Annotated in this window: 56 protein-coding genes and 2 pseudogenes (1 of these 58 running past the window's edge); 30 read left to right on the forward strand and 28 right to left on the reverse strand. The window is 45.2% G+C overall.

Going from position 1 to position 57671, the window contains the following annotated elements:
* Positions 1–164: pseudogene (locus tag AB6D06_RS18665) on the forward strand (IS3 family transposase); the annotation flags it as partial.
* A 182-nt stretch (positions 165–346) separates the two neighbouring features.
* On the opposite strand, the gene AB6D06_RS18670 reads toward AB6D06_RS18665, so the two are convergent.
* The 4 genes from AB6D06_RS18670 to AB6D06_RS18685 all read right to left on the reverse strand — a co-directional run bounded on the left by AB6D06_RS18670 (position 347) and on the right by AB6D06_RS18685 (position 4264).
* Complete coding sequence (locus tag AB6D06_RS18670; protein ID WP_372101073.1) at positions 347–1669, reverse strand: CoA-disulfide reductase; 1323 nt, start codon at positions 1667–1669, stop codon at positions 347–349.
* 77 nt (positions 1670–1746) lie between these two features.
* Positions 1747–3153, reverse strand: coding sequence for a cation:dicarboxylate symporter family transporter (locus AB6D06_RS18675; protein WP_017102501.1), 1407 nt, complete (start codon positions 3151–3153; stop codon positions 1747–1749).
* Between the two features lie 37 nt (positions 3154–3190).
* On the reverse strand, positions 3191–3574 hold the full coding sequence (locus AB6D06_RS18680; RefSeq protein ID WP_017111552.1) for a RidA family protein: 384 nt from the start codon (positions 3572–3574) through the stop codon (positions 3191–3193).
* Between the two features lie 24 nt (positions 3575–3598).
* The gene (locus AB6D06_RS18685; protein WP_372101071.1) at positions 3599–4264 is read right to left on the reverse strand and encodes a transcriptional regulator; all 666 of its coding nucleotides are present in this window, start codon (positions 4262–4264) and stop codon (positions 3599–3601) included.
* Between the two features lie 408 nt (positions 4265–4672).
* On the opposite strand from AB6D06_RS18685, the gene AB6D06_RS18690 reads away from it, so the two are divergent.
* The 15 genes from AB6D06_RS18690 (at position 4673) to AB6D06_RS18760 (ending at position 17768) form a co-directional block, all read left to right on the forward strand.
* Positions 4673–5902 carry an MFS transporter gene (locus AB6D06_RS18690; RefSeq protein WP_372101069.1) on the forward strand — a complete coding sequence of 410 codons (1230 nt, stop codon included), beginning with the start codon at positions 4673–4675 and terminating at the stop codon, positions 5900–5902.
* 411 nt (positions 5903–6313) lie between these two features.
* The gene (phnC, locus tag AB6D06_RS18695) at positions 6314–7126 is read left to right on the forward strand and encodes a phosphonate ABC transporter ATP-binding protein (protein ID WP_017067518.1); all 813 of its coding nucleotides are present in this window, start codon (positions 6314–6316) and stop codon (positions 7124–7126) included.
* A gap of 17 nt (positions 7127–7143) precedes the next feature.
* Complete coding sequence (gene phnD, locus AB6D06_RS18700; RefSeq protein ID WP_017067517.1) at positions 7144–8139, forward strand: phosphonate ABC transporter substrate-binding protein; 996 nt, start codon at positions 7144–7146, stop codon at positions 8137–8139.
* 51 nt (positions 8140–8190) lie between these two features.
* The gene (gene phnE, locus AB6D06_RS18705; RefSeq protein WP_372111348.1) at positions 8191–8979 is read left to right on the forward strand and encodes a phosphonate ABC transporter, permease protein PhnE; all 789 of its coding nucleotides are present in this window, start codon (positions 8191–8193) and stop codon (positions 8977–8979) included.
* A 68-nt stretch (positions 8980–9047) separates the two neighbouring features.
* Positions 9048–9743, forward strand: a complete 696-nt coding sequence (phnF, locus tag AB6D06_RS18710; RefSeq protein WP_017066709.1) for a phosphonate metabolism transcriptional regulator PhnF — start codon at positions 9048–9050, stop codon at positions 9741–9743.
* On the forward strand, positions 9744–10190 hold the full coding sequence (gene phnG, locus AB6D06_RS18715; protein ID WP_017066708.1) for a phosphonate C-P lyase system protein PhnG: 447 nt from the start codon (positions 9744–9746) through the stop codon (positions 10188–10190).
* 163 nt (positions 10191–10353) lie between these two features.
* Positions 10354–10974: a phosphonate C-P lyase system protein PhnH gene (gene phnH / locus AB6D06_RS18720; protein WP_372101066.1), complete on the forward strand. Its 621-nt coding sequence runs from the start codon at positions 10354–10356 to the stop codon at positions 10972–10974.
* On the forward strand, positions 10959–12080 hold the full coding sequence (locus tag AB6D06_RS18725; RefSeq protein ID WP_017066706.1) for a carbon-phosphorus lyase complex subunit PhnI: 1122 nt from the start codon (positions 10959–10961) through the stop codon (positions 12078–12080). Before phnH ends, AB6D06_RS18725 begins: the two co-directional genes overlap by 16 nt.
* Positions 12077–12997 carry an alpha-D-ribose 1-methylphosphonate 5-phosphate C-P-lyase PhnJ gene (locus tag AB6D06_RS18730; protein ID WP_017066705.1) on the forward strand — a complete coding sequence of 307 codons (921 nt, stop codon included), beginning with the start codon at positions 12077–12079 and terminating at the stop codon, positions 12995–12997. The genes AB6D06_RS18725 and AB6D06_RS18730 overlap by 4 nt, the downstream gene beginning before the upstream one ends.
* Complete coding sequence (gene phnK / locus AB6D06_RS18735; protein WP_017066704.1) at positions 12994–13821, forward strand: phosphonate C-P lyase system protein PhnK; 828 nt, start codon at positions 12994–12996, stop codon at positions 13819–13821. Before AB6D06_RS18730 ends, phnK begins: the two co-directional genes overlap by 4 nt.
* A 10-nt stretch (positions 13822–13831) precedes the next feature.
* The gene (gene phnL / locus AB6D06_RS18740; protein ID WP_017066703.1) at positions 13832–14557 is read left to right on the forward strand and encodes a phosphonate C-P lyase system protein PhnL; all 726 of its coding nucleotides are present in this window, start codon (positions 13832–13834) and stop codon (positions 14555–14557) included.
* Positions 14558–14572: 15 nt separating this feature from the next.
* The gene (gene phnM / locus AB6D06_RS18745) at positions 14573–15706 is read left to right on the forward strand and encodes an alpha-D-ribose 1-methylphosphonate 5-triphosphate diphosphatase (RefSeq protein ID WP_017066702.1); all 1134 of its coding nucleotides are present in this window, start codon (positions 14573–14575) and stop codon (positions 15704–15706) included.
* A 3-nt stretch (positions 15707–15709) separates the two neighbouring features.
* Entirely contained in the window at positions 15710–16366 is a 657-nt protein-coding gene (gene phnN / locus AB6D06_RS18750) for a ribose 1,5-bisphosphokinase (RefSeq protein WP_017066701.1), read from the forward strand.
* Complete coding sequence (gene phnP, locus AB6D06_RS18755; RefSeq protein ID WP_017066700.1) at positions 16363–17130, forward strand: phosphonate metabolism protein PhnP; 768 nt, start codon at positions 16363–16365, stop codon at positions 17128–17130. Before phnN ends, phnP begins: the two co-directional genes overlap by 4 nt.
* The gene (locus AB6D06_RS18760; protein ID WP_017066699.1) at positions 17127–17768 is read left to right on the forward strand and encodes a DapH/DapD/GlmU-related protein; all 642 of its coding nucleotides are present in this window, start codon (positions 17127–17129) and stop codon (positions 17766–17768) included. The genes phnP and AB6D06_RS18760 overlap by 4 nt, the downstream gene beginning before the upstream one ends.
* Positions 17769–17876: 108 nt before the next feature.
* Here the strand turns inward: AB6D06_RS18760 and AB6D06_RS18765 are convergent, their stop codons facing one another.
* Both AB6D06_RS18765 and AB6D06_RS18770 read right to left on the reverse strand, forming a co-directional pair.
* Entirely contained in the window at positions 17877–19211 is a 1335-nt protein-coding gene (locus AB6D06_RS18765) for an MATE family efflux transporter (RefSeq protein WP_372111356.1), read from the reverse strand.
* Positions 19212–19473: 262 nt separating this feature from the next.
* Positions 19474–20448, reverse strand: coding sequence for an AraC family transcriptional regulator (locus AB6D06_RS18770; protein WP_017071579.1), 975 nt, complete (start codon positions 20446–20448; stop codon positions 19474–19476).
* 92 nt (positions 20449–20540) lie between these two features.
* Between AB6D06_RS18770 and AB6D06_RS18775 the strand changes: the two genes are divergently transcribed.
* Both AB6D06_RS18775 and AB6D06_RS18780 read left to right on the forward strand, forming a co-directional pair.
* Positions 20541–21896, forward strand: coding sequence for a serine hydrolase (locus AB6D06_RS18775; protein ID WP_017060556.1), 1356 nt, complete (start codon positions 20541–20543; stop codon positions 21894–21896).
* 66 nt (positions 21897–21962) lie between these two features.
* Positions 21963–22754 (forward strand): hypothetical protein, encoded by a 792-nt coding sequence (locus AB6D06_RS18780; RefSeq protein ID WP_017060557.1) that lies wholly within the window; start codon positions 21963–21965, stop codon positions 22752–22754.
* A gap of 103 nt (positions 22755–22857) precedes the next feature.
* Here AB6D06_RS18780 and ppsA read toward each other — a convergent pair whose 3' ends face one another.
* Positions 22858–25230 carry a phosphoenolpyruvate synthase gene (gene ppsA / locus AB6D06_RS18785; RefSeq protein ID WP_050645846.1) on the reverse strand — a complete coding sequence of 791 codons (2373 nt, stop codon included), beginning with the start codon at positions 25228–25230 and terminating at the stop codon, positions 22858–22860.
* Positions 25231–25408: 178 nt separating this feature from the next.
* Between ppsA and AB6D06_RS18790 the strand changes: the two genes are divergently transcribed.
* A complete protein-coding gene (locus tag AB6D06_RS18790; RefSeq protein WP_017060559.1) occupies positions 25409–26242 on the forward strand; it encodes a pyruvate, water dikinase regulatory protein in 834 nt (277 codons plus the stop codon).
* Between the two features lie 159 nt (positions 26243–26401).
* On the opposite strand, the gene grxB is transcribed toward AB6D06_RS18790, so the two are convergent.
* From grxB to AB6D06_RS18805, 3 genes are all read right to left on the reverse strand, one after another.
* Positions 26402–27034, reverse strand: a complete 633-nt coding sequence (gene grxB, locus AB6D06_RS18795; protein WP_372101062.1) for a glutaredoxin 2 — start codon at positions 27032–27034, stop codon at positions 26402–26404.
* A 347-nt stretch (positions 27035–27381) separates the two neighbouring features.
* On the reverse strand, positions 27382–27540 hold the full coding sequence (locus AB6D06_RS18800) for a hypothetical protein (RefSeq protein ID WP_004733064.1): 159 nt from the start codon (positions 27538–27540) through the stop codon (positions 27382–27384).
* 164 nt (positions 27541–27704) lie between these two features.
* Complete coding sequence (locus AB6D06_RS18805) at positions 27705–28685, reverse strand: Gfo/Idh/MocA family protein (RefSeq protein ID WP_372111362.1); 981 nt, start codon at positions 28683–28685, stop codon at positions 27705–27707.
* 219 nt (positions 28686–28904) lie between these two features.
* Here AB6D06_RS18805 and AB6D06_RS18810 point away from each other — a divergent pair, with 219 nt between their 5' ends.
* Together AB6D06_RS18810 and AB6D06_RS18815 are read left to right on the forward strand one after the other, a co-directional pair.
* Positions 28905–29387, forward strand: coding sequence for a GNAT family N-acetyltransferase (locus AB6D06_RS18810; RefSeq protein ID WP_017064907.1), 483 nt, complete (start codon positions 28905–28907; stop codon positions 29385–29387).
* 2 nt (positions 29388–29389) lie between these two features.
* Entirely contained in the window at positions 29390–30163 is a 774-nt protein-coding gene (locus AB6D06_RS18815) for a murein L,D-transpeptidase family protein (protein WP_017064906.1), read from the forward strand.
* A gap of 105 nt (positions 30164–30268) precedes the next feature.
* On the opposite strand, the gene AB6D06_RS18820 is transcribed toward AB6D06_RS18815, so the two are convergent.
* The 3 genes from AB6D06_RS18820 to AB6D06_RS18830 all read right to left on the reverse strand — a co-directional run bounded on the left by AB6D06_RS18820 (position 30269) and on the right by AB6D06_RS18830 (position 32700).
* Positions 30269–31006 (reverse strand): sulfite exporter TauE/SafE family protein, encoded by a 738-nt coding sequence (locus AB6D06_RS18820; RefSeq protein WP_372111365.1) that lies wholly within the window; start codon positions 31004–31006, stop codon positions 30269–30271.
* 160 nt (positions 31007–31166) lie between these two features.
* Complete coding sequence (locus AB6D06_RS18825) at positions 31167–31886, reverse strand: glycerophosphodiester phosphodiesterase family protein (RefSeq protein WP_372111367.1); 720 nt, start codon at positions 31884–31886, stop codon at positions 31167–31169.
* Between the two features lie 211 nt (positions 31887–32097).
* Positions 32098–32700, reverse strand: a complete 603-nt coding sequence (locus tag AB6D06_RS18830) for a 2OG-Fe(II) oxygenase (protein ID WP_017071587.1) — start codon at positions 32698–32700, stop codon at positions 32098–32100.
* Between the two features lie 369 nt (positions 32701–33069).
* Between AB6D06_RS18830 and AB6D06_RS18835 the strand changes: the two genes are divergently transcribed.
* Positions 33070–33858: an MBL fold metallo-hydrolase gene (locus AB6D06_RS18835; protein WP_017067276.1), complete on the forward strand. Its 789-nt coding sequence runs from the start codon at positions 33070–33072 to the stop codon at positions 33856–33858.
* Between the two features lie 146 nt (positions 33859–34004).
* Here AB6D06_RS18835 and AB6D06_RS18840 read toward each other — a convergent pair whose 3' ends face one another.
* Both AB6D06_RS18840 and rimK read right to left on the reverse strand, forming a co-directional pair.
* Positions 34005–34433 (reverse strand): RimK/LysX family protein, encoded by a 429-nt coding sequence (locus AB6D06_RS18840; protein WP_004740039.1) that lies wholly within the window; start codon positions 34431–34433, stop codon positions 34005–34007.
* 32 nt (positions 34434–34465) lie between these two features.
* Positions 34466–35371 (reverse strand): 30S ribosomal protein S6--L-glutamate ligase, encoded by a 906-nt coding sequence (gene rimK, locus AB6D06_RS18845; RefSeq protein WP_004740040.1) that lies wholly within the window; start codon positions 35369–35371, stop codon positions 34466–34468.
* Between the two features lie 602 nt (positions 35372–35973).
* On the opposite strand from rimK, the gene AB6D06_RS18850 reads away from it, so the two are divergent.
* Positions 35974–37758, forward strand: coding sequence for an SgrR family transcriptional regulator (locus AB6D06_RS18850; RefSeq protein WP_372111370.1), 1785 nt, complete (start codon positions 35974–35976; stop codon positions 37756–37758).
* 187 nt (positions 37759–37945) lie between these two features.
* Positions 37946–39010: an MBL fold metallo-hydrolase gene (locus AB6D06_RS18855; RefSeq protein ID WP_372111372.1), complete on the forward strand. Its 1065-nt coding sequence runs from the start codon at positions 37946–37948 to the stop codon at positions 39008–39010.
* Between the two features lie 130 nt (positions 39011–39140).
* Here the strand turns inward: AB6D06_RS18855 and AB6D06_RS18860 are convergent, their stop codons facing one another.
* On the reverse strand, positions 39141–39566 hold the full coding sequence (locus tag AB6D06_RS18860; RefSeq protein ID WP_017094528.1) for a MarR family winged helix-turn-helix transcriptional regulator: 426 nt from the start codon (positions 39564–39566) through the stop codon (positions 39141–39143).
* Positions 39567–39663: 97 nt separating this feature from the next.
* Here AB6D06_RS18860 and AB6D06_RS18865 point away from each other — a divergent pair, with 97 nt between their 5' ends.
* The 4 genes from AB6D06_RS18865 (at position 39664) to AB6D06_RS18880 (ending at position 43013) form a co-directional block, all read left to right on the forward strand.
* Complete coding sequence (locus AB6D06_RS18865; RefSeq protein ID WP_017081271.1) at positions 39664–40155, forward strand: DUF2798 domain-containing protein; 492 nt, start codon at positions 39664–39666, stop codon at positions 40153–40155.
* Between the two features lie 34 nt (positions 40156–40189).
* The gene (locus AB6D06_RS18870; protein WP_017060575.1) at positions 40190–40495 is read left to right on the forward strand and encodes a DUF3861 domain-containing protein; all 306 of its coding nucleotides are present in this window, start codon (positions 40190–40192) and stop codon (positions 40493–40495) included.
* A gap of 205 nt (positions 40496–40700) precedes the next feature.
* Positions 40701–41465, forward strand: coding sequence for a hydratase (locus tag AB6D06_RS18875; RefSeq protein WP_017060576.1), 765 nt, complete (start codon positions 40701–40703; stop codon positions 41463–41465).
* Between the two features lie 189 nt (positions 41466–41654).
* Positions 41655–43013 carry a Na+/H+ antiporter NhaC family protein gene (locus AB6D06_RS18880; RefSeq protein WP_372111376.1) on the forward strand — a complete coding sequence of 453 codons (1359 nt, stop codon included), beginning with the start codon at positions 41655–41657 and terminating at the stop codon, positions 43011–43013.
* Between the two features lie 201 nt (positions 43014–43214).
* Here AB6D06_RS18880 and AB6D06_RS18885 read toward each other — a convergent pair whose 3' ends face one another.
* The 3 genes from AB6D06_RS18885 to AB6D06_RS18895 form a co-directional block, all read right to left on the reverse strand.
* The gene (locus AB6D06_RS18885; RefSeq protein WP_372111398.1) at positions 43215–44375 is read right to left on the reverse strand and encodes a multidrug effflux MFS transporter; all 1161 of its coding nucleotides are present in this window, start codon (positions 44373–44375) and stop codon (positions 43215–43217) included.
* 310 nt (positions 44376–44685) lie between these two features.
* Positions 44686–45066, reverse strand: coding sequence for a hypothetical protein (locus AB6D06_RS18890; RefSeq protein WP_017064884.1), 381 nt, complete (start codon positions 45064–45066; stop codon positions 44686–44688).
* Positions 45067–45221: 155 nt separating this feature from the next.
* On the reverse strand, positions 45222–46934 hold the full coding sequence (locus tag AB6D06_RS18895; protein ID WP_017064883.1) for an RluA family pseudouridine synthase: 1713 nt from the start codon (positions 46932–46934) through the stop codon (positions 45222–45224).
* A gap of 279 nt (positions 46935–47213) precedes the next feature.
* Between AB6D06_RS18895 and AB6D06_RS18900 the strand changes: the two genes are divergently transcribed.
* Entirely contained in the window at positions 47214–47666 is a 453-nt protein-coding gene (locus tag AB6D06_RS18900; RefSeq protein WP_372111379.1) for an NUDIX pyrophosphatase, read from the forward strand.
* A gap of 17 nt (positions 47667–47683) precedes the next feature.
* On the opposite strand, the gene AB6D06_RS18905 is transcribed toward AB6D06_RS18900, so the two are convergent.
* From AB6D06_RS18905 to AB6D06_RS18945, 9 genes and pseudogenes are all read right to left on the reverse strand, one after another.
* On the reverse strand, positions 47684–48121 hold the full coding sequence (locus tag AB6D06_RS18905; RefSeq protein ID WP_372111382.1) for a bifunctional diaminohydroxyphosphoribosylaminopyrimidine deaminase/5-amino-6-(5-phosphoribosylamino)uracil reductase RibD: 438 nt from the start codon (positions 48119–48121) through the stop codon (positions 47684–47686).
* 155 nt (positions 48122–48276) lie between these two features.
* Complete coding sequence (locus AB6D06_RS18910; RefSeq protein WP_108207690.1) at positions 48277–48831, reverse strand: nucleotidyltransferase family protein; 555 nt, start codon at positions 48829–48831, stop codon at positions 48277–48279.
* A complete protein-coding gene (locus AB6D06_RS18915; RefSeq protein ID WP_017060584.1) occupies positions 48831–49118 on the reverse strand; it encodes a putative quinol monooxygenase in 288 nt (95 codons plus the stop codon). Before AB6D06_RS18915 ends, AB6D06_RS18910 begins: the two co-directional genes overlap by 1 nt.
* Positions 49119–50060: 942 nt before the next feature.
* Positions 50061–50918 carry a hypothetical protein gene (locus AB6D06_RS18920; protein ID WP_017083226.1) on the reverse strand — a complete coding sequence of 286 codons (858 nt, stop codon included), beginning with the start codon at positions 50916–50918 and terminating at the stop codon, positions 50061–50063.
* Positions 50918–51772: an ABC transporter ATP-binding protein gene (locus AB6D06_RS18925; RefSeq protein WP_102331994.1), complete on the reverse strand. Its 855-nt coding sequence runs from the start codon at positions 51770–51772 to the stop codon at positions 50918–50920. Before AB6D06_RS18925 ends, AB6D06_RS18920 begins: the two co-directional genes overlap by 1 nt.
* Positions 51769–52140 (reverse strand): GntR family transcriptional regulator, encoded by a 372-nt coding sequence (locus tag AB6D06_RS18930; RefSeq protein ID WP_004729948.1) that lies wholly within the window; start codon positions 52138–52140, stop codon positions 51769–51771. The genes AB6D06_RS18925 and AB6D06_RS18930 overlap by 4 nt, the downstream gene beginning before the upstream one ends.
* Before the next feature lie 223 nt (positions 52141–52363).
* Complete coding sequence (locus tag AB6D06_RS18935) at positions 52364–54109, reverse strand: EAL domain-containing protein (protein WP_372111388.1); 1746 nt, start codon at positions 54107–54109, stop codon at positions 52364–52366.
* Between the two features lie 606 nt (positions 54110–54715).
* Positions 54716–55195 carry a type II secretion system protein gene (locus AB6D06_RS18940; protein WP_372107137.1) on the reverse strand — a complete coding sequence of 160 codons (480 nt, stop codon included), beginning with the start codon at positions 55193–55195 and terminating at the stop codon, positions 54716–54718.
* A gap of 250 nt (positions 55196–55445) precedes the next feature.
* A pseudogene (locus AB6D06_RS18945) lies at positions 55446–56834 on the reverse strand (putative bifunctional diguanylate cyclase/phosphodiesterase); the annotation flags it as partial.
* Positions 56835–57015: 181 nt separating this feature from the next.
* On the opposite strand from AB6D06_RS18945, the gene AB6D06_RS18950 reads away from it, so the two are divergent.
* Positions 57016–57671: the 5' portion of a response regulator transcription factor gene (locus AB6D06_RS18950; protein WP_017060591.1), read on the forward strand. 34 nt of this gene lie beyond the right edge of the window; only the first 656 of its 690 coding nucleotides appear in the window; it begins with the start codon at positions 57016–57018; the stop codon falls past the right edge of the window.

Here is a 57671-nt window from a genome sequence, read left to right on the forward strand (position 1 = left end):
GCTACCGATGTATTGTTGAACACGAAATGTACAGCAAAGATCAACACGCCCTAGTAAAAGAGTCTATAAGTACCTATAACAACATGAGGCCGCACCTTAGTCTCAGAATGAAAACTCCAAATGAGGTGCATGAAAAAAGCCAACAGCTGACGCTGTTGGCTTAGTAGAAATATTGTCAATGTATTTTAGGACGAGACATTGAATTTGGCAAAATAAAGCTCAAATACCTTTAGATACGTCGTTATCTTACTCTGCTTCAGGTTCAGTATCGCTTAGGTATTAAAAAGCAGAGCGCTCAGGCTCTGCTTTGATGTTTTAACTGTACGTTCCTCAGAACTTACACTCGTTATTTTGCTACGTTACCTGCCACGTTCAGCGCATCCCAAGTACGTGAAAATGGGGGAGCGTAACAGAAATCCATGTAGCCTAGTTGTTGAGTCGTCATCTTCGCGGTGATAGCTACCGCTAGTGCGTTAATACGGCCAACCGCTCCTTTCTTACCTACGATCTCACCACCTAGAAGAACCTTAGTCTCTGGGTGATAAACCAACTTCACCTTGATGTCTTCTTGGCCTGGGTAGTAATCCGTTTGGTTCTTATCTGAAATCGTTGATACTTTCACATCTAAGCTATGCTCTTTCGCCAGAAGTTCAGATATGCCTGTACACGCCAGTTCGTAGTCGAGTACTTTCAAACAAGATGAACCCAAGAAGCCCGACATGTAAGTGTCTTTTCCTGCTAGCTTGTCTGCCATCATGCGTGCTTGTTTGTTGGCTGTAGTTGCTAGAGGAACATAAACGGGTTTGCCTAGTGCCATATGATGGACAACGGCACAGTCACCTACTGCATGGATGTAAGCGTCTTCAGTAGCACCATATTCATTCACCAACAACGCACCATTTGCGGCTTTTGGTAGTTCGAATGCTTCAGTGTTTGGTTTGAAACCGAGTGACAGGATCACGACATCAGCTTCTACATTGCCGTTATCGGTTTCTACGATGTAACCACCTTGCTCGGCATCGCGAATCGCAGACACGCTGCAACCTGTTTTAAGGTCAGCACCGGATTCACGAATTGCACCTTCAACTACTTCAATGATCTCTGGGCTGAACTGACGGCTCATTATGTGCTGTTCACGCTCGATAATCGTCACGTACTTATCTAAGCCATGTGCCGCATCGAAGACTTCCAGCCCTATAAAGCCTGCGCCAATGACACACACGCGTTGTTTACTAGCATTTTTAAGTGCATCTTTGACTGCTAAGCCATCTTCCATGCTTGTTAGTGTGTAAACGTGTTCTGGATTGAATTCACCGAATGAGGGAACTATTGGGCGTGCGCCTGTCGCAATCACTAACATATCGTAATCGATAGTGCTCTCTACGTTTTGGTGACGCACCGTAATCTGTTTTTCAGTGTGGTCGAACGACACCATTTCTGTTTCTACACGAACATCTAAACCAGATTTGATGGCTTGTTCTGGCGTACGAGAGATCATTCGTTCTGTGTCATCAAACATGCCGCCTGCAAAGTAAGGTAAGCCACAGGCTCCGAAAGAGATGTAGCTACGCTTATCTAAAACGATGACTTCGTCTGATGGTTGATTACGTTTGTATTTTGCTGCGAAACTCATCCCCGCGGCGCTACCGCCTATAACAACAACTTTCATATTTACTACCTAAATAACCTGAACTCAGGAAAAACAGAAGAGCACTCAAGTGGAGTGCTCTTAATTAAGTTTGAGAATTATACTGCTGCTTCTTTTGATACTGTCGCTGTAACGTCAGCGTCGTATTGTTCAGTATCCAATGAGCCATTCTTCTTCGCTGTAAGAACGCCTGACAACATCGAGCCTGAGATGTTCAGCGCTGTACGAGCCATGTCAATTAACGCTTCGATAGACACTAGAATCGCGACTACTGTGATGTCTAGACCCATGATGGTCAGTACCGCTACTGCTGCGAACGTTGCACCGCCACCAACACCTGCGATACCGAATGAAGCAATTGCGATAACAGCGATCAGTTGTAGGATGAAGCTTAAGTCTACAGGCATACCCATGACTTGTGCCGCCATGATAGCGAGCATTGCTGGGTAAATACCCGCACAACCGTTTTGACCGATACTGGTACCAAATGTTGCTGACATGTTTGCTGTTTCTTCGTCGACACCTAGGCGTTGAGTTTGTGTTTCAACGTTCAGCGGGATAGCTGCCATGCTTGAACGAGAACCGAAACCGAACACCAATACTGGCCAGATTTTCTTCATGAACTTAGCAGGAGAAAGACCGAACATGGACACCATGACGAAGTGGATGCCGAACATAACGCCAATTGCTACGTAGCTTGCTAGAAGGAAGCGTCCCATCTCTGCAAGTGCGAACAGGTCGTTAGTCATCATGAACGTAGTCATCAGAGCGAATACACCGTAAGGCGTTAGCTTCAGAATTTCACGCACCATTGAAAGCACCACTTCTTTTGCAGAGTTGATGAAATCAACGAAGTTTTGCACTTTCTCTGGCTTACGGTTTTTCACTTGAAGGATACAGTAACCAAGGAACATACCGAACAGTACAGTTGATAGAGTAGAAGTACGTTGAGAACCCGTTAGCATGTCAAAGATGTTGGTTGGAATGATAGACAGAGCCATACCAGACAGACCACTGCTCGCCATTGCATCTTGTGTTGCTACCAGTGAATCACCGCGAGCTTCAATCGCACTGTTTGTGCCGATTGTGCTTACTAGCGCGTTCGCATCGATACCAAATAGGTAAATACTTGCGATACCAACGGCTGCTGAGATTGCACAAGTGAAAAGTAGAATACCGATGATTTTTGGTGCGATACGAGATAGCGCGCCGCCGCCTTCAACGTTCATGATCGAAGAGATCATCGCCACGAATACCAGTGGGATAACGATCATTTGTAGAAGTTTGATGTAGCCTTTACCGAACACCGAAATCAGTTCAGCAAAGCCAGATGTCGCAACGTTGCCGACACCGAAAACAAGTTGAATTGCGCCACCGAACAGTAAGCCAGCAGCAAGCGCACTCAGTACGCGGAAGTTAAAACTTTTCTTTTGCTTTTTGAAGTTCGACAACAGTGCGTAGAACCCAAAGAACAGTACGCTTAATGCGATAAATGAAACGCTCATGAGAATCTCCTATGATACCCATTAATATCTAAATCGGTTATTTTTTGTATGCGATGGCTTCAACTTCAACCAGTGCGTCTTTTGGTAGTCGTGCTGCTTCAACACAAGAGCGAGCAGGTGCGTTCTCTGTACCAAACACCTCTGTGTACACTTCGTTAAAGGCAACGAAGTTCTCCATGTCAGATAGGAAGCAGGTTGTCTTAAGCACTGTGTCCAGTCCCGCATTACTCGCTTCTAATACCGCTTTTAAGTTTTCAAGAGACTGACGAGCCTGCTCTTTGATGCCGCCCTCAACAAACTGCATCGTTTCTGGAACGAGAGGTAATTGGCCTGATGTATAAACCATGTCGCCGTAAGACGTACCTTGTGAGTAGGGACCGATAGCTGCAGGTGCTTGTTCAGTGGCAATGATCTGTTTCACGATGTAACTCCTAAATTATTGGTTTTATTCTGATTTAAATTCACGGATAAACTTGTAAACCGCCTGTCGGCTGATCCCAAGCTGCTCTGATACTTGTGTAGTCGTCTCTTTTAGCTCAAATACTCCGTTATCAAATAAACAACGAATGATGGCTTTATTGCGACCTTTGGAAGAAACCGACTCGTCTTGGTCAACCTCGTTAATGGCTGAACTCAATGCTTGTTGAATCACGTCGTTTGCATTGTTGCTGAATGTTTCGCTGACAATGGCTTGCGGCACATTGCACTGCGGCATCAGTGTTTTGACGATTTCTGGGAATGGGAAAGACAAGTTCATGTTGATACACAGCATGCCAATCGGCTTTTGTTGTGGACCAGCCAATACGCAGGTAGTCGATTTCAGTAGGGATCCGTCTGCTGCATTGGTGAAGTAGCTTTTTGGAGAAACTTCGCCAGTCTTCTCGAATGCACTCCACATGCGTAAACCTAAATCGGTAATCGGTGAACCAATTTCACGCCCCGTATGATGACCGTTGACGATCTTCACGACTGAGTTTTCTAAGCTTTCAAATGAATGGATGACTACTTCACAATAGGGACCAATCAAATCGGCAATTGTGTCTGCTAAGCGGAAGTAATTGCGTAAGCATTCTCTGTCTTCATCGGTGAATCGAACTTGTTTTACATTCATGATTTCGGTTTACATTTTTGAACTCAATGACTGAAATCTACTCCTTTGGTGGTATTTCCACAATGCCCAGTAAACTTCTGTAAACCTAACGTAAGCGTCTAAAACATCAACAAATCTTAAGTTTTAGAGCTAAATCACGAACGAAATTTGAACATGATCACTCGAAATAGGTAAATCAGGTTTAATTTCTTAAACTTCATCAAGGTTTACATATTTAAAACCAAAGGTTGCGTTATTGAATGTTTTGATGATCTAGGACAAGTTCTACATTCAGCTGAAAACATGCTTCGCAAACTATTCATCTGGTTTTCTTTAGATTGTCACTTTTGAGCGATAGGGTAAGCAGGTGATGCTGTCTTTTACTATAACTGTATTTAAATTATTCGAATTTTCTAGAAGTGTGGATTTATGAACAAAGCGGTTTGGGGTTTAGCCCTCGGTCAGACGTTGCTCTGGTGTTGTCTCTATTACGTTTTTCCGGCGATGCTTCTGCATTGGGAGCAAGTACACGACTGGAGTCGGTCTGAATTCATGTTAGGGCTGACGCTGGCGGTGGGCGTGTCTGCCATTGCGGCTTTGCCTGCTGGCCGCTTAATTGACAAAGGTTATGGTGCGCTGATGATGACTGTTTCGGCGGTCATTGGTGGCTTGCTTCTGTTTTTGGTTAGCTTGGTAGACCAACTTGCTTGGTTTTACTTGCTCTGGGGATTGATGGGAATCGCAATGGCGGGTTGCCTTTATGAACCTTGCTTCGCCTTTCTGATTCGTAGCTTAAAAACCAAAGCCAAGCGTGCGATCACTATGATCACCTTAGTAGCAGGCTTTGCGAGTACCATTTGCTTTCCAACGGTTCATTACTTAGCTCAGCATTACGGCCCAACGGTGACATTACAGGTTTTTTCCGGAGTCGTTTTTTTCGTCGCCGCTCCGTTACTGTTCATCAATACTAAATCGCTTGCTCGGTTTAATTTGCCTTCCAACGCCGGTGTTCTGCCACAAGTTCCTCCGACGGTCTCACAAGGTTCAAGCGATCGTTTTAGTTCTGCTTCATATCTATCGAATCCCATGTTTTGGCTGCTTGCTTGTGGTTTCTCTATGCTCGCGCTTAATCATGGTGTGGTGTTAAACCATCTATTGCCATTATTAGATGAGCGTAATGTTCCTGATGACTTAGCAATATTGGTGATCTCTTTGATAGGTCCAATGCAGGTCGCCGGGCGTGTGATGTGGTTGTTGGTTGATAAACACTGGTCGATCATGCGTATCACCGTTGCGTGCTTTATGAGTATCTGTTGTGCGACCTTGTGTTTGATTCTGTCTGAGAACGTTTTGTATCTGGTGTTTGGTTTTGTGCTCCTACAAGGCTCAGCTTATGGGGTGATGAGTATTGTGAAGCCTTTAACGACTCGTGAGGTGATGGGCGAGGCTAACTTTGGTTCTTTGGCGGGCGCAATGGCAGTGCCTTATTTGCTCGCATTTGCGTTGTCGCCATACTTTGGCGCGGTTATCTGGCAGATGGGAGGCTATCAATGGGTGCTGTGGAGTATCTTTGGTAGTGCAGTTGTTGGCTTTATCTCTATAGTCACCGTATCAAGGTTACATTTAGCTCGCTCTCAACCGTCTTTATCGAAAATATAAGGTTACTGACAACGTAGATTTTTCCGACAACATAGAGTGCCGTCTATTTAGGTTTTGACTAACCGGTATTGTTATCGCTTCAAAATGAATCACTTTGAGCACTCCTTTATGGGGTGCTTTTTTGTATGTGAATTTAGTAGCTATTGGAGTTGTGTATCTGTTGTTTGGAGAACACCAAGCCGTTGCGATGTTTATTGCGCTTTTTATTGTCAAATTACTGTGAATTACCTCCATATATAAGTTGATATTCTCCCGCAAATTCCTTGGTTTTTTGGCATTTAAAACAGCGAGTTAAGCTTGTCTAGATAAGTTGACTAACCCTTTGAAATATTTCATTTCTGCAAATAAACCGACACGTAACTTTAATATTCAAACGTCAAAGTGGCCTTAAATCAAACAGGGACATTGACGATGAATAACATCATTGAAGTTAAGAAGGTCAACAAAACATTCGGTTCGAACAAGGCACTGAATGGCATCAATTTGACGATTACCAGTCGTAAGATGACGGCGCTACTTGGTCCGTCTGGTTCAGGTAAATCTACACTGCTTCGTCACTTAAGCGGTCTGATCATCGGAGATAAAAGCACCGACTCTCAAATTAACGTGCTTGGCCAAACGGTACAGGCGAACGGTAAGGCAGACAGCAATGTCCGCGACATCCGTGCGCAAGCGGGTTACATCTTCCAACAATTCAATCTCGTTAACCGCTTATCTGTGATGACCAATGTATTGATTGGCGCACTGAGCTCAACACCTAAGTGGCGCACTCTGACGGGTATTTTTACGGTTGAACAACAGCAAGAGGCGCTTGAAGCACTGCGTCGCGTTGGCATGGAAGATTTTGCAGGCCAACGCGTTGGTAACCTATCAGGTGGTCAACAACAGCGTGTCGCAATCGCACGTGCGCTGATGCAGAAAGCCAAAATCATTTTTGCCGATGAGCCAATTGCTTCGCTTGATCCAGAATCAGCACGCATCGTGATGGAGCTACTTACGGACATCAATCAAAAGGAAGGCATTCCTGTGATCGTAACACTCCACCAAGTCGACCACGCTCTTAAGTATTGCGAAAACATCATCGCGCTTAAAGACGGCCAAGTGTTCTACGAAGGTAAGAGTGCGGAACTGACTAAGCCTCAGCTTGAAGATCTATATCGTTCTAAAAAATCGACAAACACGCCACATATTCAACCTAACGACGTGCTCGCTGCGTCTTTTTAAGTATCAGGGAATTTAAGATGTTTCATTCAATGAAATCAGGGATTAAAAAGGCCGTGACGCTAGCAACTGTGTTGATGACGACTCTCACTGCTGGCCACGCTTTTGCTAAAGATTCGATTAACTTTGGCATCATCGCTACCGATGCACAACAAAACTTGCGTAGCCGCTGGGAGCCTCTTCTGGATGATCTAGGTAAAGCGTTAGGCATGCCAGTGAACGCCTATTTCGCACCCGATTACGCAGGCATCATTCAGGCACAACGTTTTGGCAAAGTGGATTTTGCTTACTACGGAAACAAGGCGGCAATGGAAGCTGTTGACCGTGCAAACGCTGAAGCCTTCGTTCGTTACATCGATGAAGATGGCTTACAGGGCTATTACAGCTTACTGATTGTTAACGCTGAAAACGACAACATCAACACACTTGAAGATGTTCTAGAGCAACACAAAACCCTCAAGCTTGGTAATGGCGATCCTAACTCTACTTCGGGCTTCCTCGTTCCGAACTTCGAAGCATTTGCCAACAATGGCATCTCCGCGAATGACTTTCACCGCAATGTGACCGCAAGCCATGGCGCTAACGTGATGGCCGTAGCGAATAACCAAGTCGATGTCGCAACTAATCACACCATGAGCCTTATTCGTATTGAAGATCAGAACCCTGAGCTGTTTAGCAAGCTGAAGGTGGTTTGGCAGTCAGAGCTCATCCCATCAGATGTGATTACCTACCGCAAAGATTTAGATGAAGGTTTAAAAGAAAAGGCGCGTGATTTCTTCGTGAGCTACGGCGAACAGCCTGAGCAGCTTAAAAACCTAAATCAACTGGCTTGGTCTGGCTTTGCTGCTACAGATAACAACCAACTACTGCCTATTCGTCAAATGGAAGCGTTTAAGAAGCTGGTTGAAGCGGAAAACAACAGCAACCTTAGCGAGAAAGTGAGAGCCGATCGTATGGCGCAAAACCAAGCCGAAATCGACCAGCTGCAAACAGAAATTGATGCGCTGAAAGGTTAATCCAATTCCCCTGCGCCGCTGTGGGCGGCGCTATAAAAGAGTATGAGAACAATGACTGCAATGACTCAACGTTACGAGCCTTCATCAAAGCTGTCGATTAAAAACGGCGTGATTGCTGTGATAGCACTATGGGTCCTTAGCTGGGCGTGGCAAGGCGCGGAAATGGCACCAATGATGTTCTTTGAACACCCAGAGAACATGGTTCAGTTAGGTAAAGACTTTTTCCCTGCTGACTTTAGTGAAAGCAATGTGTACTTAACCGAAATGCTGGTGACGATTCAAGTGGGTATTTGGGGAACCGTGTTATCGATTCTGTTAGCGATTCCATTCGGCATTCTGAGTGCTGAAAACCTGATGCCGAGCTGGGTGACATTTCCAATTCGTCGATTGATGGACTGTTTACGCGCTATCAATGAAATGGTGTTTGCAATGCTGTTTGTCGTGGTTGTCGGGTTAGGGCCATTTGCAGGCGTGATGGCGCTGTTCATTCACACAACGGGCGTGCTTGCCAAGCTCTTTGCTGAAGCGATTGAAGCGATTGAACCCGGACCGATGGAAGGTGTGAAAGCGACAGGCGCGAATCCTATCGAAGTGATTCTTTACGGCGTAATTCCACAGGTGTTACCACTTTGGATTTCGTACTCACTGTACCGCTTGGAGTCGAACATTCGCTCGGCAACGGTTGTCGGCATGGTTGGCGCAGGTGGTATCGGTGTGCTGCTTTGGCAATCTATCTCAGGTTTCCAGCTGCAACAAACCGCCGCAATCATGGCGATTGTTATTGTGACGGTAAGCATTATCGACTTCGTTTCTCAAATCATCCGTAAGAAGTTTATCTAGGCATCTAAGATGCCTATTTAACCAAACTTGTCTAGATAAGTGATTGAATTTTAGGAAAGGAAACCCTTATGCCCGTTTACTTAGATATTGCCTCAGAGCTTGAAAAGGAAGTGAAAGATCACTTTGTGCCAGGTGACTATTTACCACCTGAATCCAAATTGGCTGAGCGCTTTGCAGTAAACCGTCACACGCTTCGCCGTGCAGTCGATGAACTCGTGTCAACGGGCTTGATTCAACGCCACCAAGGCAAAGGCAACATGGTGATTCGTCAGCCAAGTGAATATCGACTTCACTCGGGAGCACATTTCACCAAGAACCTGATTGAGCAAGGCGCGATGCCAAGATGTGAGGTGCTTCAATCTCGTCTTATCAATGTACCCCCAAAGATTGCGGGCTACTTGAAGATTGAAGAGGGGAGCAAGGTTATTCACATCCGTACCCTGCGAAAAACCGGAGATACACCGAGAACTATTATCGACCACTACCTACCCAATGTGGCGTGGTGGCCGATTCTTAAGAACTTCACCAACGGTTCTTTGCATCAATTTATTCAGCGTGGCTTGGATACTGATTTAGAGCGAAAAGAGACTCGAGTGGGCGCGAAAATCCCAACCAATGAAGAGTGTCGTTTGTTGCAAATCAGCACCAGTACACCGCTACTAAAAATTAAAACCACCAACGTAATCAAAGGCACGCAAGTGATAGCGGAATTTTCAAGTTCGAACACCCGTGCCGACGCAACCGAAATTGTAATGGAGCACTAAATGACAGCTTTGAAAGAGCGACAAAAGTGGATGTCAGTACTCGCGCAGAGCCAGTTCTCAGAATTGAAAACGCGCTGGGAAGCATTAGGGCTAGACGCGGAATACGCAATGGTTCGCCAACCAGAGATTGGTTTAGCACAAGTGCGTGCACGTATGGGCTCAACAGGCCGTCAGTTCAACATGGGGGATGTCACGATTACTCGTGCCGTTATCAAGCTAACGAGTGGAGAGCTTGGTTACAGCTACCTACAGGGGCGAAGCAAGCCTCATGCAGAGCTAGCAGCAGTCGTCGATGCCCTGATGCAAAACGGACAGCAAGCCGAAGTGATCAACACGCAACTGATAGAGCCTTTGGCTGCGATGAAACATGAACGAGACAGTCAACGTCGCCAAGAAGTGGCTTCAAGCAAAGTGGACTTTTTTACTATGGTTCGTGGTGAAGACTAGGTTCGCGGAGAAGATTGGGTTCGCAGTAAAGATTAGATTCGCGAGGAAGACTAGGTCTACGGTGAGAACTGATTTAGTGAAGGAAAAGCTTCGCGGGCAAGCCTAAGAATTCCATGGCATTCAAGAATAAGATTAACGAATTAAACAGGTTAGAACGAATTCAATGAGTATGATTTCTCCTGCATTTCAAGATGCAGTTCATGACAGTCAGCAGTGCTTTCGATTGCTGCTCAAGGCGATGTCTGAACCCGGTACCGTCGTAACACTAAATCGTTGCGAAGGCTTTGGTTCAATGATGAGTGCAGCCGCTCAAACGCTACTTTCCATGGCCGACAATGCAACGCCAACCTGGCTATCTTCGACATTAAAAGCTGATCACGCGGTCACTGAAAACATCAAGTTTCACATTGGCGCTCCGATTGTAGAGCAGACTCAACAAGCGAGCTTTGCTGCGATTTCAGCACAAGATCTACAGGATGTTGATTGGTCAGAACTGACATTCAATCTCGGTAACGAAGAGTACCCAGATACCTCAACAACAGTTGTGATTGAGGTTGATAGCTTAACGTCGGGAACTGAACTGTCTCTGAGTGGCCCGGGTATTCAAAGTGAACAAGCTGCGTTTTTTAGCGGATTGCCGGCGGGCTTTATTGCTCACCTTAAAGAACGTCAATCATTGGTGAAGTTCCCATTAGGTGTCGACTTTATCTTTGTGGCGAACCAGCAAGTGCTGTGTTTGCCTCGTACAACTAAAGTGGAGGCGACAACATGTACGTTGCTGTAAAAGGTGGTGAAAAGGCCATTAGTTTGGCGCACCAACTGCAAGCGAAGAAGCGTCGCGGCAATCCTGAATTACCAGAATTAAGCGTTGAACAGATTCAAGAGCAGCTGTCAGGTTCGGTGGACCGAGTGATGACGGAAGGCGGAATTTATGACAAACAACTCGCGGCATTAGCCATCAAACAAGCCGCGGGCGATTTGGTTGAAGCTATCTTCCTGTTGCGAGCTTATCGCACCACGTTACCTCGCCTGATCACTGCGCAACCCGTTGATACCAATACAATGCGAATTGAACGTCGTATTTCAGCAACCTATAAAGATTTACCGGGCGGTCAGATCTTAGGTCCAACCTACGATTACACGCACCGCTTATTGGATTTCAGCCTACTTGCCGAAGGGGAAACACCGCAGATCCCTACGCAAGATGTGACTGACTCTGAACCTTGCCCTCAGGTGCTGGGCATTCTCGAAAACCTCGACATGATGTTGACCGAAGAAGATGACCAACAAGTACCAGAAGACATCACCATGAATCCGGTGAACTACCCATGTAACCGCAGCGCACGCCTGCAAAACTTGGTGCGCGGCGATGAAGGTTTCTTATTGGCACTGAGCTACTCGACCCAACGTGGCTATGGTCGTAATCACCCTTTCGCGGGCGAGATTCGTACGGGCTTTTCAACGCTATCGATTGAGCCTGAAGAGTTAGGTTTCAGCATCGATATTGGTGAAATTGAACTGACAGAGTGCCAGATGATCAATGGCTTTGTTGGTAACATACAACAGAAAGCAAAACTGACTCGTGGCTACGGTTTAACGTTCGGTGCTACTGAACGTAAAGCAATGTCGATGGCGTTGGTTGATCGTTCTTTGCAAGCTGCAGAATACGATGAACCCGTGGATGGCCCAGCTCAAGATGAAGAGTTTGTGCTTTCTCACTCAGACAACGTAGAAGCCGCAGGCTTTGTCTCTCACCTTAAACTTCCTCACTACGTCGATTTCCAAGCAGAACTGGAACTGCTGAGAAAAATGCACAAAGAGCACGATGAATTGATGGCTCAACCAGGTAACGACGAACAAGGTAATGACGTACAAGGAGGTCTGTCATGAACACAGCAACGCTTAATGCATCGATAGGTAACGCTTCAGCGCCATTCAATACTGAAGAAACAGCATCTCAGAACTCAGTAGGTGCGACGGGTTATAACTACGGCTACCTTGATGAGCAAACCAAGCGAATGATTCGTCGTGCTTTGCTTAAAGCAGTCTCCATTCCGGGTTATCAAGTGCCATTTGGTGGTCGCGAAATGCCAATGCCTTACGGTTGGGGAACGGGTGGTGTGCAGATCACCGCTGCAATAATCGGCCAACCTGACACGCTAAAAGTGATCGACCAAGGGGCTGATGACACAACAAACGCCGTGTCGATTCGTGAGTTCTTCAAGTCCATCGCCAGTGCAAATACGACTGAAAAAACGACGGAAGCGAGCATTATTCAGACTCGTCACCGTATCCCTGAAGTTGATCTTCAAGAAGATCAGATCTTGGTGTATCAGGTGCCTATCCCAGAGCCGCTGCGCTTTATTGAGCCACGTGAAACTGAGACTCGTAAAATGCATGCGCTGCAAGAGTACGGAATCATGCACGTCAAACTGTATGAAGACATCGCTCGTTTTGGACACATCTCAACAGCTTACGCTTACCCAGTGCGAGTAAACGATCGCTACATCATGGATCCATCGCCAATTCCTAAATTCGATAATCCAAAAATGGACAACATGGCAGCACTACAACTGTTTGGCGCCGGTCGTGAAAAGCGCATTTACGCCGTTCCTCCTTACACCAAGGTTCAAAGCCTAGATTTTGAAGATCATCCATTTGAGATTCAACAATGGGACGAGCCATGTGCGATTTGTGGTTCGACAGATACTTTCCTTGATGAAGTCGTTATGGATGACCAAGGCTCACATATGTTCGTGTGTTCAGACACGGATTACTGTCGCGAACAACAGGAGAACAACGCATGAACGCTGTGACGAACATGAAACACGAATGGAACCAGTCAGAGCAGCCTCTGTTGTCTGTCTCTAATCTCACTAAGCTTTATGCGCCGGGTAAGGGCTTTCAGAACGTATCTTTTGACCTTTTCCCTGGAGAAGTGTTGGGCATTGTGGGTGAGTCGGGCTCGGGTAAAAGTACCTTATTGAAGTCGCTTTCTGGCCGTCAAACCCCAGACAGCGGTGAAGTGATTTACTTGCGTGGTGACGCGGATAAACAAATATCACAACTGGAAGATTTATACCAAATGGCGGAAAGCCAGCGTCGTCACTTGCTGCGTACAGAGTGGGGCGTGGTGCACCAACATCCAATGGATGGCTTACGCGGCCGAGTGTCGGCAGGCGGTAACATTGGTGAACGCCTAATGGCCGTAGGCGAACGTAACTATGGCGAAATTCGTGAGAAATCCGCGAAATGGCTCGGTGATGTTGAGATCCCAACGGATCGAATGGATGACATGCCGACGACTTTCTCTGGCGGTATGCAGCAGAGATTACAGATCGCTCGTAACCTTGTGACTCACCCTAAGTTGATCTTTATGGATGAGCCGACAGGTGGCTTGGATGTATCGGTACAAGCTAAGTTGCTCGATCTTCTTCGCCGTTTGGTGACAGAGCTTGAATTGGCCGTGGTGATCGTAACCCACGATCTTGCTGTGGCCCGCTTGCTTGCCCATCGACTCATGGTGATGCGCCGCAGTGAAGTAGTAGAAAGCGGCCTTACTGATCAAGTGCTTGATGATCCTCAACATCCATACACACAACTGCTAGTTTCTTCTGTATTGCAGAATTAAGGACGATGACATGAATACCAAATTAACTGTAAACAACGTTAGCAAAACCTTTGTGCTGCACAATCAAAACGGCGTTGAACTACCAGTTCTCACTGGTGCGAACTTCTCAGTAGACAGTGGTGAATGTGTGGTTTTACACGGTCATTCAGGTTCTGGCAAATCAACGCTGTTGCGCGCGCTATATGCCAACTACCTAGTGGACTCTGGCTCAATTAACGTTGTACACCAAGGCAGTACGCTCGATCTTGCGAAGGCAACCCCAAGAGAAATCATCAACGTGCGCAAGCACACCATAGGTTGGGTTAGCCAGTTCTTACGTGTGATTCCACGTATCAGTGCACTGGAAGTGGTCATGCAACCTATGTTGGAAATGGGTGGCTGCGTGCAAGAGGCCGAAGAGCGAGCTAAGTTACTGCTGACTCGCTTAAACGTACCTGAGCATTTGTGGCACTTAGCGCCTGCAACCTTTTCTGGTGGTGAACAGCAGCGTGTGAACATCGCACGTGGTTTTATTGTTGATTACCCAATCCTACTGCTTGATGAGCCAACGGCTTCGCTTGATGCGACCAACAGTGCGGTGGTCGTGAGTTTGATTGAAGAAGCCAAAGCGGGCGGCGCTGCAATCATCGGTATCTTCCATGATGAAGCAACGCGAGATTTGGTCGCTGACCGACTGTATGACGTGAAGCTACAAAAAGACATTTCACCAAAACAACTCACCACAGCGTGTGCGTAAAGGGAGCTGACGCAAATGATTATTACCAACGTAAATCTGGTGCTTGAAAATGAAGTGGTACGTGGCTCGGTTGAGTTGCGAGACGGCGTGATTGCCAACATGTCGGACTCGACAAGCCAACTTCCGGGTGCCTTTGATGGTGAGAATGGCTTCTTGATGCCGGGTTTAATTGAGCTGCATACCGACAATCTAGAGAAGTACTTCACGCCAAGACCAAAGGTAAACTGGCCACCGCTTTCGGCAATGAGCGCTCATGATACTCAGTTGATTGGATCGGGTATCACCACGGTGCTTGATGCGGTTGCTTTAGGTGACTATCGAGATGGCAATCGCCAAGAGAATCTCGACCAGTTTATTAATACCGTGGCAGAAAGCCAGAAGCGTGGTTTAACCCGTGCCGAGCACCGTATTCACTTGCGTTGTGAAGTGCCGCACTCGACCACCGTTGGCTTGTTTGAGCGTTACGTAAATATGCCAGAAGTCCAGTTGGTTTCTTTGATGGATCACGCGCCGGGTCAGCGTCAATTTGTGAACATTGATAAGTACCGTACTTACTATCAGGGCAAGTACAACATGACGGATGCTGAAATGGCGCTCTACGAAAAAGACCAGGTTGCTCAGTCACAGCGCTGGTCGAAACAGAACCGTGACGAGATCACCCGTCAGTGCCGTGATTTGAATATTCCAACCGCAAGCCATGACGATGCAACCAGCGCGCATGTCACGGAATCTAAAGAGTTGGGCATGGTCATCGCAGAGTTCCCAACCACAGTTGAAGCGGCGAAACGTTCTCATGAATTAGGATTGAAGGTAATGATGGGTGCGCCAAACGTGATTCGTGGCGGTTCGCACTCGGGCAACGTCGCAGCGCATGAACTGGCATCTTTGGGCGTGTTGGATATTTTGTCTTCCGATTATTACCCAGTGAGCTTGTTAGACGCGGTATTTACGCTAGTGAATGATGAGCGCAACAACCTCGGTGTAGCACAAGCGGTGCAATTGGCGACATTGAATCCTGCACAAGCTCTTGGCTTAACTGACCGTGGTGTCATCGCGGAAGGTAAGCGTGCTGACTTGGTGCTAGCGCATCGTTTGGATGATCACCAACTGGTATCTCGTGTGTGGCGTGAAGGCAAGAAGGTATTCTAATCCATGTCTAAAGGTTACTCATTTGATGTGAATGGGGTGGTGAACGCTGCTCCTAAAGCTGACAAACCGGGTCAGCTTTATTACGTAATTGGTCCTTCTGGAGCAGGGAAAGATTCAATTATCTCAGCGCTACGAGAGCAGTTTGTTGAAGACTTGGTGGTCGCTCATCGCTACATCACACGTGCGGCCGATGCTGGTGGCGAAAATCACGTAGAGCTCAGTGATGATGAATTCTTCATTCGCTATTCACGCAATATGTTCGCTATGAGTTGGCAAGCGCACGGCATGAGTTATGGCATTGGCCAAGAAGTGTATCAATGGATGGATGCCGGTTTGAGTGTCGTGGTTAATGGCTCACGAGCGTATTTGGATGCGGCAAGAGAGCTGTTTGGCGATCGATTAGTCCCCGTTGTTGTGAGCGTTAACCCCGAGGTGTTAGAAGCACGCTTGCGAGCTCGCGGACGAGAGAGTGAAGCGCAGATAGCCCTTCGCTTACAACGTGCGGCAGATTATTGTATCGATTCAGCATCAGGCTCATCGGCTCTCAATAATACGCTGTGTATTGATAATAGTGGCACGCTTGAACAAAGCATTGCGCAGTTCGCCCGTTTAAAAGAACAAGCTGAAAGGCTCGCAGAGCCCATAGGTGGTGTCGCATGAAGCTAACCATGTTAGGCACAGCCAATAGTGCGATGGTACCGGTTTATGGGTGTGATTGTTCGGTGTGTGGTGCTGCTCTCGAAGACCCAAACTTGAGGCGTGAAAAGTCATCGGCTTACCTTGAACATAATGGCAAGTTTTTACTACTGGATGCCAATGCTCCTGATCTTATGTGCCGTTTTCCTGCGGGCTCGATAGACAAGATCTTATTGACTCATTACCACATGGATCATGTCCATAGTTTGTTTGATCTTCGCTGGGGCGCTGGCGATAAGATCTCGGTGATGTCACCGGATGACCCGCTTGGCTGCGACGATCTTTATAAACACCCAGGTATCTTGGACTTCTCCCAGCGAGCACAAGCATTTAAATCGTTTGATTGGCAGGGAATCACCATCACGCCTCTGCCACTCAATCACTCTAAACTTTGTCTTGGTTATTGCTTGGAGTTTGATGGCAAGCGCTTGGCTTATTTAACCGACACGGTAGGGCTGCCAAAACAAACTGAGCGTTGGCTGAAAGAGTTTCCCGTTGATTGGCTAATTACTGATTGTAATTACCCGCCAATTGAAGACCCTCAAGCTCGAACCAGCCTAAACCACAACGACTTCCACCATATTTTAGACATCGATGAAACTTGTCGCCCCACAAATCTTGGCCTGATTCACGTCAGCCACCACATGCTTGGCTGGGCTGAGCAACATCCACAAGCCTTTTCAGAGCGACTACGCATTCTCAGCGATGGCGAGGAGATAACCCTATGAGCCAACCTCTTTCCCCTACCTTAAACAGCGAACCTAGCATTTCGGATAGCAGTAAACTACACAACGTTGAACTAGGGCGTTGGACTGAAATCGCTGACCGTTGCGTGCTAAATAACGTGAAAGTCGGAGACTACAGCTACATACAAAATGACTGTAACCTGATGTTTACCGAAATAGGTAAATTCACATCAATCGCCGCATCGGTTCGTCTGAATCCGAGCAACCATCCGTGGTGGCGTCCAACGTTGCATCATTTCACTTATCGCCCGGGCAAGTATCAACTAGGTGAAGATCCTACTTCATTGGACGATGAGGTGTTCTCGTGGCGTGAGGAAGACAAAGTACAGGTTGGACACGATGTGTGGATTGGTCACGGCGTGATTGTTCTTCCGGGTATTACGATTGGCAATGGCTCTATCGTTGGCGCGGGTAGCGTGGTGACCAAGGACGTACCGCCATACTCGATTGTGGTTGGTAACCCTGCCAAGGTGCTGCGCCCTCGGTTTGACGACCCTAGCTATGCCGAGCGGCTAGAAAGCCTTGAATGGTGGCATTGGGATGATGAAAAACTCGCGGAGGCTTTGCCACTGTTCCAAAAAGACTGCGGTGAGTTTTTGAGTCATTTTGAGCAAGTTTAAACTCCATATCCTTTAAATCTTAAAACGAAAAAGCAGCCTAAGTGGCTGCTTTTTCGTTTAATAACTTTATAGCGGTTTAGCTGGCAAGCCGTTTAGTTCGCTAACTGATTAATTAGAAAGCTTAGCCTCGACTTGCCCAAGCGCTCGCTGGTACATAAACCATGCGCAAGTGCCGGCAAGTACATTACCTACCATGGCTCCCCAGAATAGACCTTCAATGCCAGCAAACTGCGAGCCAACCCATAGGCAAGGTAAGAAGAAAGCGAACAGGCGCAGTGCTGATATCGTTAAGGCAGTATAAGACTTACCAAGCGCATTCGAGATAGAAACCATCAGCATACAGATACCCAACGGCCCTAAACTGATAGGAACGATAAGTAAGTGGTAGTTCAAAATGGTCGAGACTTCGTCTTCGCTGGTCATGAGATTTGCCAACCCGCCAGAGAACACCCAAGTTACCAGTGCGATCACCAATTGGAATCCTAATACAAACATCACGGCAATCTTCACAAGACTACGTATGTTCCCTAGGTTCTTTTCTCCCAACATTCGGCCAATCATAGGTGGCATCGACATAGTCAGAGCAAGCACTGCAACAATCGAAAAGAACTCAAAACGTGAACCTAGCGCCCAAGCTGCAACGGCTGCTGTGCCGTAGCCTGCAAGCAGTTTGGTGGCGAGCATCGAAGAGACTGGTGGCAGTAGCTGACTGATCATCGCAGGCCCCATGATGTTTCCTATAGAACGAATACTCTTGCCGATATCAAGATCGTGCCAGTCGAATGTCATCCAATGCTTCTTAGTTACCTTAGGAGCAACGATAAAGATACCCGCACCGAACGCCAAGATGGTCGCAATCGCGGCTCCGTTGATGCCCATGTCGAGCGTGAATATGAAAATCGGGTCCAATATCAAGTTGATGATGCTGGTCGCGATCATCATCGAACCGGGCAGCATGGTATTACCATTGGCACGACACACACTGTAGAAAAAGTAGAGCAGTGCGCCTGTCCAAGAGCTTACCAGCCAATAGATCCAGTAATAATCAATGATCGGCAGTACCGTCGGTGGTGCATCGAGGAGTTGTAAAATAGGACCACACAACAGATAGATGATGACCGAGAACAGCGCGACACTCACACTGCCCATCGCAACGACTAATCCGCCGAGCTGTTTGGCATAGCGTATCTCGTTAGCCCCAATAGCTCTCGCGATCACAGCCGTTGTCGCGATGCCTAGTCCGACTTGAATCCCGATAATGATCATCTGAATTGGTAGCGTGAAGCCTTGAACCGCGAGCGGCAGTACGCCTAACTGGCCAATAAAAGCACTGTCTACAAGTTGGAAGCTCATCAGGGAGAGCACCCCAAACAGCATTGGCCATGTCATTGTATAGAGTTGTCGGCCAAGAGAAGGCGAGGGAGTTGCGGTCGTAGAATTCATAACACTCTTATCAGTCTTGAAGGTAGGTTTGTCGTAGTGACAATCCACTCAATGAAGAATTGCGTAAAGGATAACGTAACGTTAGCTCGATACCAATAAATGTCATTAAATCTATCGATATTACCTTTGCACAGTTTCATCGGTATGTGAGCATTGTGCAATGCAACTTTATGCGTTCGCTTATTGAAATTTAAGGTGTCGTATCTTGTTTCTGAGTTTTATATTAGCGGATTGGGTCTAAAGGTTTTCCATTCGACTATTTCTAATGTTTCGCTTTATCCCGATAACTTGGTGGCGTGACTCCAACCCAACCTTTGAATGCACGATTGAAATTACTCAAGTCGCTGTAACCCACTTGCCAACTGATGTCTTGAACAGAAAGGTTGGTCTCTTCAAGTAGCTGTTTTGCTTTAGCTTCCCGAACTTGTTCTTTGGCTTGTTTAAAGAGAATGTTTTTGCTCTTCAGGTTTCTCTGCAGCGTTCGTTTTGTCATGCCGAGCATGGTCGCAAACCACTCAATATTGAACCAAGGTAGAGTCGCATAGGTGTCTATTAATATCTCGACAGCGTGATGCCAATCTTGGGTACTATTTCGTTCTGAAATGGCACGATAATCATCGGGCAGCGGAATCGAGAACGCACCGTATTGCTCTTCAAACTGAATATCAGAATCAAAGAAATGCTTAGGTAATTTACGTGCGCTGTTGTTCTTAGAGACCAACTTGGCGTGTGATGGTTGCCAGCGACTGTCAATGAACTTACGGCATAGGCTAATCACGGTCAGGGCGCGAAACCATTCTGCTTGTTCAAAACCTGAGGTCGATGGGTGATAGCAACTTCGATGACACAGCCACCACAATCCATCGCTTTTTTCCGTCCATATGGTGACGTGATTACTTAAGGTCGATATTTCAGTAATCAAGCAGCGTACCGCTTGCTCGAGAGAAGTGCATTGTTCAATTTTTCGGTCTAGCTCAGGTGACAATTGCTCTAGAGAGGCCTTACGTCCAACCTCAATCCCTATCGAATAGCCAAACTTACGCTCAAGGCCATGAATGAAGCGAATCACGTCTTGTGTAGGAAGCCATTGATTGGATTGTGTCAGTTCAATGGGTAGACCGCACGCAACGGCGACGGTGCGCCAATCCAGTCTATGTTTGTCACAATACTGAATATATGGAGCAATGTTACTGGTCGAAGTGAGCAGTATGCTGGTGGTGTTCGATGATGCTTTCATTGTTTTGTGCCTACCATTAAATGTCATCAAGTGACCTAATTAAGTGTAGCGCATCTCCCTATACTTTTCCTAACCCAAACAGGAGAACAATTATGAAACTTAAACACATTGCCGTTCTAGTATCGTTAGCGACCCCATCATCATTTGCTCTTGCAGCAAACCCAGTTGAAGAAGCTCTGAAAGTTGAAGGTGCTCAAGTTACCTTGACCGTGAAAGAGGCGAGCACAGCATTTACCCCAAGTTTTACTGACTCAGCTCGTGAGTTATTCAATAACTTTCATTGGCAGATGGGCGGCGACCACAGCGTTTACTACAACATGCACATGAGTGAGTTTCTACCAACGGCACTGGCGGCTCCAAACGAAGAGTACAAGCCTTTAGTCAAAAATATCGACCCACGACTCGCTGCACTGAAAGTTGATACTGAAAGCAAAGGTCAGTTGACAATGGATGAGTACTTGGCGGATGAACAGTTCCGTACCCAAGGCTTTATGTTGATTCACAAAGGGGAGATCGTTTACGAAGCTTACCCAGGTATGAAGCCGACAGATACGCACGTTTGGGCATCTACAGCAAAAACGACGGTTGGCACAGTGATCGCAATGTTAGTGGAAGAGGGCAAAGTCGACCCTGAAAAAGAGATCGCTGAGTATGTTTCTGAATTGAAAGGAACGAACTGGGATGGCATCACAGTACACCAAGTTCTGAACATGTCGACCGCGCTAGACAATGAAGAGACATTAGAGTCTATCTTGAACCCAGACTCTGATGTGGTGCGTTTCTTTGCGGCATCGTTTAACTCACCTCGTGCAAAAACGGGTGAAATGGAAACTTGGATGGAAGTGGCTCAAGGTGCACAGAAACTGGAAGGTGAAAAAGCCGGTGACCATTTCCGTTACGCATCTATCAACACCATGGTGCTGACTAAGTTAGTTGAAAACGTTGAGAACAAAACTTGGACTCAAGTATTCGAAGATCGTGTTTGGTCAAAAGTGCACGCACGTCAACCAATGCAATTCAACTTGACGCCAGATGGCATGGCGATCGCGGTTGGCTTGGTTTCATCAACGGTAGAAGACATGGCTCGCTGGGGAACACTATTTACACCTAGCTGGAAAGCGGTGGCTGATGAGCCAGTGGTGTCACAAGCTGTGATTGATCGTATCCGCAACGGCGGTGATCCAAAAGCATTCGTAGGTACTAGCAAAGAGAGCAGTTCACTGCACGCATACAACGAAAAAGCAGACTACAACGCATACCAGTTTGATTTCATTTTCAACGATGGTGCGATGTCGAAAAGCGGCAACCTAGGCCAATTTATTTACATCGATCCGGCGCGTGACTTTGTGGGTGTGATGTTCTCAACCAACCCATACCACTCAGGTTTTGGTGAGAATAAAGGCCCTGCACTAATGCGTTCGGCAGCAAAACTACTTGCTGACAAGTAATCTATTTATTACCTAACAGGATGTTCCAGGCTTCAAGGAGGAAGCAAACGACTTTCGAGAGATATAATGAAAAAGTTTGCTCTATTAATCCCGTTGAGTTTAGGTCTAGCCCTTCCTGCACATGCCGATTCAGATTCCGAACGTGTTATCGATCCTGCTGATGTCACTAAAGTTTATACTCAAGCTGCATTGATGCTGAATGGTAGTTCAGATATCCAATTTCAAGGGCAAGTTTCTGGCGGTTTAGAAAACGGTCAGCAGTTTGCCCTACTGGCCGAAGGGACGTTTGTCGATGAAAGCAACACAGCGCTTCGCGATCCAGACAAATTCGGTACAGAGTACAGCAACTCTAGAATTCAGTACTTCCACGTCTTTGAAACAGGGACGAAAGCTACGCCTAAAGTGGGCCTTTCATTAGATTATATTAATACGCGCAACAGTATTAAAAATGACTTATTGTCGGTTGGCGGTGTTGTTGCGATTAATCCAGCTTATACCGGTGGATTCCTGGTATTTCCAAGAGCAGGACTGATGACTGGTAGTATGGAGATCCCTGGCGTCACTTCATCTAAAGATGATTTAACGGGATACTCGCTTGGTTTGATTACCGCGAAGCATCTCGGTGACTCTGGCGCTTATGTGTCTTTGGTTCCTGAGTGGCAAGATCTTTCTGGTGATGATATCGACATGCAAAACTTCTCATTTAAAACATCGTTAAATGTGCCGATGAACACTGCAAGAACTTGGTGGTTGAATACGCGCTATGACATTACCAAAGCGGATGTTGATGTGAAAGGTGTGCCAATGCCGAATGGTTGGCAAACCGAAGCTTGGGTTGGTGTGAGATACTACTTCTAGCGCTCTAGCCAGCTAATTTGGAAAGAACCTAAAAAAGCCAGTCAACATGACTGGCTTTTGTCGTTAAGGTACCGCGTGAAGCGTTACTTATTTACTTATTTACTTATTTATTAGCAACGTTACCTAGCTTCAACCACGTATCGATAACCGTATCCGGGTTTAGTGAAACAGAGCTGATGCCTTGCTCCATTAACCACTCTGCTAGGTCGTCATGGTCAGATGGGCCTTGGCCACAAATACCCACGTATTTACCCGCTTTGGTTGCCGCATCGATCGCCATTTTCAGCATTGCTTTCACGGCTGGGTTACGCTCATCGAAGAGGTGTGCCACATCGCCTGAATCTCGGTCGAGGCCAAGTGTCAGTTGCGTCATGTCGTTTGAGCCGATAGAGAAGCCATCGAAGTACTTCAAGAACTCATCAGCCAAGATTGCGTTCGATGGTAGCTCACACATCATGATCACTTTCAGACCTTGGTCGCCACGGCGAAGGTCGAATTTAGCCAGAATGTCGATAACCGATGCCGCTTCGCTTGGAGTACGAACGAATGGGATCATGATTTCAACGTTCTTAAGGCCCATTTCGTTGCGAACGCGTTTGATCGCTTGAGTTTCTAGCTCGAAACAGTCTTCGAATACTGGTGAGATGTAACGAGATGCACCACGGAAGCCCAGCATTGGGTTCTCTTCATGCGGTTCAAACGTTTTACCGCCGACTAGGTTGCTGTACTCGTTCGACTTAAAGTCAGACATACGTACGATCACACGCTTAGGCCAGAATGCAGAAGCGATAGTCGCGATGCCTTCTGTTAATTTGCTTACGTAGAAATCGATAGGATCTTTGTAGCCACGAATACGTTCGTTGATTTCCGCTTTTAGCTCATCCGTTTGTGCATCGAAGTTAAGCAGCGCTTTAGGGTGAATACCGATCATCTTGTTGATGATGAATTCTAGACGAGCAAGGCCAACACCTTCGTTCGGGATTTGTGCAAAGTCGAAGGCACGATCTGGGTTACCCACGTTCATCATTACTTTGGTTGGTAGCATTGGTAGCTCATCAACCTCAGAACGTTTGATTTCAAAATCGAGTTCGCCGTTGTAAACGTAGCCTGTTTCGCCTTCTGAACATGACACTGTCACGGTATCGCCATCGTTTAGGCTGCTTGTTGCTGTACCACAACCAACAATCGCTGGGATACCAAGCTCGCGAGCAATGATCGCAGCGTGACAAGTACGGCCACCACGGTTAGTCACAATCGCAGACGCTTTCTTCATCACAGGTTCCCAGTCTGGGTCTGTCATGTCAGTTACCAGCACGTCGCCTTCTTGAACCAGTGACATTTGGTCTAGAGAATCAACCAAGCGAACAGGGCCAGAGCCGATACGCTGACCGATAGCGCGGCCTTCAACCAAGACATCCGCCTTATTGTTTAGCTCGTAACGCTCGATAACGTTTTGATCGCTTTGAGAACATACGGTTTCTGGGCGAGCCTGAACGATGTAAAGCTTGCCGTCGATGCCATCTTTCGCCCACTCAATGTCCATTGGACGTTGGTAGTGCTTCTCGATGATCATCGCTTGTTTTGCTAGCTCTTTGATCTCTTCATCGTTGAGTGAGAACTCGTTACGCTCTTGAGTGTCGGTGTCGATGATATCGACTTGCTTGCCGATTTCTTGATTGGTCGAGTAGATCATCTTGATCAACTTAGAACCAAACGTCTTTTTAACGATTGGGTAGTGACCCGCTTCTAACATTGGCTTGTGAACGTAGAACTCGTCTGGGTTCACTGCGCCCTGTACAACCATTTCACCCAAGCCCCAAGAAGAGGTGATGAATACCACTTGGTCGAAGCCAGACTCAGTATCAAGCGTGAACATCACACCTGAAGAGGCTTTGTCTGAGCGAACCATGCGCTGGATACCCGCAGACAATGAAATGCCACGGTGGTCAAAGCCTTGGTGTACACGGTAAGAGATAGCGCGGTCGTTAAACAGTGACGCGTAAACGTGCTTGGTTGCTTCGAGTACCGCGTCGATGCCTTTCACGTTAAGGAAGGTTTCTTGCTGGCCTGCGAATGAAGCATCTGGAAGGTCTTCTGCGGTTGCAGATGAACGCACAGCTACAGACAATTCTTCGTTGTCTTCGATTAGCTCGCGGTAGTTATCACGGATGTCTTGCTCTAGTGATTCTGGGAAGGGTGCATCTAGAACCCATTGTCGAATCGTTGCACCTGTCTTACGCAGGGCGTCAACGTCTTCAACATCAAGTTCATCAAGTAGTTGGTGAATGCGCTCATCAAGACCTTTGTAATCAAGAAAGTCGTTAAACGCATAAGAGGTGGTAGCAAAACCATTAGGTACAGAAACACCAGCATTGGACAGGTTAGAAACCATCTCGCCCAGTGAGGCGTTCTTACCGCCGACTTTGTCGACATCTTCCATGGATAGGCCATTGAACCATAGGGTATTATTTTGCATTTATTTCTCCAGAAACATAGCAAGCATTGTAGGGATTTAAAGGCAAACGATTACGTATCAGTTTAAAAAAATGTAAATTATTTTCTAAAGCTGTGGGGGACGTAATAGTCAGCAGGGTTTTATTATCTATATTATGGTTACCATCCTACTCAAAATAATTTTAAACATTAAATAAAAAATGCAAATTGATATTCAAAGTCGTGATGTATTCTATGTTTCTGATGGAACGGCCATAACATGTGAGACTTTAGGGCATGTTGTTCTAGGTCAATTCCCTTTTAAAGCCAATGAAAAAACCTTTCCGTTTGTGGAAAGTGAGGACAAACTTTCTGATTTATTAAAAGAGATTGAAATTTCGTATCGTGATACCGGATTAGAACCGCTAGTGTTCTTTTCGATTGTGATACCTGATATCAAAACCAAATTGCTAGAAGCGCCCGCGCACTGTTATGACGTGTTAGAGAGCATCGTGCAGAAAGTACAGGATGACATTCAAATGGCGCCTGTTCCTAAGTTGCAGCGCTCACGCAGTGTAAACAAGGACTCGGTGAAGTATTTCGACCGTATTGCTGCGATTGAGTACACGCTCGCGCATGATGATGGCATCACGCTAAAAGGGCTGGAAGAAGCCGACATCATCTTGTTGGGTGTTTCTCGAAGTGGCAAAACACCAACAAGTTTGTATATGGCGATGCAGTTTGGCTTACGCGTAGCAAACTACCCATTTATCCACGATGACTTGGCACGCTTAAAGCTGTTGCCAGAGTTTGAGATTTACCGACATAAGCTGTTTGGTTTGACCATTGATGCAGAAAGGCTCACTGAAATTCGTGAGAACCGCTTAGCAGGCAGCGAATACGCCAGTGACTCACAATGTTTGTATGAATTGCAAACGGTAGAGGCGATGTTCCGTCGAGAAGCGATACCTTACATCAACACCTCTTCACTATCGGTTGAAGAAATTTCGACACGAATCTTGGAGCGAACAGGTTTGAGAAGGCGTCTGCTGTAAGACAAAGCCTTAGAGAAATAGAATGGCCAGATAAAAGAAAATCGAAGCTCGCAGTTTACACCTGAGAGCTTCGATTTTTTGTTTGTGCTCGTTGTAGTCGCTTGCGAGTCAGAGCTTGTTTTCTTAATCAGAGCTTGCTTTCTTAATCGAGATAGCTTTCTAGCGAAGTAAAGACAGCTTTAGCGTTTCGCTTTTCTTTTCTAACCAGCGTTCAAGTGCTGGTGGCCAACTGATGCTTGGTTCTACGCAAAAGCCACGAAGCATCGAGAAATACACCGCTTGATCGATTAGAGGCAGTGATGACTCACCATTCTCTAGATCCAGTAAGAGTTCGGCATCTTTCAGTAATGGGTTAATCAGTTGAACGAACTGAGGCGTCTTTTCTAACAGTTCTTCAAAGTTAAAACCTTCGGTCTCTTTACTGGCACGCCAAGCTTCTTTGGCTCCAGAAGAGCGATATTCAGCCAAGTCGAGGTTCCACCAACGTGGGCGTCCAATCTGTTGAGTAAGAGGGAATGCGCGAGTTTGGAACACAGTCACTTGCTCAGATGGCACACGCTGCTCATCGCTTGATTTCAAGTCCATGAAGTACGCGATGATATCTAGGCTCTCTGCCATGATAGAGCCATCGTCTTTTTGTAAGACGGGCACCATCTTTTTACCGTTCAGATCGATAAGGGTTTGGGCATCATCATAATCGACAGAAACAAGCTCAATGTTCAAGCCTAGCGATTGAGCAATGTAGGAGACTCTTGCACAGAAAGGGCAGTGGCCGTAAATGTAAAGCTTCATAGCTTCCCTCATTCGGGTCTTTCTTAGTATAAGATGATGCTAATGTACCAGAAACTTTCGCAGACAATAAGCCTTTGTTAACAAGAACTATTCACTGCGATTAAGTGCTCGGGGATATCAAGAGAACGATGGGAATAAGCACTTAGTGTAGAAACTCGTTGCCTAATTCTATTGTCAGTTGAGTGCGGTTTTATTGTAACGAGTAAGCGAATGAGAAAGCTAGTGGGTAAATTACAGGCATAAAAAAGGCTCTGGCTGCTTACTCTAATGCAGAAGAGTGAAGTCAGCCAAAGCCTCAATTTTGTTACCTTTAGTAGAGTGACTACTAAAAGGGCAGAGTGGTTAAACTATGCTTTTTTAAGATCTTGCGCTGGGTAAGTAAGCGTCATTGCGCCTTCTACCGTTGTAACGTGAACGTAGCCGCCACCAGCACTTAGGCCAGTTACTACCATTTCACCTAGTTCAACACCTTTTGTTGCTACAACGCGATCATCAACTGAAAACACTTTACACACCTTCAATAAATTAAATAAATACGATAGATATCGAACGCGGATTTAAACAGATGGGACCTCAATCAACTAATCCGGTTATTTGTCGTAAAGATTAAATTCAGTTATGTATAAATAATTATGTATTAAAAATCAGTTTGTTAACTTACGCTGTGACGTTATTTATCCGCTGGATACACTACACCAACTTGTTGGCGCATCTCTGTAATTAACTTCGTAACCGTTAAAGCGCGCAGTTGGGCCTGCGCTTGTGTTGCGTTGTCGCCAGCAATGCAGCTAGCAAAGGCCTGCGCTTCGTAACTCATGGAGTTTTCGCTTTGTGCTTGAGTAAGGTTTTCTACCGTGCCATCGCGGTAGCGGATCTTAACGTCAGTACATTCAGCGATGTGATCGATGATGATCGCCCCTAATTCACCTTGGATCTCGCTTGGCGCATAAGAGTCGCTGACTTTGGAGTGCGCAAGGGTCACATCAAACTCAGGGTATTGGAAGATCGCACAGCCATGAGCATCGACACCTGAATCAAGTAGCTTTGCAGAAGCCTGTGCGTTTTCAGGTTTGCCAAATAGCGCGACTGTCGCGGCAACACAGTAAAAGCCAATATCGACCAATGAGCCGTTAGAAAAAGCTGGGTTGAAGGTATTTGGGTTCTCGCCGTTTAGGTATTTTTGGTAGCGCGATGAATACTGGCAGTAGTTGATGTGTGCTTTATGTACCTTGCCAATCTTTTCTAACCCAAGTTGAACTTGCTTAAAGTTCGGTAGGAATTGAGATTTATACGCCTCAAACAGCACCACACCGTTTTTCTCAGCGACTTCGAACATGCGTGTTGCTTCATCAATATTTGATGCAACCGGCTTTTCACAGATAACATGCTTGTCGTGTTCCATCATGAAGATAGATTGCTCGCAATGCAGTGAGTTAGGGGAAGCGATGTACACGGCTTCTACAGTGTTGTCATTGGCCAATGCGTCGAGTGAGTCATACGTGGTTTCAACGTCAAATTCTTGGGCGAACTGTGCCGCGCTGTCTAGATTTCGAGAGTAAACCGCAGCAAGTTGCATCGATTGAGATTCGTGCGCAGCTTGAACAAACTTTTGTGTAATCCAATTGGTTCCAATTACAGCAAACTTAATCATATAGGTATCCAGTCGTTAGTCGTCGTTAGTATATTGATTCTGCAGAGATAGTAGCACTCAACGGCTAGCAATGTGCCTGAGATTTACGGAACAATTTCCCTAAACATAGTGCCTAATATTAATGTTCAGCCTTCACAGAGCGTCTGAGTTGACCAGTGTAACGGTGCACAACTAAGCCATTTTTGCTAAGGTGTTATTGAATTCAAACAAGGTGATGATATGCAAATCCGGACGGCCAAGGTAACTGATATTAACGCGATCTTAGCGCTCTCTGAGCAGATAAACCGTCAACATCATCTTGGTGCGCCTATGGTATTTGCACCAGCGTCACAAGGCTTGGCCGACAGTGAAGAGTATTGGTTAGGTTTGATGCTTGACCCACTTGGCGCTTTCTTGGTTGCAGTAGACGACAAGCAAGTCGTTGGCTTTTTAGCGGGTAAGGTAACGCAGAACAAAGGCGTCAGTTTTATTCAGCCGCACAAGGTGGCAAGGGTCAATACGATTGTGGTGAACGATCAGGTTCAGAGCAAAGGTGCTGGTCGAGCGTTAATGAAGTCTTTTAATCAATGGGCGCAGGCGAGAGGAGCGATAGAACTTAGGTTGGAGGTAATGGAGTTTAACCAACAAGCTCAGGGTTTCTATGAGTCGTTAGGAATGGAAACTCAGTCACGAACCATGTCCATGCGTTTTGAGGAGATCTAAAGGTGCGTCTGTTTCTGCCTTTATCACTGTGTTTACTGTTTGTGGCTTCGAACGCGAATGCTGAGCAAGTCGTGGTCGAGAAAATAGTCTCTGACGCGACCGCTATCGAAACCATCGTATTCGAGTCTGCACCGGCTCATTCTCAACGTGTCTCAACGTCTTCATCTAACTCAACCTCTTCCACGAGCTCAAACTCCGAGCATGTGATTATTGTGGATGATGTTCTTAACAGTAGCCCTGATGAAAAGGTAGCTCAGTTTTCTCAAGGGTCATCGAAACGTCCACCTCAAAGTTCCTCTCGACAGTTTTACAACGTACCGGATAGCGCATCTGAGATAGATTCGCTGTCGCAAGTGGTTACGTTAGTTAAAGTCGATAAATCGAAACGTAGGATGTATCTGCTAAAAGGTGAAGAGGTGATTCAGGAGTTTCGTATTGCGCTAGGCAAACAACCGAAAGGGCATAAACGCTTTGAAGGGGACAACCGAACGCCGGAAGGGGAATACCAGCTCGATTATGTGATGGAAGAGTCAGACTTTTATCGTTCAGTACACATAAACTACCCGCAACCTTCGGATATGCAATGGGCGGAGCAAAATGATGTAGACCCTGGAGGGAACATCAAAATCCATGGCATCAAAAACGGCGAGCGTCGTTCGCCGAGCTTTATTCAAAGCTTTGATTGGACGGATGGCTGTATCGCGTTAACCAATCAAGATATGGATGAGTTTCTCCAACTTGTAAAAATGGGTACCCCTATCCATATTGAATGGTAGTCATAGGTACCCACTTTTCTTAATCATTTTCCGTAGTCAATTAGCGCAATCAATTCGCGAAACCAATTCGTAAAAGCAACTTCCAAACTTAACCGCTAAAGCCAGTTACAGTATGACTCGACCTGCACTGAATATTGCAATCACAATCAGCAATGCAATGGTGACTGGCTTGAACTTCGCTCCACCAAATCTCTCGAACAGTTTAGAACCCACATAACCGCCAAGCATGCTGCTTGGTAGAAGCGCGAGAGTCAGCCAAACTACATCGCGGTCGACTAACCCAGCGATAGATGCCGAAACAAATGCAGTGGAATCCGCCAAGACAAAGAAGGCTATCAGTCCGGCTCTAGCAATGTGCGGAGCGACTGGGCTTGCCAATGCATGAGTGCCAATTGGAGGTCCTGACATCGAAGCCGCGCCGTTCATTACACCTGCAAGGCTGCCTAGAATATAGGGAGCAAATCTAGGTTCGCTTTTGTACTGGAAGCCTTTATAGATCATAAGCGCAGACGCAAAAATGAAGGCACTGATGATCAAGATGATCGTGTCTTGGCTAACGGATTTAAGCAGAAGTAGGCCGACTGGTGTGAAGGCCAAACAAGGGATAAACACCTTTAAAACCCAGCGCCAGTTAACGTGCTTTCGAACTTTAGGCAGTAATTGAACATTGCCTAGGAGATCGATCAACATGAAGACGGGAACCAGTTCGAAAACAGGCGCGAATAACGCACTTAATGGCAATGCCACTAAGGTGAAACCGAAACCTGAGAAGCCACGAACAATAGCGGCGAAAATGAAGATTGCACCCAAAATTGGGAAGGTTGGACTAAAAATGAGATCCATAAATTAAGTAACCAATGAAGCTGTCTGTATAGAGCGAGCTAATGAAACCAAGTGAGTAGCGGAATGTACTCCTACTCACTTGTGTTTGCTACCTAATTTTAAGGTTTCCCGAGAGTTAATTTTAAAGTCTCTCGGGGTTGTTTTTGCGGTATTTGTTTGGTCAATTTATAGAGGTAAATTGATTCGGAAAATCAGTGAATACGGCATCTACTTTTGAGATGAATTTGAAGTGAGACGGATCGTTTACTGTGTAGCACCATGTTTGGATGTTTGCTTCACTGAGTGTATCAAGATCGCTCTGATTCACATGCTCGTAGTTCATGTGACAGCTGAACGCTTTAACCTCGTCAATCAACATCAAGTCGGCTTGAGTCAGTTGCTCTGTGATCAGACCTACGCGGTATCTCGGCAGGTGACGAGCCATTTCAGAAACGACTTGATGGCTGAAACTTGAAAGCAGAACTCTGTCGGTGTCTAGATTTGAACGAATCAACTCGGTATGCAGCAAATCAACGACATGAGGCGCTTGATGTCGACTGTCGACTTTGATCTCTAAATTCACGCTGAGATCATGCTGTTCAGCAAGCGCGAGCAACTCTTCCAACGTTAATATTCTTTCACCTGCGAACTGCTCAGACTTCCAACTGCCAAAATCAAGCTGACGCAGTTCTGCAAGGGTGTGTTCATCAACACGGCCCTTGCCATCACTACAGCGCTCGAGAGTGTGGTCGTGGCAAACGACAAGCTCATCATCCTGAGTTTGCTGAATATCGACTTCAATCCATTTCAAGCCAAGTTTAGCGGCTTGTTCAATACTTGCTTTGGTGTTTTCTGGGTGAGTACCCGCTACACCACGGTGACCTACGATGATAGATGACATAATTAATCCTTCTTGAATGCGCATCGTAAATATTTATTAAATATCAGTTTTCCCGAATACGCCAGAGTAATTGCTGGGCAAGAGTCTCTACACAGGATTCGGCTCATAAAAGTGATATTTTCCTCTTAGTACTTTCCTAGCAGTACTAAGAGGAAAAGCCTCTCGAGTGGAGAGGCTTTGGATGAGATGAGGCTTTGACCCGAACCTCGCTTTAGTGTGCGATATCGAGTTGGTTGTCTTTCACGCCGTTAATACGGAACCAACCTGCAATACTGAATCGCTCTGTGTTTGTCGGCAGTACCTCGTGTGGGAACTGTTCAGATAAGAACACAAATAAGCGGCCTGACTTTGGTGGAATGGTCGCGATGTGGTTGTCTTTTAGGTCGTAAACCACAAGTTCACCAGCGTCTTCTTCTGTCCACTCATCATTCATATAGAACACAGTGGTCAGGCGGCGGTTTTCATTGCCCTTGAAACAGTCTAAGTGCTTCTGGTAGAAGTCGCCTTTTTCGTATTTAGCAAAGTGCGCTTCGTACTCGAACAGACCCAAAAAGAACGCTTGGTTTGCCGCTAAACGAATTTGTTCCATTTTGTCTAGGAACAGAGATGCTGGCTGACCCATATCGCGGCGCACCCATTGAATCTTGTCACTACGAATGGTCGACTCTCGCGTTACTTCATCGTTACGGCCAATCCTAGCCTTTTTCCAGTTCTCTGGAATGCAATCCCTCAATGCCACCACTTCTTCTTGAGTTAAGAAGTCATCCCAAACGAAATAACCTTGGGTAGAAAGAGCATCGATTAATTGGTTCATGTATAGCACTCAGACAATAAATTAGAGGCGCATATATAGTCCTAATAACTCAGGCCAACAAATCACATGTTTTGTCGTCACGATAAAACATGTGGAGGCTAAAGTAGCAAGGCCTATAGAGTAAGGTTTACGGCAATGCGGGCATTCGATAATGCTGAAAAATATCGGATGAAATTGATGGCAATCTTTGGAATTTGTTCCTGTGCACTGAGTTGAATTGGAATTGAGTAATTGAGTGAATACCAATAGAAATCTTGATTCGGGTTCTCTATCCGGTTTTAGATTGTTGTCTTTAACAAAATGATCACAATTGAAGTTGAATTTGCTATTGTATAGGTCTGACCAGTTTTTTTATCACAAGGAGCGGTTTTGCAGCTGCATACCATCAAAGGCTATATCCAAGACATGTATCTCGTAGAGTACCCAGATAGGTTGCTGTTACTTGATGGTGCGTGCCGTGCGGATATTCCTCATCTTAGGGCTTTCATTGAAGATGAGCTTGGCCGTGAATTTAGCGACCTACATACTGTGGTTGTTACACACATGCATCCGGACCACGCAGGGGCAGCGCATACGCTCAGAAAGCTGACTAATTGTCATTTGGTGGCAGCAAACAGAGACAAAGATTGGTATCACGGCATCGATGGCATTTTGATGCACCTGACCGACTTAGCGCTTGCTAGGTGGATGGCGAACCGCTTAGGCAAGCCTAAAGCAAACCTATGGTATTCAAGAAAGTTAAAGCCGGACTACAAGCTGTCTGATGGGGATAGTATTCCAGGGTTTGATGATTGGTTGGTTCTTGAAACACCGGGCCATACCGACCGTGATCTCTCGGTCTATTGCCCATCACACAGCGTGGCTTATGTTGCCGATTTAATGGTCGAGGTTAAGAAGAAGCTGATTCCGCCGTTTCCTATCTTTCACCCTAATAAGTATCGAGCGTCTGTATCGCGCATTTATGACATGCAGCTCGATACCTTGCTGGTGGCGCATGGTGGGCAAGTCGATTTCAGTCAGAAGGCTTTTGAACACCTGCTGATGAGTGCCCCAAGAAGGCCTGTTACACATTGGCGAGTGACGAAAATCAAAACCAAGAAATTACTTTTATCGATTGGGCGATTTGGTTTTCAATCTCATGGTAAATCGAAGAAATAGATCAGAAGTCTGAATGCAAAGTCGTGTATTCAGAGCTGAAAGTAGAAATAGAAAAATAGATAGCAATAAGGCCAGTCATGAGACTGGCCTTATATCGTTGTGAGTAGCTTTAGTTATAACCTGTGGAGCGGTTACGATGACTCGGATTAGTGAGTCAGCAGGAATTCACCCGCAGGGTCAACAATCACTTTGTCACTCATGCCTTGACGTCCAAGCAACATCATGTAAGTCATGTCTTGACGGTTGCTTAGCGTGATATCGATCGGCCATTGTTGGCCACCGATTCTTAGCATGGTTTCAATCACGCAACGGTGTTCAACTTCGCCGTTAGATGATTTAATTTTCTTACTTGTTTTCAGTTTCGCCTTGCAGCGCACCGTCTCTTCTAGGTGATAAACGTCTGGGTGAAGGTCGAACTCTACGAATTTCTCACCATTTGATTTAACACATAGTAGATTGTCTACGTGTAGAGAAGAGGTTTTAGCCCCTGTATCAACACGTGTATGTAGTCCAGTTATCCCTAACTCTGGTAAGCAAAGTGCTTCGGTATTCCCTATGATCATTTTATTGTTCATTTTCTTTCCAATCATGAGTTATCGGTATTCAATCAGCCCTTGCCACGAGTACGGTTAGCGTTTGGTTTTGCATTCTTCTCGATGAATTCGAAAATCATGTCTGCTACATCTTTACCCGTTGCTTTCTCGATGCCTTCTAGGCCTGGAGAAGAGTTTACTTCCATTACTACTGGGCCGTTCTTAGATTGTAGGATATCTACACCACATAGGTTTAATCCCATGATTTTCGCTGCATTGATTGCTGTTGCGCGCTCTTCTTTGGTTAGTTTAACCAGCTGAGCAGTGCCGCCACGGTGCAGGTTAGAGCGGAATTCACCTTCACCAGCTTGACGCTTCATTGCAGCAATTACTTTGTTGCCAACAACAAAACAACGGATGTCTGCGCCATTTGCTTCTTCAATGAACTCTTGAACCAAGATGTTCGCTTTTAGGCCCATGAACGCTTCGATAACGCTTTCTGCTGCTTTGTTTGTTTCTGCTAGTACAACGCCGATACCTTGAGTGCCTTCAAGAAGCTTGATCACAAGTGGCGCGCCGCCTACGTTTTTGATCAGGTCTTGAATCTTGTCTGGGCGGCTAGCGAAACCTGTTTTTGGTAAGCCAATACCTTTACGAGACAACAGTTGTAGTGAGCGCAGTTTGTCGCGAGAGCGACTGATTGCTACTGACTCATTGATACAAAAAGTGCCCATCATTTCAAATTGGCGAACAACCGCAGTTCCGTAAAAGGTAATGGAAGCGCCAATACGTGGAATAACAGCATCGTATTGAGGTAGCTCTTCACCCATGTAGCGAATCTTCGGATTGTTACTCGCGATATCTATATCACAGTGCAACGTGTCGATAACATCGACCTGATGACCACGTGCTTCTCCAGCCTGCTTTAGACGAGCGGTAGAGTATAGATTTTCGTTGCGAGAAAGAATTGCGATACGCATGGCGTTTCCTTAGTTAATACCTGATTGGTAACTGCAAATAAATTAGTTGTTAGCTGAGCTTTCAGTTTTTTCTGAGGCTCCTTGCTTGCTTCGGGGCGAACCTTAAGGTTTTTCGTTCAACTAAGAAAACGAATTAAATTTGTCGAGTCGACAACGGAAATTTATCGATTGTGTGAGCTATTGGTACAGCAGGCTTGAGAGGGGAATTGGAATGGAAAAGCGAGTTGAGACCTAACTCATATTGGGGGTAGGAGCATATTAGGTTGTACCCAACTCGCGTTTACTCGGTGCTAAAAAGTGTACTAATAACGCCAGTTACATAGATCTAAAAGTGTTCGTAGTGCTTCTCTTTCGAGCTTACTGCAGGTGCTTTTTAGCTTGTTAAGATAGTATTTTCTCATGGTCATTACTCTCTCTGGTTAGGCTTTATTTACAACCTATGGTTTGTTGCTGACCCGTTCATTATGGATAATTAAGAGGAACTAAAAAACAGATGGTATTTTTATTGGTTGTTCCTGTTTTGGTCGCATTACACTACTTTTTGATGAATGTGTTTTATAATGAGCTTAATTAGGAAGAGCTATCTTTAAAAGGTTCACTATTTGTCTGATCTAAACATGATGCGTTACTACACGCGGCTAGAATCGTTCGAGCCAAACATTTCTCATTCAGTCACCCTAGCCGAAGTAGCGGATATGCTGTTTACAAGCTTGCGTCACGCTCGAACTTTACTTGGTAAGATGCATCAAGCTGAATGGGTGGTGTGGGAGCCAAAAGTTGGCAGGAATCAACGCTCTAACTTAACACTGCGTTTTAGCAATTCAGAGTTGGCGCAGCATGTTGCAATTAAACTGATAGAGCAGGGCAAGTACGAAAAAGCACTTTCCATATTGGATAATGACCGCGCTGTGTTTGGTTCTTTACTGCAAGAAACTTCCGGCGCGACCATGCGTGAAGGGCTGCTGCACGTTCAATTAACCTATAAGCGTAAGTTTGAAGACCTGTTCCCGCATCATATTCACCGCAGTAGCGAACGATTTTTGATCAGGCAAGTGTTCAGTTGCCTCGTCACTTGTAATGGCAAGGGCGAGTTGAAGCCTGAACTGGCGCACCATTGGGAATATGATGCTGAAAAGTTGGTTTGGACTTTCTATTTGCGCCCCGGCCTAACCTTCCACGATGGCCAACCCGTTGATGCCAAGCAGTTAGTATCGTTGTTTACCGCCTTACAACCGCTACCTTTCTATCAGACAGAGTTAGCCCATGTTGCTTCGGTTTACAGTGAGCAGCCATTAAGGATCAGCTTCCAATTGACCAAAGCAGACACCGGCTTCGCTGGCTTATTGGCTGGCGTTAAGTATTCGATTCAACCTGCTGCGCAAGTTACACGTGAGCCATCGCCATTAAATTCGGTGTCTCATGCTGTGATTGGAACCGGCCCTTTCAAAGTGGTTGAGACCAATAATGAACGCATTAAGCTCGCGGCATTTGAGCTCTATTATGGTTGTCGTTCTTTGACTGATGAAGTGACCATCTGGCAGTTTGAGGAATCAATGACGGGCACTGCTCGTTTCGATGACAGCCAAATGCAAGTCTCGTCTTATGAAGATTCTTCTTGTTTCCATCAGTTAGGGAAAAGCGATACGGAGCTTGTTTCTGCAGACACAGATGGCCTTCGTAGCCGAGTCGAGGATGGGTGCTTATTTATCCTGTTCAATCAGAATTCAGCGGCAACTCCGCTTAATAATGAGCAGCGAAAATACCTTTCAGAACTGACCAACCCACAAGCGATTTTATCTCAGTTGGAAAAAAATAAGGGTTTGTTCAGTGTCTCTTTAGCTCAAAACATACTGCCAAGTTGGCAAAAACTGTATCGAACGCCTTCGAAAGAAGCACAACTACCGAAAAAGATGAGTATTGCAGTTTATGACTATTATGCGTTGTACCGATGTGCCATCTGCGTTTCAGACATATTGAAACGATATGGTGTGGAAGTTGAGGTGAACACCTACAGTTTTCGAGAATTGGCGCAGCTCTCTCAGAGTGGTGAGTTAAAGGAGGAACTGGTGTTGTGTAACCTGAATCTCGATGATAATGCCCCGTCTTCGCTGTTTTCGTGGATGATGAATGATCCTGTTTTGCACTCTGCTTTGGGAGAGGTGAACAGTGATTGGCTCAAGCAGCGCTTGGATAGTCATAAAGCATCCGTTGAACTGCCTAATTACTTGGCAGAGTTGGAGCCCGTTGCATCCACGTTGATTTCTGATTATTGGCTAGTGCCTATGTTCCATCACTTACAGACCGTTCGTTTCCAAGGCATTTTGAAAAACGTGGCCATCACAAACTGGGGATGGCCAGACTTCAAGAATGTATGGTCTGCTGATTAACCTTTCTTACTAACTAAATAACTAAGTTAGCTCGTTTTCAAAGTCGGTTTTTCCAAAATCGACTTTGGCACGCTCACGTCTAGATAAATGAGAACTTACACTCATTGGTTTACTTTTTCATTTTTATATGTACACTAGTCAGTGTAGTTTTTGCGTTGGGATAGACCCAATGATTAAAGAGATATCAATGAAAAAATATCTATTACCGATTTTAGGAGTACTTGCCGTGGTCGCTATCGTAAGCACAGGTTCACAATCAAACGACAATCTAGATAAGCTTCCAAAGAAGTTTGTAAACAGTGAGCTGGAATACAAATCGGGTATGTCTGATATTTTTTCAATCTTGAAAGCATACGTGACTGTGGAAAGAAACGAGCCCGTGCCGCGCGCTGCATTGCCTTTGATTCCGATGACAGCCGAGCAATTGATCGAAGAGACAGAAGACGTTGCGTACCGCTTAGGTCACTCAAGTGTGATGATGAAGCTAGATGGCAAGCTAGTGATGACTGACCCTGTGTTCAGTGATCGAGCATCACCAGTGCAATGGATGGGGCCAAAGCGCTTTCACCCAACCCCAATCTCACTGCAAGATCTACCTGACATCGATGTGGTAGTGATCAGCCATGATCACTACGACCATTTAGACAAAGGTGCCGTGAAGGTATTAGCCGACAAAGTGGGTACGTTCTTAGTGCCATTAAGAGTGGGCTCACTATTGGAAAAGTGGGGCGTGGATAAAGAGAAGATCATCGAATTGAACTGGTGGGAATCGGCAACGGCCTCAGACATTGAGTTCACGTTGACGCCGACACAGCACTTCTCTGGACGTGGCTTGCTTGATCGTGACCAAACACTGTGGGGCAGTTGGGTTATTAACGCTTCAGATAAGAAAGTCTTCTTTAGCGGTGACTCTGGTTACTTCAATGGCTTTAAAGAGATTGGCGACCGTTTTGGGCCGTTTGATTTAACCATGGTAGAAACGGGCGCGTACAACTCACTTTGGGCAGGTATTCATATGTTCCCAGAGCAAAGCGTTCAAGCGCACATCGACCTGCAAGGTAAGGTGATGATGCCAATCCACAACAGCACGTTTGATCTCTCTATGCACGATTGGCAAGACCCAATGGATCAAGCTCTCACGATAAGCAAAGAGCGAGATGTACAAATGGTAAGCCCTGTGATGGGTGAACGTTTGGTGATCTCAGAGCCCGTACCTGTTCAGGCATGGTGGAAACTGGCATCGAATAATTAGAACGGACATCTAATTAACACTCTCATCTAAGTTAGAAGTAGTCATGCTGCTAATCTATATAAAGCCAGTTGATACAAAAAACGCCACCGATCATTCGATTCGGTGGCGTTTTTTCGTTTTATTTTGAAGATCAGCTTTCTAAGTTCTGCGCCATTTTCTTCGCAATTTTTCTGAATTGCTCTAACTCATCTTCGGCCATGCCTTTGGTCATTCTCTTCAGCATGTCTCGATCTATATCCGAGACCTTAGTCATGATCTCTTGACCCTTATCGGTCAGAACCAATAACTGGCTACGCTTGTCTTCTGGGTTCGGAGATTTCTTTACAAGTTCCTGACTGATCAAAGCGTTAATCAATCGAGTGACCTGTGCTTTATCGCGATTTAGGAAGTGTGCGATATCGATAGCCGTACATGGAGACTTCTTGGTAATGATCTTCATGACACGAATGTTCATTGGTGCGATCTCTGAGTCTAAGCTCTCAATCTGTTCGCTCATTTGACGTTTCAAAGAGTGCACTAGACGAAAGATTGATTCTAGCGATGTGTTATCAGACATAAACGATCCTTAGAAATATAGTTGACATTATCAACTACTGTATTTATAGTTGACATTATCAACTTAATTGTTCGTAAATTCAAGACAGGAAATAGATATGACGATTCAAGCAACTCTAACGCCAACTCTTCCTGAGCAAAAAGGCACACCGGTTTTATACAAAGTTTTGGTCATGATGAGCTTAATGCTGACGATTGGCGGCAGTTTAACGGCTGTGATGACTTACATGAATGTCGGATTCGGCGAGGAATTTATTGGCAACTGGCTTTCTTCGTTAGCCCTTGTTGTCGTGATCATGATGCCAATGGGCACGGTGATGATGGCTTTAGTCACCAAAGCCGTTGCTAGAGTGTTCACAACTTATAGCGAGAAAGTTCGCAACCTGATCGTAGGACTGATCATGGCATTCATAATGGAGTCCATGATGGCATTTGTAACAGCGGCAAATAACATTGGATTTTCGGATACATCGGCGTTTACCAGTGGATGGTTTAATGGATTTATTGCCGCACTTCCCATTGGCCTTGCGATCATGGTCGTGATGTCGATGACGGTTAAACCTAAGCTCGAACGATTCATGAAGAGCTAACCAAAACACTTTTTAAGCATTTTAGGAGGTCCAAATGAAAGCATTCACAGGCAAACACAATAACTACCGTATCACTATCGAAGAAGTGAACATCAAAGAAGATCGTGAACTTCAAACCATGCAGTTTGAAATTGAAGACAGAGAAGATATGTTCGCGATTGTTGAGAAGATCAAACATGACAGCGGCTTAGATGAGCAATCAGCAGCGCGACTAGGAGTGAGCATTCGCTTGTTAGGCCCATTGATGATGCAAGATAGAAAACACCCTCTGTTTGTTGATTTTATGCCTCACTTCAGAAACTTCATGCAGAATTTGAAGAAGACGTTGAAAGGGCAGTAAAGCCTAACCATCAGCAACACATCGAAAAGCCAGTAACGAACTTACTGGCTTTTTTACATTTAAATCAAAATAGTTTCAGTTGTTTGCGTCTAGAATATGCGAAAATTGATGGCTGAATTTTCGGTGTAGCACCGTTGTTGAATTGTCTATTCAAGCTTTAAGAAATCCGATATTATACTGGTCATAAAACTAAAGGTGGTATTATATGACAAATGTATTTAAACAAGCAGCTGAAGAACTGTTGAGTCGTCGTGTTGCTGGCACCAAAGCACCAAGATTGGACGAACAGTACCGTCCGAATAACTTGGAAGATGCGCTAAAGATCCAATCTTCAATGATCGATTTGAAAAGCGATAAAGTCGGCGGTTGGAAGTGCTTACTTCCTCTGGCTGAAGACAAGTTTGTTGTTGCGCCAATCTTCTCGGGCAGCGTTCAACAAGGCGAAGTTTGTGAACTGTTTGCTGACAACGGCGTAGTACGCGTTGAGCCTGAAATCGCATTTACGCTTGCTAAGAGCCTGCCTGCAAGCCAAGAAGGCTACAGCGAAGAGCAAATCAACGAAGCGATTGGTTCTTGCCACATGGCACTTGAGTTAATGCAGTCTCGTTTTGCGGATGACAGCGGCGCTGAGTTCTATGAAAAGCTGGCCGATGGCCTAGTAAACCAAGGTCTATTTATTGGCTCTGAGATTGATCGCGAAAAAGCGTTCACTTCTGCAGAGATCAGTATTGAAGTGACTCAAGGCGAGCAAGTTCAAGCATTCGACGGTAAGCACCCGAATACACTGCCACCAAGCCCAATTTACTGGCTGATTAACTACATGACACGTCGTGGTGTTGATTTCCAAGCGGGTGAAGCCATTATCACGGGCTCTTACTGCGGTATCGTGGAAATGGAATTCGATAAACCAACGACCTTCCACTACGAAGGCATTGGTGAATACCAAGTAACGTTCAAGCAGAAACGCTAACTTCTAGCGGCGCACTATCTGTTATCGAAAGGCTGTTTACTGATGAGTAAATAGCCTTTTTTATTACGTGATGCTTAATAGGGTTCTTATTACTTTGCATTAAATTAGGCGTTTAGACGTCTAGACGTTGACAAGTTCTAAGTGTGACATTAGTCTGCTCACCTTCCTGTTCTATTGTGTTGTCGTTCCATGTCCAATTCAAAAAATTCTAACGCGGTAATTGCCCCTTCTGCAGTGGCGCTTATCCCTCTGATCGTTTTCCTTGCGCTGTTTATTGGCGTGGGTACATACCTGTCGCTACAAGGCGTCGATTTTGCTTTCTATCAGCTTCCAGCTCCGATTGCGGCTCTGCCTGCCGTGATGTTAGCGTTGCTATTGAGCAAAGATAAATTGAACCGTGCGATCGAGCAGTTCTTAGGTGGTGTGGGTCACAAAGACATTATTGCAATGTGTATGATCTACCTATTGGCGGGTGCTTTTGCTGCTGTGGCTAAAGCTTCTGGTGGCGTGGACGCGACGGTAAATCTTGGTCTATCTGCTATCCCAACGAGCATGATCCTACCGGGCATCTTCCTTATTTCGGCGTTCATTGCGACGGCAATGGGTACTTCTATGGGTACTATCGCTGCGGTTGCTCCTGTTGCACTAGGCATTGCTGACTCAGCTGGCATGAGTATTCCTCTAACCGCTGGCGTAGTGCTAAGTGGCGCTATGTTTGGTGACAACCTTTCTATCATCTCTGATACCACGATTGCCGCGACACGCTCGCAAGGCTGTGAGATGAGAGATAAGTTTAAAGAGAACATCCGCATTGCACTTCCTGCTGCACTTATCGCGATTGTTATCTTTGCTTTCAACAGCACGGCAACTCAGGTTCCTGAAGCAGGTCCAATCGAGTGGCTAAAAGTCCTTCCGTACATCACTATCTTGATTCTTGCGGTATCGGGCATGAATGTCTTTGTCGTGTTGGCGATTGGTATCTTGCTGGCGGGTGGCGTGAGCCTAGGTTCTGTTGAGAACTACGGTATGACTGATTACGCTCAAGATATCTATGCAGGCTTCGGCAACATGCAGGAGATTTTCTTATTGTCGATGCTAATTGGCGGTTTGAGTGAGCTAATGCGTCGTCAAGGTGGATTGGCGTTCCTGACTAACTTAGTAAGTGGTGTGATTCGTGCGTTTGGCTCTTCACACTCTAAGCAAGCGAATGGTCGTGCGAGTGAGCTAGGCATTGCTGGCTTGGTATCTATGGTGAACCTATGTACTGCAAACAACACGGTAGCGATTATTGTGTCTGGTAGTGTGGCTCGTCAATTGGCGGAAGAGAACAATGTGTCTCCACGTCGTTCTGCAAGCTTGTTGGATATCTTCTCTTGTGTGATTCAAGGCGTGTTGCCTTACGGTGCGCAGGTATTGCTGTTAGGTTCGGTATTTAACCTATCGCCTTTGGATATTGTAGCTAACTCTTACTACTGTTTTGCTCTTGCAATCGTGGCTGTGGTTGCTGTGTTTATTAAACACCCAGCACGTCAAGTGGCTCAAGCTTAGTAACAATTGACCAAACTGAGTGCTCACTGGCTCTGATAAGAAGGCTCCTTAATAGGAGCTTTTTTGTGCGTGAAACTCATGGCTTGAAAATTCAATGTACGTCTTCAAATACAAGAAAACCGCCTATGTAGACGGTTTCTAATTTCGTTATAGCGGTTTTCAAGTTTATTGTAGTGTGAATGACAATTAGGCTTGAGAGCTTTAATTCAGCTTATTAGTCACGAACTCTTTGTTTCTGACCATTAGCCACATCAGGCTGCCTAGCGTACCGATGGATAATTGGATAAAGCCTAGGTTTTCAATCAGTGACTCTGGGCGGATTGAAACTAATACCATGCCAAGCGAGCCACAAATCATGCTGAAGAACTGTATCAGTGCGACGGCAGAGCCCGTGTCATGATCTTGTTGATTCAACATCAAGTTGGTCCCCGGTACTCGCATGATGATCGCCATTAATGTCGCTGGTGCAGCGATGAACATGAAGAACCAAGGGGACAGGTCGCCAATGGTTAGGGTGAAGATTCCCGCAAGCGCTAATAAAGCAAAACATCCTGAGATGACCTTTTGAACCGGCATTCGGTAGGACAACTTCATGTAAATTGTTGGACCAAATGAGGCGCATAATGCATTGAATGCGAACGCGTAGCTAAACTGTTGTTCGGTCAATCCAAAGTGATCGATGTAGATATAAGAACCCGCCGCAAGAAAGCCCATCAACGCCATCGGTATGATAGAGAAAATGACCAGCAGCTTGACGAACGAGCGGTTTTTCATGACCACGCCCATTCTTCCCCATGATCGGAATATAGAACCTTGGTATTTGTTTTCGAGTGTTTCTCGGTAGCAGCAAGCTAATACTGACGCAAATGCACCAAAAATGGCGAGCGTGACAAACATCATTCGCCAAGAAGCAATTTTCAGTAGAAAGGCACCAAATACAGGCGCAACCATTGGCGCGATGATCACCAGTGACATGATAGTCGCCATGATCTTTTCACGTTCTCGGCCGTCATAAAGATCTTTGACAATGGCGGTAGCGATAACGGTGATAGCACTGCCAGCAAAGGCTTGGAATACACGAGCACTAATCAACTGTTCGATGCTATTGGTCATCGCGCACAATATGCTCGCGACCATATAGCTCGCTAATCCAATTAATAGGATCGGCTTACGACCAAATTTTTCGCTGAGCGGCCCCCAGAACAAAAGACCGATGGCGTAAGTAACGAAGTAGCTGCTCAGGGTTAGGTTGACCATTGCTCGGTCAGTATTAAACACCTCGACCATCTGCGGAAGCGCAGGTAAGTAAAGGTCGATGGTCAATGGAGGGAAAGCACTTATTATGACGAGAAAAAATAGCATACCGGTCTTTCCCAGTACTGGTTGTGGTCTCTTCAAGGTCGCTCTCCGTTGTCCAAGGTAGGTTTCTAATTGATGTGATATTGATATACAGAAGGTTAAGGCACGTCAGACAAGAAGGATAGAGTTGTTCAAGAATATGGTGAAAGTATCGATGAACTTATCTCTATGAGTCCGAATCTACGAAGTCGGTCTGTATACTGAATTGTATTACAAAACATTATTACTTTTATAGCTAACGAGTTCAATCAGTTAGTAGCAGGGTAGCTTGTGATCGCCAACGACACATTGTAATGATTATCGAGTTGGCTTGTTATCTTTTCTTTGGGCGCTTTTCGACTAAACCGTTACGCTCTAAACCGCGTCTAACACTGCTGCATAGCTTACCAAAGCGGCGCAGTTCCTCGAAGTTGGGGCCTTGGCCAATGGAAATACTGTGCTCCCAATACATTAACTCACTGTCGACCATCTCTAGTAGTTTCTTAGAGCAACCCGAGCAATTTCCTTTTGGACCACAGATAAACGTCTCTGACTCGTAAAGTGGGAGTTCGTTTTTAACTTCTTCAATTAAGTTAAGCATTGCCGAGTTTAAGTCTGGCTTTTTGGATGTAAGTGGCTTCAAGCTCGGTGCTTGAGTCGCAATTAATGGGGAAGTCAGTTTGTTAGGTTGTAAATTCAAAGCAGCTGATGACATATCAAAGGCCTCAAGGAGAGAAGAAGGTGGGCATGCTACTCTTCACAACAAAGTGAATCTTGATGTAGTGCAATAAGCGTGGATATATACCCAAAAGAGGTAGGAGCCACAAGCGGTTGTGACTCCTTATCAAAGCTCGGTACTAATGAGAGATTTTAGAATTCGGCGTCGAACTGGAATTCCATCCACTCTTTGGTGACTGGGTGGTGCAGCGCAAGTCTTTCTGCGTGTAAGTGCAATCGGTCGGCTTTATTGCCATACAAGCCGTCACCGACGATAGGCATGTTAAGGCCTTCTTGGTGTGAACAGTGAACACGCAACTGGTGTGTACGCCCTGTTTTAGGATGCAGGTAAACCTTAGTGGTTTGCCCGTTTCGCTCAATCACTTCCCATTTGGTTTCTGCTGGCTTGCCGTGTTCGAAGCAGACAATTTGACGAGGGCGGTCATACAAATCACCACGCAATGGCAGTCGAACATAGCCTTCATTTTCTGTTAGAACGCCTTCAATCATTGCCACGTAACGCTTTTCGACTTCACGAGTAATGAACTGCTTCTGTAAGCTCTTGTTCGCACGTCGTGTGAGAGCGAAGATTAGAATGCCAGAGGTCGCCATGTCTAAGCGATGAATCACAAATGGGCCTTCAACATCGGGATGCATTTCTTGAACACGTGTGTAGGCGGAATCTTTGATGGTTTTACCCGGCACAGATAGAAAACCTGCTGGCTTGTGTACTACCACGATGTGCTCATCTTGGAACAGAATATCCAGCTCTTTGCCTTCTGCTGGGTTCTCTAGCAATGGGTTTGGATCGACTTCTAGGCCTTTCATCATATGGCCTAAAATCGGCACACATTTACTCTGACAAGAAGCGTAGTATTTCTTGTGCTTGCGGATTTCCGACTTTGGAGAGCGGCCCCACCAAAATTCAGCCAATGCCAGTGGCGTGTAACCATGTAAGTACGCGTATTGCAGCAATTTAGGCGCAGCGCATTCGCCAGAGCCAGCTGGTGGTATCTTGTTTGGCGTGTTTTCAAAGATTTGGTTAAGGTCTTCAACGCTTCCTTCCGCATTTTGGAAAGCGTATTGTGAAAACAACTTGTGTTGAAGCTGATGAGAAATGTGTGCTCTTTGCTCTTTTAGCTCAGCCAGTTGAGTGTTGAACACATCAACTTTAGCTTGCAACACTTGCAGGGTCTGTTCCCAGTTAAGTTTTAGGTACTTCTGCTGGTTCTTGTCGGCAACACTGGCTTTGTTTAGCTCATTATTTAGCTGTTCGAAAGTTTGCTCATCAAGGTTTTCTTTACCTTGTTCACGTTGTTCTTTACGCGTTTTTCGGCCTTCAATAATCAATAGACGTTGAGCTTCAATCTCTTGCTCGGCTTGCGCTTTTTGCTGTGCCAGTTGCTCGCACAATTCAAGGTATTCAGTATTTGCTTGCAGCGCTTTAAACTCAGCGTTGACAGCCATCATGTCGGCTGTGTCTTGATGGAAAAAGCTGTCGCTGCTGAGCATGTCGAATACGGGCGGCACAAAGTGAGGCAGTAGGTTTTGGTCTGCGATTTTTCCAGAGAAAGCAGAGAAGTAACCCAATTCACCTTCTGGGCTTTTCACCAGTAACACACCAAACATTTTGCCGCGACCAGCGTCAGAATCTAGTCCGAAGTCATGCTGCCAGTCGGTTTGTGTTTCTAGATATTGTTGAAGCTGATGAGAGGCTATTTCACACAGTGGGTGCGGTTCGTAGTAGAACGGGAATGTGAAACGCTCAGGCAACGAATATGACTCGATCGGCTGTTGAAAACGAGTGAAGCAATGCTCAGGAGTATGGCTGTTTTCTGAGTCGTGCGTTGGTTTTGATGAGTGCATAGTCGTATTAATACTTATATCGTGGTGATAAATGGTTGTGAGTCTACTGTGTATGTTTAGAGACGTTAAACACAGTACAAGGCGGCGATTCTACTCTTTATCGAAAAGCGCCTCAAATAAGAAATAGTTCTATTACTGGATAGCCAAGCGACGAGCCTATGAGTTATGGCTTGAACGCCATTAATTGATGAGTAACTTCTCGTTTTTAATCATAGAAGACAATTTAACAAACCAAGGGTGGTAGCCTTGCCGCCCTCTTATTAAAACTAAGGTAACGTTATGATTCCACTCAATACTTTGATTGTTTCCGGTGTCGCTATTTCAGAGAGCGACGGACAAATGAAAATGCTATTAATGAAGCGTGTTAAAGGTGAGTTTTGGTGTCACGTCGCAGGCTCGATTGAAGCGGGTGAAACAGGCTGGCAGGCTATCGTGCGCGAGTTTGAAGAAGAGACCCAAATTAAAGTGGAAGCTTTGTATAACGCGCAGTTTCTGGAGCAGTTTTATGAGGCGCACGTGAATGTGATTCAGCTAATCCCTGTGTTTGCGGTGCTATGCCCACCCAACCAAGCGATTGAACTGAATGACGAACACACCGAGTACCGCTGGTGTAATTTAGAAGAAGCAAAAGCGTTAGCGCCGTTCCCCAACCAACATGCCGTCTACGATCATATTTGGTCGTATTTTGTCGATAAGCCAGTCAATCCGCTTTATCGAGTGAAATTGAACTAATACTGGCTGTTTAAGATCTAGGACTTACCAAGGTAAGGGGCTAAAAAGGTGCTCACTTGCGCTTGGCATAACCCCACATCTACCTTCACACCGTGCGATTCAAGGATGGCAACTCCACGACCATTATTACGAGGGTCTGGGTCTAGCATCGCCACGACTACGTGTTTTACACCTGCTTTAACCAATGCATTGGCGCAAGCGGGTGTTCTGCCGACAAACGAACATGGCTCTAAAGTTACGTAAGCGGTAACCCCTTCCATTGTTCCGTCCGTTTTGTCGTTATAGTTATTGAGTGCTTCAACCTCGGCGTGGTTTCCGCCGACTTTTTGCGTGTATCCAACAGACACCACCTTATCGTCTTTCACCAAAACACACCCTACTGGCGGGTTTGGTTGGCAATCAGGTAAGGCTTGGCGCGAAGCTTCGAGTGCTTGCAGCATGTATTGTTGGTTCATGGTCGTTACTCAGTATGACGAGAGAGCGTAGCAGCTAGTCGCCACGCGTGGTTGATGAGTTGGTTAATTACTAACTTAATAAGCTAATAAGTGGGGCATGTTCGATCTGATTGGACTTTTAGTCAATGGTTTTAGCGTTTGAATTCGACTGCTAGTTAACTGTGACTCATCGTTAACTTGGGCCACTGGGTTAGCCAACCTTTGGATTGCACTCTTTGATCAAAGATATCTCGGCTACGCTTTGGATTGGGTGTGATTTGCAAATCAAACAAACTCTCTAAGCCAAAGGCAGAAATACACTCGATGTTTCCATGGAGGCTTTGTTTCACGGCGACGGCGGTTTCTTTCTCTGGCCAATAACTCATCGCATCCAATGAGCCTTGGTAAGGTTCATCCCCATTTCTAGTGTGCATGTAGGCTTGATTGCGAACTTGCCAATTCAGTTCGGGTAACCGTTGTTTAAGCTGAGCCTCGTATCTAAGATCCGATTCGTAAGAGGTATCAATGGGATCAAAGTAGATCACATCAATATCATTGAATGGAGTCGGGGAGGCATAACCATGCTGGTGATCCCAAACGAGGTTTCTCACAAAGCCCGCAGCGACATAACACTGCGGCAAATCCAACTGAGCGACACAGTCTAAAACCTTCATTCGTAAGGGATCTTGTTTGATCAACGTGACGATGCGTTTGGCTAGCGGATGTATCATTATGATGTCGGAACATCAGTGACTTGGTAATGACGTGTCACGTTCTGGGAGATTTCACCCCATTCAGAGGCTTTTACTCGCTGTTGGTGCATTTCGAATGCTTCTCGGCTAGTGAATTCTTCATACACTTCAAAGCGATTAGGTTGAAGCGTGCTTTGACTGACTCGAAACACAATACAACCAGGTTCTTCTAGTGTCAGTTCTTTGTGCACAACCAAGGCATGTGTCACTGCTTCTAGGTCGTTGTCTGGCACTAGAATATGCCCTTGCAGAATTACTTTACTCATAATTACGTCCATTTAATTACGTCTATTTAATTTGGTCCATTACGGCTTTTTTCTATCAAAAGCTCTATCCGTTACAAACATAATCCCATTTTGATGTTGTAACGTATAGGCTAATGTGGCGATTATTAGTTCACATTGAATGTATTTTTTAGTTACACCGTAACTTTAAAGGTGATGTAATCAACAAATGATAAGACACTGGAACTAAATCAGCGTTGGTACGGTCTATTAAATTAGTATCATTGAACTGTATTGATACTGAAATGAATTTGTCATCTGAGAGAACTAACCTTAATTTTGAACAGCGGCTCATAGGATTGAATTGAGCCATAGTTGATATCTAGGTCATACTTTGATGTAAATGGTACTAAAAACTCTATATATTTTGTGATTTGTATCATTGAACTGGGCATCAAACACCGTTAGATTCGAATGGTTGGCAATAAAAATAGCTCATGAAGAGCAGTTAAAGAAAAGGAAATATCCCTTATGAAAAAAATGAGAAGAGCACAGCTTCATCGCGTTCGTATCCAATACTGGAAAGACACGTCAAAAGAAGCATCAAAGAAATAAGCTTTAATCGTAGAGCTTTAAAAGCTGAAAAGCTTAATCAAATGTAAAACGCAACAAACTGATTTCATTAGCACTCTCAAGGACCTTCATCTGGTCGGCGACTAACGAAATCATCCCCAAAGAGCTGGCAGGCATTAACAACAATGCAATTCAATGTCAGCTCATTAATACCTCCTCTAAGTTTATCTTCGTTTGTTAAACCTGTTACCCCAAACTAAAGCTTGTTCCTTGTTCCTTGTTCCTTGTTATCGCATCCCTGTACTCGTTAACGTCTTGATAATAAAAAAGCTCCCGATTTCTCAGAAGCTTTGATTTAGATTTTGATATCTGATGTGACTGCCCGATAAAGGCTCGTGCTTAGGATAGACTCTAACGTTGGAACAGCGTCTTCAAACTGACATCATCGGTTCGGTTCAGCTTTAGGCTTAGAAGATAGCCACCAACACCGATCAGTGCGTAAATACCTAGAGATAAAATCGGCGCTTCTGCAATCGCACTTAATGGGTTGCTTGCTATGAGCACATTCATTGGTAATGACGCGATGAGAGATAGGAAGTCATTGATGCCATAGAACCCAAACACGGCGACAGAGAGGAACTTAATCGCATAGCTTGAGATGAAAATGACAAGCAATGGAGAGTTTACCAGCTGCGAAATCGCTAGAGTGACGGTTGCCAGTGGCAATAAAACCAGTGCAACTAACATCATTCGTCCAAAAAACACGACCCAGTTGCTCAGCACATAAAACAGAGATTGCTGCTCAACCAATAGCGCCAGTTGTTGTTCACTTGAGACGTTCAATATCCAGAATAGAAAATCTGCGAACAGTACTAACAATGCACAGATAGCCGGAATAACCACTAAACCGAAGCCGAGTTTCACGCCGTGAGTCATTGCGTTAGATACCGGCATACTTCTCCAAAACATCGAACTGCCTTCTTGGCGCTCTTTACGCAGCGTTTTAGGGATATATAGCGTCGACAGGATCAGTGAAATAAGGCCCGCGCCAAAGTAGATCACTGAGTTGAGATCTTGTGCGAACTCTCTGTGGATGTCGCTCACGTCACCGTTCACTTGCATTTCAAAGAAAAACTCATGTTGTGCTGCGCCATTAAAGAACAGACCAACGAACAGTAAGAAACCACATAACGCGACAAACAGAGGCAATCGAGTGTTAACTTTGTGCTCGATGAGTTCTTTTTCTAGCATGTAAAAACTTGGATGCATTATGCCTTCTCCGTCTGTGTTGCAAGGAATAGATCTGCGAGACCAACGTTATAGATGTTACCCTGTGATTCAACCTGCGCTTTGTATTGACCTTCCAATAACCACTTAGTCGTTCCTAGCCCTGATTGTGAGGTCAGTGGGTTGAGTTTCTGAATCTCGCTTGAATGGTTGTTTGCGACTTCAATAATGAAATAGTCGCTCTCGATGTCTTCCATGCTTTTTTGCAGTACACAATGACCTTGCTTCAAAATCAGTACATCCGTTAATAGGTGTTCAATTTCTGAAACCTCATGGCTTGCAATGATCATGGCGCGTTCGCCGTCGTGGAACCATTCTAGTAGGTGGCGATAAAAAGTATCGCGATACAGCAAATCTAAGCCCAGTGTAGGCTCATCTAAGATCAACACTTGAGTGTCAGTCGCGATGATGATCGCAAGGTGAAGTTGTACTTTCATCCCTTTAGAAAGCTGCTTGATAGTAGAAGACAACTTAATATTGGTGCTGCTTAACGTCTGTTCTGCTTTTTGCTTGTTGAAGCTAGGGTGCACACCTTGTGTGTATCGAAGCAGTTGTTTAACCGTCATCCACTCTGGTAACACGTTAACATCTGAGATGTACGACAAGTGCTGCATGAGCTCTGCGTGCTGGTGGATAGGGTGGTAGCCGTTTACTTCAATCTCACCTTGATAGTTGTGTCCACCAAGCAGTGATTTGATCAGAGTCGATTTACCCGCGCCATTGTGGCCAAGCAGCCCAAGTACTTGTCCTGGCTTTAACTCAAAGCTGATGTTTTCGACACCCACTTGATTTGAATAGGTTTTGGTTACGTTTTTCACGGAAAGTAAAGTACTCATGACTTGTCCTTTATATGTTGTGCTAGCTGTTTCACGAGTTCTTCGACACTCATATCAATGATGCCTAGCGTCTCAGCGATGGCTGGGATCTGTGTGTTGATGAATGATTGGTGTGCAGACTCTTTCAATTTTTGAAGTGCCCCTTCGGCCACATACATGCCTTGGCCGCGTTTTTTCTCTACCAAGTCTTCATCCACCAGTAACTGATAGCTTTTCATGACAGTAAGGTGGTTGATCTTAAGATCGGCAGCAACCGCACGCACAGAGGGTAATGCTTGTTGCTCTAACCAAACACCTTGAAGAATTTGGTCACTGATCTTTGCGGCAAGTTGCCTAAAGATCGGTTGGTCGTCTTTCCATTCGGTCATAATTAAAACTGCATGGTGATATACATGTGTATAACACTAACCTTTTTATACGAATTGGCAAGGGTTTTATGAAAATGGAACGGATATTTTTATATTTGGATAAAGCATGTTTGGCGGGGAGGGTACTTGAAGCCTACATCCTTGTGGGCTCTCAAGCAGCTGTATGAGCGATGATTATTTGAATAGGAAATGGTTGCTGATCAAGATTTTTATTAGGCAGGGCCTATTGCTCCTCTGAGTCATTGGGCCGGCTATATAGGTAGCCTTGATGTAAGTTGTAGCCTAGCTGACACAAGATGTATTGCTGCCTGCGCGTCTCGACACCTTCATAAATCATCGTGATATTTGATAAGCGTCCAATCTCAGAGATATTAAGCAATACACCCTTATGGTGCTCTCCTGACTCGATATCCTTAACAAAGCAACGATCCAGTTTTAGATAGGCCGGAGAGATAACATTGATGATTTCGATGTTGTTATTGCCCGTACCAAAGTCATCCAGAGCGATAGTGATACCAAGCTTTTTGATATCCTTAATGTTATCGATAACCTCACATCCATAGCCAATGTTCGAATATTCAGTAATCTCGACGACAAATTCATTCGCTTCCATCGCGGCCAAATGCTCTCTGAGCCTTGCGAAGTTCGACCCCACCAAAGCGCTCGGACACACGTTGACACCATAGATCTCATGGCTGTTGTTTAACTTCGCTTTTCTGACTGTCTCGATGAGTAAAATAGTATGAAAGGTGAGTAAATTGGTGCGTCTCATGGTGTTGATGAAGCTTAAAACGCCAACGTTACGCACACGAGATAACAACTCGTAGTAGAGAACGCAGTTGTCTTCGGTGTTGATGATCGGCTCTTCTTCAAAGGAGATGTGTTTCCAACGAAACAGGTAGATCACGAAACCCAGAATATAGGAGCGATAAAGCAGGGTGGCGAGTATCAGAGAAAGCGCAATCCATAGTGCAACAATGTCGTCACTGTAGAAGGTGATGGTTGCACCCGTTGGTAGGGAGGTTTGATAGATAGATTTACTCTCTTCGCCAAGGTTTAAGATGTGGTAACCATTCTTCTGGATGGAAATCGAATCGACTAATAGAGGCAATAGTGAGTTCTTGTATCGAGCTTCGATAGATCGTTTAGATATTCGAGCAACCATCTCAATGTCGTGCTCGGTATCCATGAAGCGTGAATAGGCAAAGTCAGCACTATCGTAGAAGTCGTCTAATTGATTGAGCTCTATCATCTTAGAACGTGTTTTAGAGATATAGCAGGAGTCATAAGGTGTGGTCATGACGACAGAATCAAGGTTGAGCGAGTGCCTTAGCGAGTGCACAGCCCCGTGGCTATCGCAACCGTAGTCCATGACTTCTGCGGCAATGTGTTTGGTGTTCTCACTGTATTCATTCGCAATCTTCTTCGTATAAAGGATTTGGGAAAAGTAGACAACGAATAGGAAAAAGGAAGAGGTGGTGAACACGGCTATCAGAGCCTTAATCAGCTCTCGATGATAGGTGTTGAACATCAGTTTCAACATCTCGAACTGGCTGGGCTTGAACTGGTTGATGTCGTACTTAGGTGCGATACGGTTGGTTGAGCTTTTATCGAGATCGATAAAGTAACCTACCTTATAAAGGTTAGAGATAAGTTCGCTATTATTATCTACCTTCGCTTTCTTACATAAGCTTCGATATTTCTTTCTTATAGAAGCAATAATATTTTTTAACGCGTATAAGCTAAACTCTTCGTCAAAGTGTAATTTAAAAGATTCTTCAACATCTCGTGCAGATTGAGGGTTTGATATTGACGAGTGTTCAATAAGGTATTTGAAAACAAAACTCTCTTTACTATTAAGAGTTTCCTCTGATATCTTATTACTGTCTCTTTTTATGTATATTTTTTCTTCATTGTAGATTAGTTGCAAGCTCTCATTATTGTTATTTATATTGAAAGAACAGTGCATAGCTTAACTCCTAAGCGATAGTTATTATATTTGTGTGATGGATATGTGATGGCTGGGATTTTCATTCAACACAAGAGTTCGATCTAAATAATATAACCAAAATGTCACCATTTTATCTCAAGATGTTGATACTAATCGCAGAATTTGGGCTTTAATGAAAGGTTATGGAGATGTTCACCCAAAAGTTGAATTTATAAATGAAAGCCAATGATTTACAAGGGGTAAGGGGGATTTATCCATTTGTTTTGGTATTTATCCATTTCACAGCTTCTACGCGGTAGGTTTAGCGACTGGATTTAGAGGTTTCTAATGTAGCTTCTGATGGTATTCATTCGGCTTATCGATGTGTTGATTAAAGAATTTTAATGGAATTATTATTGACATATGTATCAAATATGTGTCTATGTAAATATTAATCGGCTAGTGATGAAAATAAGATATGAATGAGGTTGGTGTTATACCATGAGCACTGCCTAAAAGTATAAGCAGCAACAAGTTAGATCAATTAGTGTTATTTTTGAGCAAATGTTAGCGTAACCACATGATATTCAAAGATCTGTTGCGGTGGCTTTGTGTTAACTATGGAAGCGTGCAATCGTTGAGTATTTAACATGCACCATCAAGCACCACGATCTGTGGTTCTTTTTCTGGCTGATAAAGCACCTGACAAAAGTCTCCTTCTGGCGAATAGGTGTAGTTTTCGGTGTCGAAAGAGATGGCGGCTACTCTTTCTGCATTGCTGCCAGAGTCTACTTCTTTGTTGATGACATGAAGCTCTGTTGCGTCGATATTGAGCAGTCTTCTTAGTGAGTCAACATAGGCGATTGGGTAACCATGACAAACGTAGTAGGTCTCAATCTCCGTCTTTTCAACATAGTTGCACTCATCCTCAACGCCAGCAATCGCTGACTTCGCGTAGATCATATCGATACCCGTGCGAAGGTTACCAGCCACATCATGTATTTTACTCGTCCGAGCACTTCCTTGAACGTTTAAGAACTTGACCATAGCTGTCGCCGAAACGATCGCTAAAATTAATACAGAGATGATGAGTTCTAAAAGAGTGAAGCCGTTTTGTCTGTTCATGGTTACCGATTATTTGCTCTGCTAAAGGGACGGAATGAGGGTAATCTAAATACCCAAGTCATTACAGTTAGTGGGTATAATGGTTTGGTGTTTTATTGTGTGAATTTCTAAGTAATTTTCTTTATAAACAATAGCTTAATTATTTCCTCTTACTGTTAAACGCTATGTAAGCATACGTAAGCGTACACACCCACAGCAGCCGATTGTTTAGGAAGCATTCAAACGACTTAATTTATTGATAAATAAGTCTTTAATTGTAGGATTGTCGACCATTCAAAAACTGACTTTCGACTTCATTTGAGGGAATTGGTTTACTAAATAAAAATCCCTGAAGATACTGGTATCCACAATCGATTAAGAACGCTTTTTGCGTTTCGGTTTCGACACCTTCAGCAACCACTTTTAGCCCCAATTTTTCACAGATAGCATGGGTGGCTTGGACAATCGCTTTGCTCCCTTTGTGTGAACCGTGGACGAAGCTTTTATCGAGTTTCACGGTGCTAATCGGTAAGTCATGCAACATCGACAGTGGCGAGTAGCCTGTGCCAAAGTCATCAAGGTGAAGCTCTACGCCCAATTTAGAAATATCGCTTAACGCTTGCCTGACTTCACCATGCTTGAAGATCATGGAAGATTCGGTGATCTCAAGGGCGATGCTTTGAGGTTGGATATTGTAGAAGTTCAACATTGCTAATAGCTGCTCGGCAAAGGTCGCGTGCATCTGAATACTCGAAATATTGATACTCATCATCAACTCACTATCAAACTCACGTTGCCATATCGATAGCTGTTTGAGTGCAGAGTTCAGAACCCATTTCCCGAGCGGTACAATCTGCCCCGTCTCCTCCGCTAAGCTAATAAACTCATCAGGGCCTATGTTACCTAGCTCTTTGTCTGACCATCGAAGCAAGGCTTCAAACCCTTTCACCTTGTCGCTGTTGGTGTTCATGATCGGTTGATAGTGAAGGTTGAGATCGTCGTTTTCTATGGCGCGTGCCAGTCGATGGCGGATCTCTACTTTGCGATGCAGGGTTTGTGCTAAGTCTGGGGTAAACGTTTGGAAGCGGTTTCGACCATTCGCTTTTGCAAGATGCATCGCCATACCCGCTTGCTTTAGCAATGTTTCTTGGTCAACCGCGTTATCAGGGAAATGCGCGGTACCTATGCTGCAACCGACAGATAAACTGCCGATGCCTCTGATATGGAAACTTCGGTTTAAGGCATCAATGATGCGAGAGCAAAGTAGTGGGATATTTTGATTTCGGCAGGTGTGGGCAATCACAATGAATTCGTCGCCACCAAATCGCCCTATCATGCATTTCTCATCAACCAACTGTTTAAGGCGTTCACCAACCTGTTTGAGTCGTTGATCTCCGACAGTGTGCCCATAAGTGTCATTAACTAATTTGAAGCCATCAAGGTCGACAAACATCAATTCAAACGGTGAGCGATAGGCAATGCTGGTTTCTAGAAGGTTGCTGATCCCACGGCGATTATAAAGCTCCGTTAAACAGTCGTGTTCTGCGTTGTATCTGGCTTTTATCAGTTTCTCTTTTTGCTTTGTTGTACAGGTTAGGTTTAGCAGCAGTTCGCTTTTATCAAAGAGCCACTTTCCTTGCACATCAAAATGGTGTGCTCTGAAGGAGGAAACCTTGATAAACCAAGGCGCACCGTTGTTGGTTCTCTATTCTGTAAACGTGTATGTACAAAAGTGATTACTATGTTTTGCGTACGGTAAATGTAGGGCTCTGATTCCAATATTGATGATCTATGACCAGTATATATACTGCCTTCGCTTTTAATAAATACTGGTGATAGGAATGTCGAAAACCAAAGTGCTCATTGTTGAAGATGACCAAGAGATAGCTCGTCTAACGACGCTTTACCTCGAAGCTGAAGGTTACAATGTTAGCGTTGTTCATGAAGGGAACTTGGCACTTGAAGCGATCCGTAGTATTGAACCTGATTTAGTGCTGTTGGACTTGATGCTTCCAGGGATGAGCGGCGCGCAAATTTGCCGTCAAGCCCGTGAGTTTTACAATGGAATGATTTTAGTGCTAACGGCTTCCGCCGATGAAATGAGCGAGGTCAGCTTGTTTAAATTTGGTGCGGACGATTACGTTGCCAAACCGATTCGTGGCCATGCCTTGTTAGCGCGAATTGAAGCGTTATTGCGTCGAGCGACTCCCGTAAAAACTGCGCAAGAAACTACGGCTGAAAAACAGTGCGATATTGTAATCAACAGCTCTGCTCAAAGTGCCACGCTCTACGGCCAAAACCTCAAGCTTACTTCTGCTGAATTTGAAATCTTAAACCTTCTCGTTAATAACATCTGTCAGGTCGTGACTCGAGACCAGTGCTGTCAGTTATTTAGAGGGATAGATTACGCGTTCAACGACCGCTCGATTGATATGCGCGTGTCTGGGTTACGCCGAAAGCTGCGCATTCACGCAAAAGACAAACAGTTGATTCGTAC

Source organism: Vibrio sp. 10N.239.311.G01 (assembly GCF_041465805.1).
In the GTDB taxonomy this organism is placed as follows: domain Bacteria; phylum Pseudomonadota; class Gammaproteobacteria; order Enterobacterales; family Vibrionaceae; genus Vibrio; species Vibrio crassostreae_C.

Excerpts from the sequence above, each read along its gene's own strand:
- AB6D06_RS18885 (WP_372111398.1), bottom strand. The coding sequence starts at position 44,375 with ATGCTATTTTTTCTCGTCATAATAAGTGCTTTCCCTCCATTGACCATC.
- AB6D06_RS18905 (WP_372111382.1), bottom strand. The coding sequence starts at position 48,121 with ATGAACCAACAATACATGCTGCAAGCACTCGAAGCTTCGCGCCAAGCC.
- AB6D06_RS18765 (WP_372111356.1), bottom strand. The coding sequence starts at position 19,211 with ATGAATTCTACGACCGCAACTCCCTCGCCTTCTCTTGGCCGACAACTC.
- AB6D06_RS18935 (WP_372111388.1), bottom strand. The coding sequence starts at position 54,109 with ATGCACTGTTCTTTCAATATAAATAACAATAATGAGAGCTTGCAACTA.
- phnK (WP_017066704.1), top strand. The coding sequence starts at position 12,994 with ATGAACGCTGTGACGAACATGAAACACGAATGGAACCAGTCAGAGCAG.
- grxB (WP_372101062.1), bottom strand. The coding sequence starts at position 27,034 with ATGAAGCTTTACATTTACGGCCACTGCCCTTTCTGTGCAAGAGTCTCC.
- AB6D06_RS18900 (WP_372111379.1), top strand. The coding sequence starts at position 47,214 with ATGATTCCACTCAATACTTTGATTGTTTCCGGTGTCGCTATTTCAGAG.
- AB6D06_RS18760 (WP_017066699.1), top strand. The coding sequence starts at position 17,127 with ATGAGCCAACCTCTTTCCCCTACCTTAAACAGCGAACCTAGCATTTCG.
- phnL (WP_017066703.1), top strand. The coding sequence starts at position 13,832 with ATGAATACCAAATTAACTGTAAACAACGTTAGCAAAACCTTTGTGCTG.
- AB6D06_RS18910 (WP_108207690.1), bottom strand. The coding sequence starts at position 48,831 with ATGATACATCCGCTAGCCAAACGCATCGTCACGTTGATCAAACAAGAT.
- AB6D06_RS18775 (WP_017060556.1), top strand. The coding sequence starts at position 20,541 with ATGAAACTTAAACACATTGCCGTTCTAGTATCGTTAGCGACCCCATCA.
- AB6D06_RS18685 (WP_372101071.1), bottom strand. The coding sequence starts at position 4,264 with ATGAATGTAAAACAAGTTCGATTCACCGATGAAGACAGAGAATGCTTA.
- AB6D06_RS18915 (WP_017060584.1), bottom strand. The coding sequence starts at position 49,118 with ATGAGTAAAGTAATTCTGCAAGGGCATATTCTAGTGCCAGACAACGAC.
- AB6D06_RS18805 (WP_372111362.1), bottom strand. The coding sequence starts at position 28,685 with ATGATTAAGTTTGCTGTAATTGGAACCAATTGGATTACACAAAAGTTT.
- AB6D06_RS18780 (WP_017060557.1), top strand. The coding sequence starts at position 21,963 with ATGAAAAAGTTTGCTCTATTAATCCCGTTGAGTTTAGGTCTAGCCCTT.
- phnM (WP_017066702.1), top strand. The coding sequence starts at position 14,573 with ATGATTATTACCAACGTAAATCTGGTGCTTGAAAATGAAGTGGTACGT.
- AB6D06_RS18730 (WP_017066705.1), top strand. The coding sequence starts at position 12,077 with ATGAACACAGCAACGCTTAATGCATCGATAGGTAACGCTTCAGCGCCA.
- AB6D06_RS18870 (WP_017060575.1), top strand. The coding sequence starts at position 40,190 with ATGAAAGCATTCACAGGCAAACACAATAACTACCGTATCACTATCGAA.
- AB6D06_RS18895 (WP_017064883.1), bottom strand. The coding sequence starts at position 46,934 with ATGCACTCATCAAAACCAACGCACGACTCAGAAAACAGCCATACTCCT.
- AB6D06_RS18880 (WP_372111376.1), top strand. The coding sequence starts at position 41,655 with ATGTCCAATTCAAAAAATTCTAACGCGGTAATTGCCCCTTCTGCAGTG.
- ppsA (WP_050645846.1), bottom strand. The coding sequence starts at position 25,230 with ATGCAAAATAATACCCTATGGTTCAATGGCCTATCCATGGAAGATGTC.
- AB6D06_RS18925 (WP_102331994.1), bottom strand. The coding sequence starts at position 51,772 with ATGAGTACTTTACTTTCCGTGAAAAACGTAACCAAAACCTATTCAAAT.
- AB6D06_RS18725 (WP_017066706.1), top strand. The coding sequence starts at position 10,959 with ATGTACGTTGCTGTAAAAGGTGGTGAAAAGGCCATTAGTTTGGCGCAC.
- AB6D06_RS18920 (WP_017083226.1), bottom strand. The coding sequence starts at position 50,918 with ATGCATCCAAGTTTTTACATGCTAGAAAAAGAACTCATCGAGCACAAA.
- phnG (WP_017066708.1), top strand. The coding sequence starts at position 9,744 with ATGACAGCTTTGAAAGAGCGACAAAAGTGGATGTCAGTACTCGCGCAG.
- AB6D06_RS18840 (WP_004740039.1), bottom strand. The coding sequence starts at position 34,433 with ATGAACAATAAAATGATCATAGGGAATACCGAAGCACTTTGCTTACCA.
- AB6D06_RS18690 (WP_372101069.1), top strand. The coding sequence starts at position 4,673 with ATGAACAAAGCGGTTTGGGGTTTAGCCCTCGGTCAGACGTTGCTCTGG.
- phnF (WP_017066709.1), top strand. The coding sequence starts at position 9,048 with ATGCCCGTTTACTTAGATATTGCCTCAGAGCTTGAAAAGGAAGTGAAA.
- AB6D06_RS18875 (WP_017060576.1), top strand. The coding sequence starts at position 40,701 with ATGACAAATGTATTTAAACAAGCAGCTGAAGAACTGTTGAGTCGTCGT.
- phnH (WP_372101066.1), top strand. The coding sequence starts at position 10,354 with ATGAGTATGATTTCTCCTGCATTTCAAGATGCAGTTCATGACAGTCAG.
- AB6D06_RS18860 (WP_017094528.1), bottom strand. The coding sequence starts at position 39,566 with ATGTCTGATAACACATCGCTAGAATCAATCTTTCGTCTAGTGCACTCT.
- AB6D06_RS18825 (WP_372111367.1), bottom strand. The coding sequence starts at position 31,886 with ATGTCATCTATCATCGTAGGTCACCGTGGTGTAGCGGGTACTCACCCA.
- phnE (WP_372111348.1), top strand. The coding sequence starts at position 8,191 with ATGACTGCAATGACTCAACGTTACGAGCCTTCATCAAAGCTGTCGATT.
- phnC (WP_017067518.1), top strand. The coding sequence starts at position 6,314 with ATGAATAACATCATTGAAGTTAAGAAGGTCAACAAAACATTCGGTTCG.
- AB6D06_RS18670 (WP_372101073.1), bottom strand. The coding sequence starts at position 1,669 with ATGAAAGTTGTTGTTATAGGCGGTAGCGCCGCGGGGATGAGTTTCGCA.
- AB6D06_RS18865 (WP_017081271.1), top strand. The coding sequence starts at position 39,664 with ATGACGATTCAAGCAACTCTAACGCCAACTCTTCCTGAGCAAAAAGGC.
- AB6D06_RS18890 (WP_017064884.1), bottom strand. The coding sequence starts at position 45,066 with ATGTCATCAGCTGCTTTGAATTTACAACCTAACAAACTGACTTCCCCA.
- phnD (WP_017067517.1), top strand. The coding sequence starts at position 7,144 with ATGTTTCATTCAATGAAATCAGGGATTAAAAAGGCCGTGACGCTAGCA.
- AB6D06_RS18810 (WP_017064907.1), top strand. The coding sequence starts at position 28,905 with ATGCAAATCCGGACGGCCAAGGTAACTGATATTAACGCGATCTTAGCG.
- AB6D06_RS18830 (WP_017071587.1), bottom strand. The coding sequence starts at position 32,700 with ATGAACCAATTAATCGATGCTCTTTCTACCCAAGGTTATTTCGTTTGG.
- AB6D06_RS18770 (WP_017071579.1), bottom strand. The coding sequence starts at position 20,448 with ATGAAAGCATCATCGAACACCACCAGCATACTGCTCACTTCGACCAGT.
- AB6D06_RS18675 (WP_017102501.1), bottom strand. The coding sequence starts at position 3,153 with ATGAGCGTTTCATTTATCGCATTAAGCGTACTGTTCTTTGGGTTCTAC.
- AB6D06_RS18855 (WP_372111372.1), top strand. The coding sequence starts at position 37,946 with ATGAAAAAATATCTATTACCGATTTTAGGAGTACTTGCCGTGGTCGCT.
- rimK (WP_004740040.1), bottom strand. The coding sequence starts at position 35,371 with ATGCGTATCGCAATTCTTTCTCGCAACGAAAATCTATACTCTACCGCT.
- AB6D06_RS18940 (WP_372107137.1), bottom strand. The coding sequence starts at position 55,195 with ATGAACAGACAAAACGGCTTCACTCTTTTAGAACTCATCATCTCTGTA.
- AB6D06_RS18930 (WP_004729948.1), bottom strand. The coding sequence starts at position 52,140 with ATGACCGAATGGAAAGACGACCAACCGATCTTTAGGCAACTTGCCGCA.
- phnN (WP_017066701.1), top strand. The coding sequence starts at position 15,710 with ATGTCTAAAGGTTACTCATTTGATGTGAATGGGGTGGTGAACGCTGCT.
- phnP (WP_017066700.1), top strand. The coding sequence starts at position 16,363 with ATGAAGCTAACCATGTTAGGCACAGCCAATAGTGCGATGGTACCGGTT.
- AB6D06_RS18790 (WP_017060559.1), top strand. The coding sequence starts at position 25,409 with ATGCAAATTGATATTCAAAGTCGTGATGTATTCTATGTTTCTGATGGA.
- AB6D06_RS18820 (WP_372111365.1), bottom strand. The coding sequence starts at position 31,006 with ATGGATCTCATTTTTAGTCCAACCTTCCCAATTTTGGGTGCAATCTTC.